Annotated in this window: 56 protein-coding genes and 1 riboswitch (2 of these 57 cut by a window edge); of the genes, 35 read left to right on the top strand and 21 right to left on the bottom strand. The window is 55.9% G+C overall.

What is annotated here, in order from left to right; genetic code table 11:
• The 3 genes from EYR88_RS12675 to EYR88_RS12665 all read right to left on the bottom strand — a co-directional run.
• Positions 1 to 1,630: the 5' portion of a DUF885 domain-containing protein gene (locus tag EYR88_RS12675; RefSeq protein WP_131090123.1), read on the bottom strand. Its footprint begins 38 nt before the window's first position; the window shows 1,630 of its 1,668 coding nt (coding positions 1-1,630); its start codon is at positions 1,628 to 1,630; its stop codon lies beyond the left edge, outside the window.
• Between the two features lie 198 nt (positions 1,631 to 1,828).
• Positions 1,829 to 2,050: an acyl-CoA carboxylase subunit epsilon gene (locus tag EYR88_RS12670; RefSeq protein WP_165477360.1), complete on the bottom strand. Its 222-nt coding sequence runs from the start codon at positions 2,048 to 2,050 to the stop codon at positions 1,829 to 1,831.
• A gap of 43 nt (positions 2,051 to 2,093) precedes the next feature.
• Positions 2,094 to 3,704, bottom strand: a complete 1,611-nt coding sequence (locus EYR88_RS12665; RefSeq protein WP_131090121.1) for an acyl-CoA carboxylase subunit beta — start codon at positions 3,702 to 3,704, stop codon at positions 2,094 to 2,096.
• Between the two features lie 195 nt (positions 3,705 to 3,899).
• Here EYR88_RS12665 and EYR88_RS12660 point away from each other — a divergent pair, with 195 nt between their 5' ends.
• The 7 genes from EYR88_RS12660 to EYR88_RS12630 all read left to right on the top strand — a co-directional run bounded on the left by EYR88_RS12660 (position 3,900) and on the right by EYR88_RS12630 (position 11,565).
• Positions 3,900 to 4,757, top strand: a complete 858-nt coding sequence (locus EYR88_RS12660; protein WP_131090120.1) for an NAD(P)-dependent oxidoreductase — start codon at positions 3,900 to 3,902, stop codon at positions 4,755 to 4,757.
• A gap of 40 nt (positions 4,758 to 4,797) precedes the next feature.
• A complete protein-coding gene (locus EYR88_RS12655) occupies positions 4,798 to 5,664 on the top strand; it encodes a biotin--[acetyl-CoA-carboxylase] ligase (RefSeq protein ID WP_131090119.1) in 867 nt (288 codons plus the stop codon).
• 85 nt (positions 5,665 to 5,749) lie between these two features.
• Positions 5,750 to 6,298: a hypothetical protein gene (locus tag EYR88_RS12650; RefSeq protein ID WP_131090118.1), complete on the top strand. Its 549-nt coding sequence runs from the start codon at positions 5,750 to 5,752 to the stop codon at positions 6,296 to 6,298.
• Positions 6,295 to 7,506, top strand: coding sequence for an adenylate/guanylate cyclase domain-containing protein (locus EYR88_RS12645; protein ID WP_131090117.1), 1,212 nt, complete (start codon positions 6,295 to 6,297; stop codon positions 7,504 to 7,506). The genes EYR88_RS12650 and EYR88_RS12645 overlap by 4 nt, the downstream gene beginning before the upstream one ends.
• Positions 7,506 to 8,438, top strand: a complete 933-nt coding sequence (locus EYR88_RS12640; protein WP_131090116.1) for a protein phosphatase 2C domain-containing protein — start codon at positions 7,506 to 7,508, stop codon at positions 8,436 to 8,438. The genes EYR88_RS12645 and EYR88_RS12640 overlap by 1 nt, the downstream gene beginning before the upstream one ends.
• 47 nt (positions 8,439 to 8,485) lie before the next feature.
• Positions 8,486 to 10,762, top strand: a complete 2,277-nt coding sequence (gene ligA, locus EYR88_RS12635) for an NAD-dependent DNA ligase LigA (RefSeq protein ID WP_242632577.1) — start codon at positions 8,486 to 8,488, stop codon at positions 10,760 to 10,762.
• A 2-nt stretch (positions 10,763 to 10,764) separates the two neighbouring features.
• Complete coding sequence (locus EYR88_RS12630) at positions 10,765 to 11,565, top strand: inositol monophosphatase family protein (protein WP_131090114.1); 801 nt, start codon at positions 10,765 to 10,767, stop codon at positions 11,563 to 11,565.
• A 10-nt stretch (positions 11,566 to 11,575) separates the two neighbouring features.
• Here the strand turns inward: EYR88_RS12630 and EYR88_RS12625 are convergent, their stop codons facing one another.
• From EYR88_RS12625 to EYR88_RS12610, 4 genes are read right to left on the bottom strand one after another with little or no spacing between them, the layout of a single operon-like run.
• On the bottom strand, positions 11,576 to 12,184 hold the full coding sequence (locus tag EYR88_RS12625; RefSeq protein WP_131090113.1) for a hypothetical protein: 609 nt from the start codon (positions 12,182 to 12,184) through the stop codon (positions 11,576 to 11,578).
• Between the two features lie 55 nt (positions 12,185 to 12,239).
• Entirely contained in the window at positions 12,240 to 12,689 is a 450-nt protein-coding gene (locus EYR88_RS12620) for an SRPBCC family protein (protein WP_131090112.1), read from the bottom strand.
• Between the two features lie 40 nt (positions 12,690 to 12,729).
• The gene (locus EYR88_RS12615; RefSeq protein ID WP_207306524.1) at positions 12,730 to 13,536 is read right to left on the bottom strand and encodes a glucosamine-6-phosphate deaminase; all 807 of its coding nucleotides are present in this window, start codon (positions 13,534 to 13,536) and stop codon (positions 12,730 to 12,732) included.
• Between the two features lie 27 nt (positions 13,537 to 13,563).
• Positions 13,564 to 14,709 (bottom strand): ROK family transcriptional regulator, encoded by a 1,146-nt coding sequence (locus EYR88_RS12610; RefSeq protein WP_131090110.1) that lies wholly within the window; start codon positions 14,707 to 14,709, stop codon positions 13,564 to 13,566.
• Between the two features lie 97 nt (positions 14,710 to 14,806).
• Between EYR88_RS12610 and EYR88_RS12605 the strand changes: the two genes are divergently transcribed.
• The 7 genes from EYR88_RS12605 to EYR88_RS12575 all read left to right on the top strand — a co-directional run bounded on the left by EYR88_RS12605 (position 14,807) and on the right by EYR88_RS12575 (position 22,446).
• Complete coding sequence (locus EYR88_RS12605) at positions 14,807 to 15,340, top strand: GNAT family N-acetyltransferase (RefSeq protein WP_131090109.1); 534 nt, start codon at positions 14,807 to 14,809, stop codon at positions 15,338 to 15,340.
• A 54-nt stretch (positions 15,341 to 15,394) separates the two neighbouring features.
• Positions 15,395 to 17,308 carry a penicillin-binding transpeptidase domain-containing protein gene (locus EYR88_RS12600; RefSeq protein WP_131090108.1) on the top strand — a complete coding sequence of 638 codons (1,914 nt, stop codon included), beginning with the start codon at positions 15,395 to 15,397 and terminating at the stop codon, positions 17,306 to 17,308.
• A gap of 71 nt (positions 17,309 to 17,379) precedes the next feature.
• Positions 17,380 to 17,931: a 1,4-alpha-glucan branching protein gene (locus tag EYR88_RS12595; protein WP_131090107.1), complete on the top strand. Its 552-nt coding sequence runs from the start codon at positions 17,380 to 17,382 to the stop codon at positions 17,929 to 17,931.
• 84 nt (positions 17,932 to 18,015) lie between these two features.
• Positions 18,016 to 18,312, top strand: a complete 297-nt coding sequence (gatC, locus tag EYR88_RS12590) for an Asp-tRNA(Asn)/Glu-tRNA(Gln) amidotransferase subunit GatC (RefSeq protein ID WP_022875011.1) — start codon at positions 18,016 to 18,018, stop codon at positions 18,310 to 18,312.
• A gap of 4 nt (positions 18,313 to 18,316) precedes the next feature.
• The gene (gatA, locus tag EYR88_RS12585; RefSeq protein ID WP_131090106.1) at positions 18,317 to 19,855 is read left to right on the top strand and encodes an Asp-tRNA(Asn)/Glu-tRNA(Gln) amidotransferase subunit GatA; all 1,539 of its coding nucleotides are present in this window, start codon (positions 18,317 to 18,319) and stop codon (positions 19,853 to 19,855) included.
• A gap of 5 nt (positions 19,856 to 19,860) precedes the next feature.
• Positions 19,861 to 21,369: an Asp-tRNA(Asn)/Glu-tRNA(Gln) amidotransferase subunit GatB gene (gene gatB, locus EYR88_RS12580; RefSeq protein ID WP_131090105.1), complete on the top strand. Its 1,509-nt coding sequence runs from the start codon at positions 19,861 to 19,863 to the stop codon at positions 21,367 to 21,369.
• A 144-nt stretch (positions 21,370 to 21,513) separates the two neighbouring features.
• Positions 21,514 to 22,446 carry a hypothetical protein gene (locus EYR88_RS12575; protein ID WP_131090104.1) on the top strand — a complete coding sequence of 311 codons (933 nt, stop codon included), beginning with the start codon at positions 21,514 to 21,516 and terminating at the stop codon, positions 22,444 to 22,446.
• A gap of 1,008 nt (positions 22,447 to 23,454) precedes the next feature.
• On the opposite strand, the gene EYR88_RS12565 is transcribed toward EYR88_RS12575, so the two are convergent.
• Positions 23,455 to 24,402, bottom strand: coding sequence for a helix-turn-helix domain-containing protein (locus tag EYR88_RS12565; protein WP_131090103.1), 948 nt, complete (start codon positions 24,400 to 24,402; stop codon positions 23,455 to 23,457).
• 70 nt (positions 24,403 to 24,472) lie between these two features.
• Between EYR88_RS12565 and EYR88_RS12560 the strand changes: the two genes are divergently transcribed.
• Both EYR88_RS12560 and EYR88_RS12555 read left to right on the top strand, forming a co-directional pair.
• Complete coding sequence (locus EYR88_RS12560) at positions 24,473 to 25,048, top strand: cysteine hydrolase family protein (protein WP_131090102.1); 576 nt, start codon at positions 24,473 to 24,475, stop codon at positions 25,046 to 25,048.
• A gap of 90 nt (positions 25,049 to 25,138) precedes the next feature.
• A complete protein-coding gene (locus EYR88_RS12555) occupies positions 25,139 to 25,678 on the top strand; it encodes a GNAT family protein (RefSeq protein ID WP_131090101.1) in 540 nt (179 codons plus the stop codon).
• Between the two features lie 17 nt (positions 25,679 to 25,695).
• On the opposite strand, the gene EYR88_RS12550 is transcribed toward EYR88_RS12555, so the two are convergent.
• Positions 25,696 to 26,169 (bottom strand): DUF664 domain-containing protein, encoded by a 474-nt coding sequence (locus EYR88_RS12550; RefSeq protein WP_131090100.1) that lies wholly within the window; start codon positions 26,167 to 26,169, stop codon positions 25,696 to 25,698.
• A 170-nt stretch (positions 26,170 to 26,339) separates the two neighbouring features.
• Positions 26,340 to 27,404, bottom strand: coding sequence for a hypothetical protein (locus tag EYR88_RS12545; protein ID WP_207306523.1), 1,065 nt, complete (start codon positions 27,402 to 27,404; stop codon positions 26,340 to 26,342).
• A 230-nt stretch (positions 27,405 to 27,634) separates the two neighbouring features.
• Between EYR88_RS12545 and EYR88_RS12540 the strand changes: the two genes are divergently transcribed.
• Positions 27,635 to 28,252, top strand: coding sequence for a TetR family transcriptional regulator (locus tag EYR88_RS12540; RefSeq protein WP_131090099.1), 618 nt, complete (start codon positions 27,635 to 27,637; stop codon positions 28,250 to 28,252).
• Positions 28,253 to 28,257: 5 nt separating this feature from the next.
• On the opposite strand, the gene EYR88_RS12535 is transcribed toward EYR88_RS12540, so the two are convergent.
• Positions 28,258 to 28,824 carry a HutD family protein gene (locus EYR88_RS12535; RefSeq protein ID WP_131090098.1) on the bottom strand — a complete coding sequence of 189 codons (567 nt, stop codon included), beginning with the start codon at positions 28,822 to 28,824 and terminating at the stop codon, positions 28,258 to 28,260.
• A gap of 160 nt (positions 28,825 to 28,984) precedes the next feature.
• On the opposite strand from EYR88_RS12535, the gene EYR88_RS12530 reads away from it, so the two are divergent.
• Together EYR88_RS12530 and EYR88_RS12525 are read left to right on the top strand one after the other, a co-directional pair.
• The gene (locus tag EYR88_RS12530) at positions 28,985 to 29,917 is read left to right on the top strand and encodes an aminoglycoside phosphotransferase family protein (protein WP_131090097.1); all 933 of its coding nucleotides are present in this window, start codon (positions 28,985 to 28,987) and stop codon (positions 29,915 to 29,917) included.
• 33 nt (positions 29,918 to 29,950) lie between these two features.
• Positions 29,951 to 30,577, top strand: a complete 627-nt coding sequence (locus tag EYR88_RS12525) for a maleylpyruvate isomerase N-terminal domain-containing protein (RefSeq protein WP_131090096.1) — start codon at positions 29,951 to 29,953, stop codon at positions 30,575 to 30,577.
• Positions 30,578 to 30,615: 38 nt separating this feature from the next.
• Here EYR88_RS12525 and EYR88_RS12520 read toward each other — a convergent pair whose 3' ends face one another.
• Both EYR88_RS12520 and EYR88_RS12515 read right to left on the bottom strand, forming a co-directional pair.
• Complete coding sequence (locus tag EYR88_RS12520; RefSeq protein ID WP_242632576.1) at positions 30,616 to 31,293, bottom strand: HAD family phosphatase; 678 nt, start codon at positions 31,291 to 31,293, stop codon at positions 30,616 to 30,618.
• 29 nt (positions 31,294 to 31,322) lie between these two features.
• Positions 31,323 to 31,769 (bottom strand): MarR family transcriptional regulator, encoded by a 447-nt coding sequence (locus EYR88_RS12515; RefSeq protein ID WP_131090094.1) that lies wholly within the window; start codon positions 31,767 to 31,769, stop codon positions 31,323 to 31,325.
• 113 nt (positions 31,770 to 31,882) lie between these two features.
• On the opposite strand from EYR88_RS12515, the gene EYR88_RS12510 reads away from it, so the two are divergent.
• Positions 31,883 to 33,064 carry an MFS transporter gene (locus tag EYR88_RS12510; protein ID WP_131090093.1) on the top strand — a complete coding sequence of 394 codons (1,182 nt, stop codon included), beginning with the start codon at positions 31,883 to 31,885 and terminating at the stop codon, positions 33,062 to 33,064.
• A 45-nt stretch (positions 33,065 to 33,109) separates the two neighbouring features.
• Positions 33,110 to 33,940, top strand: coding sequence for an aldo/keto reductase (locus EYR88_RS12505; RefSeq protein ID WP_131090092.1), 831 nt, complete (start codon positions 33,110 to 33,112; stop codon positions 33,938 to 33,940).
• A gap of 303 nt (positions 33,941 to 34,243) precedes the next feature.
• On the opposite strand, the gene EYR88_RS12500 is transcribed toward EYR88_RS12505, so the two are convergent.
• The gene (locus tag EYR88_RS12500) at positions 34,244 to 34,504 is read right to left on the bottom strand and encodes a hypothetical protein (protein WP_165477358.1); all 261 of its coding nucleotides are present in this window, start codon (positions 34,502 to 34,504) and stop codon (positions 34,244 to 34,246) included.
• Positions 34,505 to 35,011: 507 nt separating this feature from the next.
• Complete coding sequence (locus EYR88_RS12495) at positions 35,012 to 35,917, bottom strand: LysR family transcriptional regulator (RefSeq protein ID WP_131090090.1); 906 nt, start codon at positions 35,915 to 35,917, stop codon at positions 35,012 to 35,014.
• 134 nt (positions 35,918 to 36,051) lie between these two features.
• Here EYR88_RS12495 and tdh point away from each other — a divergent pair, with 134 nt between their 5' ends.
• From tdh to tpx, 8 genes are all read left to right on the top strand, one after another.
• A complete protein-coding gene (gene tdh / locus EYR88_RS12490; protein ID WP_131090089.1) occupies positions 36,052 to 37,104 on the top strand; it encodes an L-threonine 3-dehydrogenase in 1,053 nt (350 codons plus the stop codon).
• Positions 37,105 to 37,135: 31 nt separating this feature from the next.
• Positions 37,136 to 38,335, top strand: a complete 1,200-nt coding sequence (locus EYR88_RS12485; protein WP_131090088.1) for a glycine C-acetyltransferase — start codon at positions 37,136 to 37,138, stop codon at positions 38,333 to 38,335.
• A 69-nt stretch (positions 38,336 to 38,404) separates the two neighbouring features.
• Positions 38,405 to 39,430, top strand: coding sequence for a LacI family DNA-binding transcriptional regulator (locus EYR88_RS12480; protein ID WP_131090087.1), 1,026 nt, complete (start codon positions 38,405 to 38,407; stop codon positions 39,428 to 39,430).
• A 125-nt stretch (positions 39,431 to 39,555) separates the two neighbouring features.
• Positions 39,556 to 40,920 carry an extracellular solute-binding protein gene (locus tag EYR88_RS12475; protein WP_131090086.1) on the top strand — a complete coding sequence of 455 codons (1,365 nt, stop codon included), beginning with the start codon at positions 39,556 to 39,558 and terminating at the stop codon, positions 40,918 to 40,920.
• Between the two features lie 68 nt (positions 40,921 to 40,988).
• Positions 40,989 to 42,125, top strand: a complete 1,137-nt coding sequence (locus EYR88_RS12470; protein WP_131090085.1) for a sugar ABC transporter permease — start codon at positions 40,989 to 40,991, stop codon at positions 42,123 to 42,125.
• Positions 42,125 to 43,072 carry a carbohydrate ABC transporter permease gene (locus EYR88_RS12465; RefSeq protein WP_131090084.1) on the top strand — a complete coding sequence of 316 codons (948 nt, stop codon included), beginning with the start codon at positions 42,125 to 42,127 and terminating at the stop codon, positions 43,070 to 43,072. Before EYR88_RS12470 ends, EYR88_RS12465 begins: the two co-directional genes overlap by 1 nt.
• Before the next feature lie 245 nt (positions 43,073 to 43,317).
• Positions 43,318 to 44,508, top strand: a complete 1,191-nt coding sequence (gene hutI, locus EYR88_RS12460) for an imidazolonepropionase (RefSeq protein WP_131090083.1) — start codon at positions 43,318 to 43,320, stop codon at positions 44,506 to 44,508.
• 79 nt (positions 44,509 to 44,587) lie between these two features.
• The gene (gene tpx, locus EYR88_RS12455; protein ID WP_131090082.1) at positions 44,588 to 45,085 is read left to right on the top strand and encodes a thiol peroxidase; all 498 of its coding nucleotides are present in this window, start codon (positions 44,588 to 44,590) and stop codon (positions 45,083 to 45,085) included.
• A 146-nt stretch (positions 45,086 to 45,231) separates the two neighbouring features.
• Here the strand turns inward: tpx and EYR88_RS12450 are convergent, their stop codons facing one another.
• From EYR88_RS12450 to EYR88_RS12440, 3 genes are all read right to left on the bottom strand, one after another.
• The gene (locus tag EYR88_RS12450; protein WP_131090081.1) at positions 45,232 to 45,666 is read right to left on the bottom strand and encodes a hypothetical protein; all 435 of its coding nucleotides are present in this window, start codon (positions 45,664 to 45,666) and stop codon (positions 45,232 to 45,234) included.
• A gap of 12 nt (positions 45,667 to 45,678) precedes the next feature.
• Positions 45,679 to 46,110, bottom strand: coding sequence for a hypothetical protein (locus tag EYR88_RS12445; protein ID WP_131090080.1), 432 nt, complete (start codon positions 46,108 to 46,110; stop codon positions 45,679 to 45,681).
• 84 nt (positions 46,111 to 46,194) lie between these two features.
• Complete coding sequence (locus EYR88_RS12440) at positions 46,195 to 47,040, bottom strand: aminoglycoside phosphotransferase family protein (RefSeq protein WP_131090079.1); 846 nt, start codon at positions 47,038 to 47,040, stop codon at positions 46,195 to 46,197.
• 73 nt (positions 47,041 to 47,113) lie between these two features.
• On the opposite strand from EYR88_RS12440, the gene EYR88_RS12435 reads away from it, so the two are divergent.
• On the top strand, positions 47,114 to 47,884 hold the full coding sequence (locus EYR88_RS12435; RefSeq protein WP_242632575.1) for a CPBP family intramembrane glutamic endopeptidase: 771 nt from the start codon (positions 47,114 to 47,116) through the stop codon (positions 47,882 to 47,884).
• 17 nt (positions 47,885 to 47,901) lie between these two features.
• Positions 47,902 to 48,321, top strand: coding sequence for a GNAT family acetyltransferase (locus EYR88_RS12430; protein WP_131090077.1), 420 nt, complete (start codon positions 47,902 to 47,904; stop codon positions 48,319 to 48,321).
• 52 nt (positions 48,322 to 48,373) lie between these two features.
• On the opposite strand, the gene EYR88_RS12425 is transcribed toward EYR88_RS12430, so the two are convergent.
• On the bottom strand, positions 48,374 to 49,018 hold the full coding sequence (locus tag EYR88_RS12425) for a VOC family protein (RefSeq protein WP_131090076.1): 645 nt from the start codon (positions 49,016 to 49,018) through the stop codon (positions 48,374 to 48,376).
• 172 nt (positions 49,019 to 49,190) lie between these two features.
• Positions 49,191 to 49,311: riboswitch (SAM riboswitch) on the top strand.
• An 89-nt stretch (positions 49,312 to 49,400) separates the two neighbouring features.
• On the opposite strand from EYR88_RS12425, the gene EYR88_RS12420 reads away from it, so the two are divergent.
• Together EYR88_RS12420 and EYR88_RS12415 are read left to right on the top strand one after the other, a co-directional pair.
• A complete protein-coding gene (locus EYR88_RS12420) occupies positions 49,401 to 50,744 on the top strand; it encodes a bifunctional o-acetylhomoserine/o-acetylserine sulfhydrylase (protein WP_131090075.1) in 1,344 nt (447 codons plus the stop codon).
• Positions 50,745 to 50,746: 2 nt separating this feature from the next.
• Positions 50,747 to 51,880 (top strand): homoserine O-acetyltransferase, encoded by a 1,134-nt coding sequence (locus EYR88_RS12415; protein ID WP_131090074.1) that lies wholly within the window; start codon positions 50,747 to 50,749, stop codon positions 51,878 to 51,880.
• Between the two features lie 96 nt (positions 51,881 to 51,976).
• Here the strand turns inward: EYR88_RS12415 and EYR88_RS12410 are convergent, their stop codons facing one another.
• The gene (locus EYR88_RS12410) at positions 51,977 to 52,834 is read right to left on the bottom strand and encodes an SGNH/GDSL hydrolase family protein (protein WP_131090073.1); all 858 of its coding nucleotides are present in this window, start codon (positions 52,832 to 52,834) and stop codon (positions 51,977 to 51,979) included.
• Positions 52,835 to 52,904: 70 nt separating this feature from the next.
• Positions 52,905 to 53,303: an SHOCT domain-containing protein gene (locus tag EYR88_RS12405; RefSeq protein ID WP_131090072.1), complete on the bottom strand. Its 399-nt coding sequence runs from the start codon at positions 53,301 to 53,303 to the stop codon at positions 52,905 to 52,907.
• Positions 53,304 to 53,648: 345 nt separating this feature from the next.
• Between EYR88_RS12405 and EYR88_RS12400 the strand changes: the two genes are divergently transcribed.
• Together EYR88_RS12400 and EYR88_RS12395 are read left to right on the top strand one after the other, a co-directional pair.
• Entirely contained in the window at positions 53,649 to 55,208 is a 1,560-nt protein-coding gene (locus tag EYR88_RS12400) for an HNH endonuclease signature motif containing protein (protein ID WP_131090071.1), read from the top strand.
• A 551-nt stretch (positions 55,209 to 55,759) separates the two neighbouring features.
• Positions 55,760 to 56,335, top strand: the 5' portion of a protein-coding gene (locus EYR88_RS12395; RefSeq protein WP_131090070.1) for an alpha/beta fold hydrolase. Its footprint extends 72 nt past the window's final position; the window shows 576 of its 648 coding nt (coding positions 1-576); its start codon is at positions 55,760 to 55,762; its stop codon lies off the right edge, out of view.

Raw genomic sequence — 56,335 nt, 5'->3', positions numbered from 1 at the left:
CTGAGCCCAGCTGTAGAGCTGAGGTGTGGAAGGCCTTGAGAGAGAAGGAATCACCCTCGGTAGCGGCATATTCATCTCGGATCTGTTCCCATAGACGCTGGCCGATCTTGTATGACGGTGCTTGCCCGGGCCATCCGAGATAGCGGTTGTATTCAAAGTCGAGTTGGCCTTGAGACAGATCCAGATTCTTCTTCAAGAATTCGTAGCCGTTCTCTGCGTTCCAGATGCCTTGGCCCCACTGTGCTGGCACCGGCAAGCCAAGGTGAACTCCGATATCAAAAACAACGCGAGCTGCGCGCAAACGTTGCGCATCAAGCATGCCCATGTAATCGCCCGGATCGTCGAGGTAACCCAATTGATGCATCAGGCGCTCTGAGTAAAGAGCCCAACCTTCACCTTGGCCAGATACCCAGCACATCAACCGGCGCCAGCTATTAAGTGTGGCTGCCTGCATTTGTGCTGTTCCGATTTGCAGGTGATGTCCGGGGACACCTTCGTGGTACACGGTGGTTAGCTCGGCCCACGTGGTGAACTGGTCTTCGCCTGGCGGCACCGACCACCACATGCGACCGGGACGGCTGAAGTCTTCAGACGGTCCGGTGTAGTACACGCCGCCATCTTCAGTAGGCGCAATCATGCACTCAATACGGTCCATGGGAGCCGGAATGTCAAAGTGCTCTTTCGACAAGTCCGCAATAGCCTGGTCCGCTTTGCCCTGCATCCATTCACGCAGTGCGTCGGTACCACTGAGCTTTCGAGCTGGATCCTCATTGAGTACGCGCTTGGCTTCTTCAATGGTGGAACCTGGCTTGATCTGCTGCGCCACACGCTGCTGCTCGGCGATGATGGCGTCGAGTTCGGCCACGCCCCATGCGTAGGTCTCATCCAAGTCAACAGTGGCCCCAAGGAAACGACGCGACATCAGCGAGTAGTATTCACGACCCACCGCATCTTGTTCAGGGGCCTGAGCAAGTAATTCGCTCTCTAGGTATTCTGCCAACCGGCGATAGGCGTCCTTGGCAAGGCTGGCACCATTTGCCAGACGTTCCTCAAGACCAGCGTCAACTTTTTTTCCTGAGGCGGCTAGCTGATCAAAGAAGCCGCCATCCTTGGCGTAATCGATGCACTGGGTGTTGACGATACGAACCTGCCGCTTGGCAGGAACCAGCGAGTTGGATGCCGAGTCCCGCAGTGAAGCAATGTAACCGTCAATTGCAGCCGGAAGATTTTCCAAACGCTGAGCGATGAAAGCAAAATCCTCAGCTGTTTCTTGAGGCATCAAGTCAAAGATGGAGCGGATCTCTTGTGCGGGGCTGGCGATATTGTTCAGTTCCGTGCGCCCGGAGAACAAGATTTCTAATTCCAAACTCAACCGCTCGGTCATCGCGTCGAGGGTGACCTCGTCGATGGCATCAGCGGCAGTTGAATTAGCCAGTGCACTTAAAGTGTCACGTAAAAGTCGAATTTGCCCAGTGGTGCCCAAGGGGGAGTAGTCACCATAGTCGGACTCGTGACCGGCTATACCTAGTGAAACGCCCCATTCAGGGGTGAGCTCAAGGCTCTGGGTGAAGAAGTCTTCAGCAATCTTGTCGATTGCTGAAGGCTCGCGGTGCGAGGAGGATGATGTCATGACGCTAACACTAGTTGATATGAAAGATTTGTTGAAGAGTTTTACATCTGCTTTTTGACTAAAATCATTGATTTCATCTGGGCAACGAAGACTGCGAACATGACTTCAATGTCCTCGAGACGCAAAAAACTCAAGGCTTGATGCTCTGAGTAACAGAGCATCAAGCCTTGAGTGATGTTTAGTGCGTGCTGCCAGAAATTACCGGCGCCCGATGGTCCAACCCAAACGAGGAGTCAGCGCACGACGCTTGCGCATCCGCGTTACCCGCTTTTTCTCAGGAGCTGCCGTCTCACTCTGCTGAGCAGGAGCATTCCCTAGCGCGCACAGCAGTGCAGTGACCGCTGCTAATTCTTCTGCGGTGGGATTGCCCTTGGTCACACGGATCTGCGGAACTGCAGTATTCGCGGCGTCCTGTTCCATTGGCTTGCTCCTTGGTAGTGCTCGAATGTTTGACCGGTGACGCTTACAGCGGGATGTTGCCGTGCTTCTTTGGAGGCAAGACTGCATGCTTCTCGCGGAGCGCTCGCAGTCCTCGAACCAGCTGCACACGAGTATCACTTGGCGCGATAACAGCGTCAACGTAACCGAGTTCGGCAGCCTGGTACGGGTTGAGCAACTCAGCCTCGTAGTCATCAATGATGGCCTTGCGACGAGCTTCGACGTCGCCGCCTTCAGCTTCTACCGCTGCCAAATCGCGACGGTAAAGGATGTTTACCGCACCCTGGGCACCCATGACGCCAATCTGCGCGGTTGGCCAAGCCAAGTTGAGGTCAGCTCCGAGCTTCTTGGAGCCCATCACGATGTACGCTCCGCCGTAGGCTTTGCGGGTAATGACGGTCAGCTTTGGCACCGTGGCTTCGGCGTAAGCGTAAAGCAACTTGGCGCCGCGGCGAATGATGCCCTGGAATTCTTGATCCTTGCCCGGGAGGAAGCCTGGCACATCCACGAAGGTGAGGATTGGGATATTGAAGGCGTCGCAGTTGCGTACAAAGCGGGCGGCCTTTTCGGAGGCCGCAATATCCAAGGTGCCGGCAAACTGCATTGGCTGGTTAGCCACAATGCCTACGGTGCGACCTTCAATGCGGGCGTAACCGATCATCACGTTTGGTGCGTAGAGTGACTGCATCTCAAAGAAGTGTGCGTCATCCACGATGGACTCGATGATCTTACGCATGTCATAAGGCTGGTTTGCGGAGTCTGGGATCAAGGTATCAAGTCCGAGATCTTCCTCGGAGATTTCCAGATCTTCATCGAATTCTGCGATCAGTGCATCGGCAAGGTTTGAGGAAGGTAGGAAGTCCAGCAGTTCCTTGCAGAATTCCACAGCGTCTTCTTCATCGCTAGCCAAGTAGGTAGCGGTACCGGTGTTGGCGTTGTGCTGACGCGCGCCACCGAGAGTTTCCATGTCGATCTCTTCACCGGTGACGGTCTTGATCACGTCTGGACCGGTGATGAACATGTGGCTGGTCTTGTCGACCATGATCACGTAATCAGTCAAGGCAGGGGAGTAGGCCGCACCGCCAGCTGAAGGGCCCATGATCAAGGAGATCTGAGGTACTACGCCGGAGGCGTGAACGTTATTGCGGAAGATATCAGCGAACATCGCCAACGAGGCAACGCCCTCCTGAATACGAGCGCCACCACCGTCGAGGATGCCCACAACTGGGCAACCGTTGCGCAGCGCAAATTCCTGAACCTTGACGATCTTCTCACCGTTGACCTGCGAGAGCGATCCGCCGTAAACGCTGAAGTCTTGGGAGTAGACGGCAACCAAACGACCGTCAACCGTGCCGTAGCCAGAAACCAGGCCGTCGCCTAGGGGCTTCTTCTTTTCCATTCCGAAGGCGGTGGAACGGTGAACGGCTAGAGCATCAAATTCGACAAAAGAGTCCTCGTCCATGAGCATCTCGATGCGTTCGCGGGCGGTATTCTTGCCACGGGAATGCTGCTTTTCGATAGCTGCCTGGCCGCTAGGTGCCTCGGAGAGTTTCTGGCGGCGGCGGAATTCAGCGAGTTTGCCGGCGGTGGTGGACAGGTCGATCGCTTCGTCTGCCTCGGTTCTGCCCTGCGTCATGCCTTCGACTCCCTCGAGTTGTCTTCAATGTGTAGGAATGACACAAGAAAAATGTCATCTAAGCCAGTCTAACTGGGGAAACGCGAGTTCTGATTGTAGGAATCTTACAAATTGGATAGATATCCAGTGCGTGGCACGCCAGAATAAGTTACTGCCCAGTAGCTTAGCGGAGAATCTTCGCGTAACCTAGATCACATGACTAATGAACCTCGAACTCAGATCGCCCCTGATGCGCAGAGCCTCAAGAATCGCACAATCTTGATGAGCGGCGGAAGCCGCGGTATCGGATTAGCCATAGCAAAAGCCGCCGGTGCACTCGGTGCCAACGTGGTGTTGCTGTCTAAAACCTCGGATCCACACCCCAGCCTCGAAGGCACCATCCACACCGCAGTACAAGAAATTAATCAGGCCGGCGGTAAAGGTCTAGCAGTGGTTGGCGATGTTCGTATCGACGCCGACGTACAACGAGCAGTTGATGAAGCCGTGGCAACATTTGGTGGAATCGACATCGTGGTGAATAACGCGTCAGCCATCAACCTCGCCAAAACTGACCAGGTAGATATGAAACGCTACGACCTGATGCAGGACATCAACGTCCGTGGAACCTTCTTGCTATCCAAAACCGCGCTTCCATACCTGCGTGCCTCAAAGCACGCACATATCCTCACACTCTCTCCACCGCTGAACCTTGACCCGCGGTGGGCCGGAGAACACCTGGCCTACACCATGGCCAAATACGGCATGTCGCTCACCACCCTAGGTCTGGCCGAGGAACTGAAGGGCGAAGGCGTGGGTGTGAACTCACTATGGCCTGAAACCCTGATTGATACCGCGGCCATTCGTAACCTGCCTGGTGGGCAAAAGATGATCCAGGGGGCGCGCGACGCACAAATTGTCGCCGATGCCGCGATGGCCATCTTGAGCAGCAACCCGCAAACATTGAGTGGAAACTTCTTCACCGATGGCCAGGTGCTGAAATCTGCCGGCGTTACCGATTTGGAGCAGTATTCACTAAAGCCCGAGGTGCCATTGGTGGAAGACATCTTCCTCTAAACTCGCGTTGACTCAGTTGGCGGTGTCTTAGGGTTTAGCTATGGATAATTCCTCTGACACCGCCCGCGCTGCTATTGATCCGAGTCGTCTAACTAAGCTCACCGATCAGTTGCAGCTAGGGCTTGTGCAGCTCAAGGCGGTCTCTGGTTCCACCAACACGGAGCTAGCGACCCTGGCATCTGCCGGCCAAGCCGGGCACCTCAGCGTTTACTTCACCGAACATCAGCAAGCAGGAAAAGGTCGACTGGGTCGTAGCTGGGTAACCCCGTTAGGCTCATCAATCACCGTCAGTGTGCTTGTGATTCCCGGTGCCAATGTGTCGACCGAGGCCTTGTCTTGGTACACAATGATCGCAGCCTTGGCGTGGAGTCGAGCCGCTGAACGGGTCGCTGAAGTTCCGGTAAGTATCAAGTGGCCCAATGACTTGCTTGCTGGAGAATTCAAAATCTGCGGCATCCTTGCTCAACTGGTTCCGGTGGCCAACGGTTACGGCGTAGTCATCGGTACCGGGATGAACGTGGATCAAGACCGAGAAGAATTGCCGGTACCCACAGCAACCTCGCTACGCCTAGCTAGCTCTGGTTCGATCGACCGCACCGGGCTATTGGCTGAGTACCTCAAGGAACTGGTCGGGTTGGATCGCAGCTTCCGTCAAGTTGCTGGATCCGTCCACGTGCCATTGCCTGGATTTGATGGTCAGTCACTTCACCAAATGGTCAGCGCCAAACTGGCAACCTTGGGGCATCTAGTACGCGTAGAATTCCCGGACGGTTCCACGATTGAAGCCACAGCGGTGCAGCTTGGCACAGATGGCGCACTGATTTTAGAAGACGCAGCAGGCAAGCGCCGAGAAGTACTGGCCGGGGACGTGCACCATGTGCGGCGCGCCGACGGAAAGTATGCCTAATAGGTGTTGGGCCTAGTACCGGGACTATTATTGAAGGTACTGACCGAAGCACTATGTCTGAAGGGGAGGGGCGAGGACCCATACGATGAAGTTGCCGCTACATGAACGGGAGCGAGTGGTCATCAAAACTCGCGAGCACTCCCGGGTATTGCGACAGCCGATCACCGCCTTCCTCATCCTCACCGCACTGTGCACTTTTGCCTTAGGCTACCTCTCACGTGAGGACCTCTCGGATTGGTTGGCTAACAATGCCAACGTCTGGATGATCGTGAGCGTAGTGCTGTGGGCGGCACTGGTGCTCATCTGGGTACTGCTTCCGTGGATTCGCTGGACGCGTAGCTTGGTGGTGCTAACCACCGAACGGATCATGTTCCGCTCCACCTACAGCCAAGGCAAACTGCAATCTGTAGGATTATTTACGGTTCGTGATCTTGTTGCCTACGCGAAGTCCAATAACGCGATGACACGAGCGGGCACCTTGGACATCGTGATGAATCAAGGATATGTTCGCATTTCCCACGTACCGGCCGTTGGGTACTTCCGCTCATTGGCCGTGGAAACGATGACCAACCTACGAAACAATCCCGGTGCGGCGCACACCGAAACGACGAACAGTGAAGGCACGGGGGCATGAGCACCGAGCACACCAATCCACCCCGGCCGGATTCTCCGCAGTCCGCCGCACAGGCCGCCCGCGAAGCCCGTCAACACCCTGTCGTTGAAGCCCCGGGCGAGTCAGATCCGATTCTGGAGCTGGCCCAAGCCATGGAAGGCCCGCTGCGCATTCCGGCCCACACCCCAGATGCGGTGCGCGACAACGTCGCCTCCCTGGAGAACCGTCTTATTGGTGGCCAACGCGAATTCCGCCGCCGCGAAGTAGCCGCTGAAGCCGGAATTTCGTTGCACTCGGCGCGCAAACTCTGGCGCGCCATCGGATTCCCTGAACTCAGTGATGATGAAGTCTTCTTCACCAAAGCGGACAAAGCTGCACTGGGCACCATGGTGGACATGGTGCGCGAAGGAAAACTCACCGAAGAGACCGCCATTTCGCTGATGCGTTCGGTGGGGCAGATGACCGACCGCATGGTGGTGTGGCAGATCGAAGCCTTGGTGGAAGACATGATCGCAAACCAAAATATGTCTGACCGCCAAGCCCGCCGTCAGCTCTTTGGCATGCTTCCAGACATCATCCCTGCCATTGAAGACTTACTGCTTTATTCGTGGCGCCGCCAGCTGAACTCTGCGGTGCACCGCATGGCCTTGCGTGTGGAAACCGGTGTGGCTGCTTACAAACAAGACACCACCGACGCTGACGGAGGCACCCCGTTGCCGCTTGCTCGTGCCGTCGGTTTTGCTGACTTGGTTTCCTATACCTCCCTGTCGCGACGGATGAACGAACGCACGCTGGCACAGTTGGTCCAACGCTTTGAAGCCAAATGTGCGGAGGTTATCTCTGTGGGTGGTGGACGTTTGGTCAAGACCATCGGTGATGAAGTGCTCTATGTGGCCGAAACTCCGCAGGCAGGCGCCCTTATCGCGCTCTCGCTGTCTCGCGAACTAGCCAAGGACGAACTGTTCCCACAAACGCGTGGAGCGGTCGTCTGGGGTCGTGTGCTTTCGCGACTTGGCGATATTTACGGTCCCACCGTCAACATGGCCGCGCGACTAACCTCTCTAGCTGAGCCAGGAGCGGTACTCACCGACGCGATCACCGCCAATACTTTGCGCAACGACGCTCGCTTTGTGCTCACTGCCCAAGAAATTACCGCGGTGCGTGGCTTCGGTGACATTCAACCTTATGAACTCTCGCCTGGCGAGGGAGCCGGACTGGTGATTGACTGATGAACGCCGAACCAAATGCAGTTCCATTTACGCTTGCTGCTGCCGGGCTGACCGATGTGGGCCGCAAACGTGCCGAAAACCAGGACCGGATCCTGCTGCATGACATCGTATATGCGGTAGCTGACGGCATGGGTGGGCACGAAGCCGGGGAAGTTGCTAGCCAGCTTGCGGTGGAAACCATGCAAGAAATTTGCACCTTCGCCAATAAGACATCGGTACGCAAACTTCCCACCGTGGCCGAGGTGCAGCGTCAGGTGCAACTGGCCGATGACCGAATCCGGGAAGCTCTGGAAGCTCGCGGCGGAACCACGCTCTGCGCGCTGGTTCAGATTAAGGCCCCAGACCAGGGCCGAGATAATGTCACCGCACCGGTTGCGGCCGTGCCACCATGGACTTCAAGTTTTTCCATGAACATCAATACCGACGTGATTTCAAAGATTACTCCGGAGCTACTAAAAAACCACCGCACCAATTCGACCCCGAGCACCGCACCATTGACGGTACTCAGCGAAGACATCCCAAACCTCTTGCTGGTCAACGTGGGGGACTCGCGTGGCTACCGGTTGCGCGACGGAGCATTGCAGCAGCTCACCCGTGACCACTCGGCCGTCCAAGAGATGGTTGATGCTGGGCAGATCACCGAACTTGAAGCGCGCAACCACCCGCATCGCAACCTCATCACTCGCGCCCTGGGCGCCGGAGCGGAAAGCCAGCCGGATGTCACCGTGCTGCAACCGCGCATCGGGGATCGCTATTTGTTGTGCAGTGATGGACTTTCCGGCGAACTGACCGAAGATATCTTGCAGACCATTCTGGTGAACTTCAAGGACCGTGCTGAAGCAGCCAAGGTCTTGACCGGGGCAGCGCTTGAAGCTGGTGGACGAGACAATATCGCAGTCATCGTCATTGATGTGTTGGCGGCCGAAAACTAACAGGTCAAGTCTGCGCTTCTGGCATTGAGTGGGGCACAATTGGATATGTGAGTGAAAATTCCGTAACCCCAGTTGAGACCACCAATGCTCCGCCGGAAGCTGAAAAGACCCGCTACGAACAGTTGGTTGAACAGATTCGCGGGCACCGCGATGCGTACTACCAAAATGATGCCCCGCTGATTTCCGACGTTGAGTACGACGCGCTGTTCCATGAGCTGCAGCTACTCGAGGCGAAATACCCGATCTTGGCCGGACAGGATTCACCCACCCAAGAAGTTGGTGGCGAAGTTTCTGCCGCCTTCGCCTCGGTCACTCACGCCAGCCGCATGTACTCGCTGGAAGACGTCTTTTCACTCGACGAACTCGAAGCCTGGCTTGAACGAGCCCAGCTCAACGCCGAACGCCTGCACCCACAAAGCCCCGTTAAATGGTTGTGCGAAGTCAAGATCGACGGACTGGCACTGAACCTGACCTACCGGGACGGTAAGTTGGTCCGCGCCGCCACCCGTGGTGATGGCACCACCGGTGAAGATGTCACTCACAATGCCTTGACCATCAGCGATATTCCCCAAGAATTGACCGGTTCAGGGTGGCCCGCAGAATTTGAAGTACGTGGTGAGGTATTCATTGCCACCGATGACTTCAACGCTTACAACGAAATGTTGATTGCTCAGGGCAAAGCGCCGTTGGCCAATCCCCGCAACGCAGCGGCCGGAAGCCTACGCCAAAAGGACCCGGAACAAACGGCAAAGCGCCCGCTGAGAATGTTTGTCCACGGGCTAGGACGCAGCCGCGACTTCGACATGACCGAGCAGTCCCAAGCCTATGAGCTCATGCGTGGCTGGGGCCTTCCCGTTTCACCCTATGGCCGGGTAGTTGATAGCCGAGCTGAGGCTAGAGACTACATTGCCGAACATGGGGAAAAACGTCATGATCTGATTCATGACATTGACGGCATTGTCATCAAGGTTAATGACCTGGCCACCCAAGAACAGCTCGGTTACACCTCTCGTGTGCCACGCTGGGCCGTAGCCTACAAATACCCACCAGAAGAAGTGCACACCAAACTGTTGGACATCCAGGTTCAGGTTGGTCGCACCGGACGTGTTACTCCCTTTGGTGTCATGGAGCCAGTACTTGTGGCCGGTTCAACCGTGGCCCGTGCAACCTTGCATAACCAAGAAGTGGTCATTGCCAAGAACGTGAAAATCGGCGACACGGTGATCCTACGCAAAGCTGGAGATGTCATCCCAGAAATCGTTGGCCCGGTCTTGCCGCTACGTGAGGGCAATACTGAACTACGCGACTTTGTCATGCCCACTCACTGCCCATCGTGCGGTGAACCTTTGGCGCCAGCCAAAGAAGGCGACGTGGACATTCGCTGCCTCAATGCAGAATCTTGCCCTGCACAGCTCACAGAGCGAGTTGCCTACCTCTCGGGTCGCTGTGCACTAGATATTGAAGCCTTGGGCTACGAAGCTGCGGCCGCTTTGACCAGCGGTCCGGGCGAAGACCCTGCAACCCAAGGCGGAGTAATCCTGCCTGCTGGTCCGGGTCCGTTGCACAATGAAGCGCAGCTGTTCAATCTCAAAGACAAGCTCGAAGAGCTCGGCGAGGTGATGGTCTGGCGCGAAAAGCGAGTGAAGGGCGAAGGCACCGGAAAGTTTGAACTGGTCCCGTACTTCTACTCCAAAGCCACCGCCAAGAAGCCTTCGGCACCCACCCGCAGCACCATGAAACTGCTTGATGAGCTGGAGAAAGCCAAAGAAAATCCACTCTGGCGCGTACTGGTGGCCTTGTCCATCCGGCACGTCGGACCCAATGCTTCGCGTGCAATTGCCACCCGATACGGATCGATGGATGCGCTGCTAGAAGTCTTGGATTCAGGTAATGCCGAGGCTGAACTCAGCGACATTGACTCTGTCGGCTCGATTATCGCCGAAGCCTTAGTGGACTGGTTTAAAGTCGACTGGCATCGAGACATCGTCTCCTCCTGGCAAGCAGCCGGGGTGAAGATGAAAGACGAGCAGGACGCAAACATCACTAAAAATCTTGAGTCTCTGGCCATCGTGGTGACCGGAACATTGGAGAATTTCTCGCGCGATACCGCGAAGGAAGCCATCATCGTGCGCGGTGGTAAAGCGACCGGTAGCGTCTCGAAGAAGACCGATTTCTTAGTTGCCGGCGAAGCTGCCGGGTCCAAGCTAGATAAGGCGCAGTCTCTGGGTGTGCCAGTGCTGGATGAAGCCGGATTTGTTGTGCTCCTTGACCAAGGACCAGATGCAGCGCGCGAGGTAGCCCTCGCCGCACCTACGGAAGGCTAACGATGGACAAAGCAATTACTCACGATCCACTGGTGCTGGTGGCCCGACGGGCCGCAGCAGCCGGTGCTGAAGTACTAGCTGGCCGTGACGAATCCCAATTTAACATCAGTGATAAGTCTGCCGTTGGGGACTGGGTGACCGATTTTGATCGGGCCTCGGAGGAAGCAATTCGAGCCACCATCACCACCTCGCGACCTAGCGATGAGCTCACCGGCGAAGAGTACCCGAGCGCTAAACCACTGAATCCCAGCGGCGTGCGTTGGAGCATTGACCCGTTGGACGGAACCATCAACTTCGTACGCAACATTGCTTACTACTGTTCATCAGTGGGTGCCTGCCAGCTCGAAGAAGACGGAACCGAAACGTGGGTCGCCGCGGCGATTGTCGCCCCGGCATTGCAAGTGGAGTACTTCGCGGGCAAGGGATTGGGCGCCTGGAAGCAGGACTTGCGCACCGGCAAGCTGACCAAGCTCACTGGCCCGGTAGATTCACCGGCCAAGATTCTGGGCACCGGTTTTGGTTATGACGCGCAGCGTCGTCAATTCCAAGCTCGCGTCTTGGAAGAAATGCTTGCCGATTACGTCAACGTTCGGCGCATTGGTTCTGCCGCCCTTGACCTATGCCTCGTCGCTCAGGGGTCCTTGGACGCCTACGCCGAATACGGCACCCAAGAGTATGACTGGGCTGCTGGCGCACTGATTGCTGAAGAAGCTGGATGCGCTGTGGGTAGGCCTGCAACCTATCCGGGCTGGCAGTACGCCGGACTGGTGGATCCAGCTAAGCTCACTGAGCCAACAAGCTAGTAATTCGCAGCTAGTTCACGAACAGCGCCATGACCTCATGGGCATAGTGGATGAGGATGCCGACGGCTACACCGCCGCACACCTGTGTGGCGGTGTGCTGGAAGCTTCGAAGCCGGGACCACGAGAGCACCGCGATAAAGAGCAAGACCGCAGGTAGTAGGTCCGCTCTCTGGCTGGCCAACTGCAAGATGACGTAGGTGCCCACTGCCAGATGGACCGAAACCTTCCACCAAATATTGATGATCGCAACGGTAAACAAGCCGAGCAAGATGCAGAACACTTCGCGGAAAATTCCGGCACTGGCATTGACCAGCCACAAGATGATCAGACCGATAATGATCATTGTGGCAGTCATCGCGTAAATCAGATGACGCTGATGACGTACGGTGACATGCATGTCGGTAACTGCGCCGCGCCGCTTGGCTAGCGCCAGGATTAGCCACGGAATGATCGTGGTAAATACTGCGGCAAGAACGGCTTCGCTCCAGGCAATCGAGGCATCACGCAGCGGCGTGAGCAACAGCAACAATGTCGCCAAAATAATCGGTGAAAGTACGTGGGAAACGATCAAAGCGATCTTGCGTACCAATGCGCTGGATGGCGAAGCGATCTGCGTCAAAGTCTAAAAGCCTTGCTGGTGTAGGGAAGTGCTGATCAAGGGCACACCTGAAATTCTAGTGTTCGGAATTGATCAGATACGCATTGCGCATGCGGATCAGTCTCGGCAGATACCAGCTGAGCACCAGCCGTTCGGCCAGCCAACCAAGCGGGCCCAACGGGGCTTCAAAATGGATCTGATCCACCATGAGGGTGCCCGTTGTACTCTCAAAAAATTCGTGGACATGATGGAACTTTTTGAATGGTCCGCACACCTGCTGATCGGTGAATGTTCTTGGGGCATCCAGTTCAAGGATTTCTGAGGTCATTCGAACTGGCAGACCAAAATGCTTTGCCTGCCAGGTGACCTGCTCACCCAGTGCGATCTGTCCGGTAACTACACCATCAACTGCCCGCTCCCCGGATTCGGCCATGGAACCAGAGTGAGCATCGATGTTCAACGATTTTTCGAAGAGCTCTTCGCGGGTCATCTCCGTTTTGGTGAAACATTCAAAATACACGGCCATGCCTGTCAGTCTGCCACATTAGGGCACATCAGGGCCCGTTCTATTGCAGGCGTAACTGTATATCGGAGAGTCCAGCAGCGGCATCAGCATAGTATTCGCGAAGTTTTAGTCCAGCTGCAGCTTCTTCATCTAGTACAACTACCGCGTCGGGGTGTAGCTGCAGAACCGATCCGGGGCAGGAAGCTGTCAGTGGTCCTTCGACGGCAGCGGCGATGGCTTCGGCCTTGCCAGCCCCGGTGGCTACAAGAACCAACCGTCCGGCTTCGAGGATTGTGCCTAGACCTTGGGTGACGCAATGGGTGGGTACACCGTCGATTCCGTCAAAGAACCGAGCGTTGTCGTGACGGGTCTTGGCTGCCAGTCGCTTAACTCTGGTGCGACTACGTAGTGCGGATCCGGGTTCGTTGAACCCCAGATGCCCGTTGGAACCAATGCCAAGAATTTGCACCTGGACGCCTCCAGCGGCGGCAATCGACTCGTCGTAGTTTGATGCGTCGGATTCAATAGCTTCCAATGATTCGCCGAGGCCCACAGGGGTGTGTAGTGACTGGGCTGGCAAGCCAATCACATTGCAGACTTCATTGATCAGCGTCTGTCGGTACGACTGCTGATGTGTATCGGGAATGCCGATGTACTCATCGAGTGCAAAACCTTGAGCCTGCGAAAAGTCAGCGCGGCCATCTTTAACTGCAGCAGCTAGCTGCTGGTACAGACCTAGGGGAGAGGAGCCGGTGGCCAAGCCAAGGACCGGTTTCCGTCCAGCGCCATGGTTGGCCAGACCCTCAAGGACACTGCTGGCAGCGATCTTTGCTACCTCTTGTGCTGATTCACCTACGAGCACGCGCATGATGTGTACTCTCCGTTCTGTTGTTGGTTATGAAATGCCTAGTTCGTGGAATAGTACGTTCACTGCTGTACCGCGTAACACCAGGTGCTCGGGGTCATCACTGATGTTCAGTTGGAAATCTTCGCCACGCGCGGTCCGTGAACGTTCGGCAAGGGCGTCTAACAACCATTGAGCCATCTGCGGATTAACTACTTCTGGCGGTCCGGTGAAAATGACATTGCGGATATCGAGCACCGAGATCAGTGGCGCCAACGCGTTGGCTAGAGCAACGCTCGCTTGTTGCCCGACTTCTTCGGCAGACTGCCCAGAAGCTATTGCTTGCAGGATGGCGGGCACTGACGCGTAGGCTTCCAAACAACCTGTCTCACCGCAGCTACAGGGCTTGTTCGCTGTAGGATCTTGTTTAACGTGGCCGAGTTCGCCGGCGGCAAATTTCGAACCGCGCACCAAGGTGTTGTGGGTGATCACGCCGCAACCCACACCTCGTCCAAGGCGAAGCAGTAGCATATGTTCGCTGCCGTGCCCGAAGGTGTGCTCAGCAAGGGTGGCGCAGTCAGCGTCATTAAGAACATGGGTTCTCGTGTTCGTAGCTTGCTGGATTTTGTTGCGTAGGTCGTAGTCGACCCAGTCAAACTTTTCGGCTAATCGGACCACACCCTGCTCGGTCACGATGCCGGGTGTGCCAATGCCAATTCCTACTACTGGCTCCGTGCACTGAGCCAGGGCCTGATTCACGAGTTCTAACAGCTGGGCAGTTGCAGTCTCGCCGGTGGCTCCTTGCTCATGGCTGTCCAAGGTGAAGCTTTGAAGAAGGGTGCCATCAAGATCCATGATGGCGGCGCGGAACGGGAGAATTCCGGAAAGATCCACGCCGATAATGCGCAGCCCAGGGCGGTTGAGATCCACCAGTGTTGCTGGCTTGCCCGGGCGTTTTCCTTCTTTAGGACCGGTTTCAATGACATGGCCCCGGAGCAAAAGTTCTGCCACTAATTCTGAGACGGTGACTCGTGTGAGTTTGGTGGCGCGAGAAAGCTCGGCTCGGCTTAGCGCTCCGCGCTCCATTAAGTTCTGTAACACCAGGGACAAGTTCTGCTCCCTGCCGTGCGCCGGCAAGACGGCGCCACCGTGCGACAGAAAGGTCCCGTCGCGACGTAAGACAGTTTCGGAGCTCATGAGGTTAGTTAACTCTATTAACAAACCTTTGTGCAAGGCCCGGAGTCAATATTTCTCTCGTCTAATTCTGCGCAGACCGTGGCACACTTGAAGCACCATGAATGAGGCAGAAACTTTCACAAGCGTCCACGGCGGAATACTCATAGAACTGGCCACGCCCCAGGATTACCAGCGGGTGGGGGAGCTGACCGCGAGCTCCTATTTTGCCGCCGGACACTTTGACAGTCCCGACCACGAGTATCTGAAATTTGCACAAAAGGTCGCAGAGCGTGCCGAGCAAACCGAAATTTATGTTGCCCGCCGCGATGCTCAGATCCTTGGCTCCATGACTCTTATCCAAGTAGGCAGCGACTACGCGGACATTGCACGTCCTGGCGAATTGGAGATCCGCATGCTCAGTGTTGACCCTTCGGCGCAGCGCAGCGGAGTGGGCCGAGCCATGGTTCAAGCCAGCATTGATCGTGCTCGCAGTCTGCCAAATATCAGCGCGGTGAGCCTGACTACTGGGCAGAGCTGGAATACAGCTCGAGCCCTGTATGAATCTATGGGTTTTGTGCACGATTCACAGCGCGACTGGACGGTGCCCGGTACCGATATCAAGCTGGTGGTCTACTCGAAAGAAATAATCTGAGGCAGACCGACAGGTTATTGTGAACCGGCCTGTCAGCATGAATAGAATGGCTCCATGAGTGCTCTTCGTCGTAGTGTTGTTGCCCTGTCAGTTGCCGCCCTAGCCTTGGGCTCCCTCAGTGCGTGCAGCGCAAAAACACCGGACCCAGCACCGTCCGCCGACGCCCTAGCTTCGGCAATCAACTCCGGTGACTTCAGCGACGTCCAGTTCGCAAGCTCCGATGCACAAGCTGCGGCCAGTGAACAAAAGACCGCCTTTGGTTCCATGGGCGAAGTTAAGCACAGCAGCACCGTGAGTTCAGTGGCCAAGGACGAGGAAGAAACGGACGGCATCAAAACCGCGACGGCCGATATCACCACCGTGTGGGACGTTGATGACACCGACAAAGACTTCAGCTACACCACCAAAGCCGTCTGGGAATTTGATAAAGACGCCGACGCGTGGAAGCTGCGCTTCGACCCAGCAGTGCTTGCCCCGGACTTGCAGGCAGGGGACTACCTCAAAGCCACTGTGGAAGTAGCGGACCGCGGCAGCATCACTGCCGCCGGTGGCGACAAGATCGTCACCAACCGGCCAGTAATCCGTGTGGGTCTGGATAAGACCCGCACCGAGAAAGCCAACTGGAAAGCCTCGGCTAAAAAACTAGCCAAGCTCGTAGACATTGACGAAGACCAGTATGTGAGCACCGTGCTGGCCGCTGGCGACAAGGCCTGGGTGCCAGCGATCGTCTTACGCGATGATTCCAGTCGTGAGGTCAGCGACAACGAGATCAAGGCGATTGAGGGCGCAACCTTCACCAACGATGAAATTCCGTTGGCTCCCACTCGCGAATTTGCCCGACCGCTCCTAGGCGCCGTGGGCGAAGCAACCGCAGAAATCATCAAGAAGTCTGACGGCAAGATCAAGAGCGGTGACCAGGTTGGTACCTCCGGGTTGCAGTCGGCCTACAATGACACTCTTTCGGGCACCGACGGCATCAAGGTTTCGCGCTACAACAAAGCCAACGAGGCCCAGGCGGAGCTGTTCACCACCAAGCCGGTGGCCGGCAAAAATGTGGAAACCACCTTGGACATGGATCTGCAAAAGGCTGCAGATAAGCTCATCGCCGACGCGGATTCAAATTCCGGTATTGTTGCGATCCGCCCATCAGATGGCAGTGTTCTCGCTGCTTCCTCAGGCCCGGTGAGCTCCGGACTGAACACCGCGCTTCAGGGATCCTACGCACCTGGCTCCTCATTCAAGGTAATCAGTGCGCTGGCAATGGTTCGTGACGGGGCCACCGCAAATACCAAGGTCGAGTGCACCGCCAGCACCACCGTGGACGGCAAAACATTCAAGAACTATGACCACTATCCAGCAGCCGAGCTTGGAACCATCCCACTGTCCGAAGCCATTGCTCAATCCTGCAACACCGTCTTCATCAATGAAGGTTCAAAAATCAGCGGCAAGAAGCTCTCTGAAGCTGCCGCAGCCCTAGGATTGACCGGCGAAGACGGAACCGGTGTTGGCGCAGTGCTCGGCTCGGTGCCCGATGATTCAGAAGGAACCACTCAGGCGGCCAACATGATTGGTCAGGGCGTAGTGGAAGCTTCGCCACTGGGTATGGCCACCGTGGTCGCCTCGGTCCAGGCCAAGTCCACCGTCCAGCCTAAGCTGGTAACTTCACCTGAGCCCAAGGCCCCAGCCAAGGCAGCCTCAGCTCTCACCGAAGATGAAGCCAAACAACTCTCCGACATGATGGCCGAGGTCATTGATCACGGAACCCTGAAGGATCTGAACTCCTTGAGCGGGGCAAAGATCATCGGCAAGTCCGGCACCGCAGAATATGACAGCGAGCGCAACGCTCACGCCTGGGCCATCGTTGCCCAAGGCGACTTGGCCGTTGCGGCGTTTGTTGAAGATGGTGACGGTGGCGCGCAAAGCGCTGGCCCGCTGGTCAAGTCCATGCTTGAAGCAGCAGCTAAGTAGTAAAGCAGGACGCAGTCAAGGAACGTTGCTCAGGACTTGTGTCGCAATGATGCAATTGACAGACTAAGCGCATGGGAATTGTCTACAACACCAGTATGTCGCCAACCAAAAACGAGTTGGTTTCCGCTTGGCTGCCCAAGCAGAACTTCTATACGGGTAAAGGCACCCCAAAACTTCAGCACATCGGCGGTTTCCGCTTAGAAGACCCGCAAGGTGAAGTTGGGATAGAACTACGTATCTACGCGGACCATTCGGACACTTCTGACGTGGTTGACCACCTGCCGCTCACCTACCGTGGTGCACCCTTGCCCGGGGGAGAAAAGCATCTGATCGGCATCAGCGAGCACGCCATTTTAGGTCCGCGCTACATTTACGATGCTGCCGGCGACCCGGTCTTTGCCGCCCAAGCGCGTCAATTGCTCGCTGGCAAGACCGCACCCCAGCACCATAGTGAGTCATTCACCGATGATCCACGGATCAAGGTCAACGGCAACCCTGCGGGCAAAGAGGCCGCGATCATCCGCAAGCCAGTATCCGGCGCTTCCAGCGCTGATGGGGTCATCGGCTACTGGGAGAACGCGCTGGGCCAAGAACTCACTGGTTTGGTATTGCGCACAGCATAACGAACCGGGCACATAAAGGTCTGATGGTCGGCGCGTAAGGGATAGACTTGTCTATGAAACCAAACCGCCATTTAAGGGAGATACATGTCTGCCATCAGCCGTGAGGACGTTGTGCATCTGGCACACCTTGCCCACATCGAGATGAGCGGCGCAGAGCTGGACAAAATGACCGGTGAGCTCGACGCTATCGTCGGTGCCATTGCGTCCGTCAGCGAAGTCGCCTCCTCCGACGTCCCAGCCACCAGCCACCCAATCCCGCTGACCAATGTGTTGCGCGAAGACACGGTGGGGCAGACGCTGAGCATCGACGAAGTTCTGCTCAACGCCCCAGATTCTGATTCGGACCGCTTTAAGGTCCCAGCAATTCTGGACGGTGAATAATTTCATGAACGAACTGATTAAGCTTTCCGGCACCGAGTTGGCCGCCAAGCTGCGCGCTGGCGAAGTCACTTCCGTGCAGGCAGTACAGGCGCACCTGGATCGCATTGCTGAAGTGGACGGCGCGCTCAACGCCTTCCTGCACGTGAACGCCGAAGAGGCGCTCGCCGTAGCAGCAGAAGTTGACGCCATCCGTGCCGCAGGCGGCGCCGACGCAGAAGCACTGCACCCACTGGCCGGCGTGCCCATCGCCATCAAGGACCTGATCGTCACCAAGGGCCAGCCAACCACCGCAGCATCAAAGATGCTCGAAGGCTGGATGAGCCCGTACGACGCAACCGTGATCGAGAAGATCCGTGCTGCCAAGCTGCCAATGCTTGGCAAAACCAACCTCGATGAATTTGCCATGGGTTCCTCCACCGAGCACTCCGCGTACGGTGTGACTCGCAACCCTTGGAACCTGAACCGCATTCCTGGCGGTTCCGGCGGCGGCTCGGCTGCTGCAGTGGCTTCTTTTGAAGCTCCACTGGCACTGGGTACCGACACCGGTGGTTCCATCCGCCAGCCAGGTGCTGTCACCGGCACCGTTGGCGTGAAGCCAACCTATGGCGCGGTATCGCGTTACGGTGCGATCGCTATGGCTTCCTCGCTGGACCAGATCGGCCCGGTATCGCGTACCGTGCTGGACTCGGCTTACCTGCAGGAATTGATCGGCGGACACGATCCGAAGGATTCCACCTCACTGCCAAAGGACCTTGAAGGTCTGGTTGCTGCCGCTGAGGCTGGCGCCACCGGAGACCTGAAGGGGCTGCGTGTTGGTGTCATCAAGGAACTGCAGGGCGAGGGCTACCAGGAAGGCGTGCAGGCACGCTTCAACGAGTCGCTGGAACTGCTCAAGGCTGCCGGCGCAGAAATCGTTGAGGTTTCCTGCCCGAACTTTAAGTACGCGCTGGGCGCCTACTACCTGATCATGCCTTCGGAAGTATCCTCCAACCTGGCCAAGTTCGACGGTGTTCGTTTTGGCAAGCGTGTGCTTCCACAAGAGGGTCCGATGACCATCGAGCGGGTTATGGGTTCCACCCGTGCCGCTGGTTTTGGCGATGAGGTTAAGCGCCGCATCATCCTAGGTACCTACGCACTGAGCGCCGGCTACTACGACGCCTACTACGGTTCAGCGCAGAAGGTCCGCACCCTGATTCAGCGTGACTTTGACGCCGCGTTTGAGCAGGCTGACGTACTGATTTCGCCAACCGCTCCAACCGTAGCTTTTGAGCTGGGCGCCAACGACAATGACCCGCTGGCCATGTACCTCAACGACGTGGCAACCATCCCGGCTAACCTCGCTGGCATCCCAGGCATCACCGTGCCTGGCGGCCTGTCCGAGAACCTGCCGGTAGGCATCCAGTTCCTGGCTCCGGCCTTCCAAGACGCACGTCTGTACCGTGCCGGCGCCGCACTGGAAACCCTGCTGGAAAAGCAGTGGGGTCAGTCGCTGATCTCGCAGGCACCAGCCATTGACACCGCTTCGATCGCGCAGGAGGCCTAGAGATCATGAGCAACTACACCGATGAATTGGTCGACTTCGACGAAGCACTGGATCGCTACGATCCGGTACTGGGCTTTGAGGTCCACGTCGAGCTGAACACCAAGACCAAGATGTTCTCCGACGCACCTAACGCCTTTGGCGATGCGCCGAACACCAACGTCACCCCGGTAGACCTGGGCCTGCCCGGCGTACTGCCAGTGGTCAACAAGACCGCCGTCGAGTACTCCATCCTGATCGGCCTGGCACTGAACTGCCAGATCGCCGAGAAGTGCGGCTTTGCCCGGAAGAACTACTTCTACCCGGACACTCCAAAGAACTTCCAGACCTCCCAGTTCGAAGATCCAATTGCCTACGACGGCTACCTGGACGTTGAGCTGGAAGATGGCGAAATCTTCCGCGTTGAGATTGAACGTGCCCACATGGAAGAAGACGCCGGCAAGCTGACCCACATGGGTGGCGCAACCGGTCGTATTCAGGGTGCTGACTACTCGCTGGTGGACTACAACCGTTCAGGTGTGCCACTGGTCGAGATCGTCACCAAGCCAATTACTGGTGCTGGCAAGCGCGCACCAGAACTGGCCAAGGCCTACGTGGCTGCAGTGCGCGAAATCGTGAAGAACCTGGGTGTTTCGGACGCCAAGATGGAACGCGGCAACGTACGTTGCGACGCCAACGTTTCGCTGATGCCCAAGGGCGCCGAGAAGTTCGGTACCCGTACCGAAACCAAGAACGTCAATAGCTTGCGCGCCGTTGAGCACGCAGTGCACTTCGAGATCGAGCGTCACGCAGCGGTGCTGGATTCCGGAGCCAAGATCGTTCAGGAAACCCGCCACTGGCATGAAGATACCCGTAGCACCACCTCGGGTCGTCCAAAGTCAGATGCTGATGACTACCGCTACTTCCCAGAGCCTGACCTGGTGCCTATCGTCACCACCGTTGAGTGGATCGAAGAGCTGCGCGGCCGTCTGCCAGAACCACCGGCCGAGCGTCGCAAGCGCCTGAAGGCTGAGTGGGGCTACGCGGACAAGGAATTCCGCGACGTCGTCAACGCCGGTGTGCTCGACGAGATCGAAGCAACCATTGCTGCTGGTGCCTCGGCTGCTGTAGCCCGTAAGTGGTGGATGGGCGAGATCGCTCGTCTGGCCAAGGCTGCGGACAAGGACATCGCTGCTCTGGGCGTTACTCCTGCGACCATCGTTGAACTGAACTCGCTCATTGAGGGCAAGAAGATCAACGATAAGATCGCTCGCCAGGTACTGGAATTTGTCATTGCTGGCGAGGGCTCCCCAAGCGAAATCGTTGACAAGCGCAGCTTGGCTGTAGTGAACGACGATGACGCACTGGGCAAGGCCGTGGATGATGCCATGGCTGCCATGCCTGATGTCGTCGAGAAGATCAAGGGCGGCAAGATGCAGGCCATCGGTGCGCTGATGGGCCCTGTCATGAAGGCTACCCGCGGACAGGCCGACGCCGGCCGCGTTCGTGAAATCGTGATGGAGAAGCTGGGACTCTAGTCCTAACACTTCAGCTAGGTCGTGCTGGCCCCGGAGTTCCCTTTTGGGAAGTCCGGGGCCAGCGTTTTAACCGAAGCCGTAATGATGTCATGTTGATGACTCATGGTTTTATGAGGCATTTTGATATTCGGATAAAATCTGAGCATGATCAATGCATCTCGTGGAGTAAAGATTTTCGGCTTTGTCGCAACTCTGGGCCTACTGCTTGCTGGCTGTAGTTCACCCGATTCTGAGCTGAAGACTACTACGCCCACACTTGTGCCCTCGCCAAGTAAAACGGCGCCTGCGATCAAGTCTCTACGAGATGCAGATCTTGGAAATAAGACTTGGATTGACCCGTTGGCTGCTTCGGAGAAAGACAGCAAAGTAAAGCTTGTTGACTCGAAAGCCAGTGACGAATTCAGCAGTTTTGAGCTTGGCAAGATTGTTTATGCGGATCTGAACTGTGACGGCGTGGACGATGCCGTCGCAGCGTTTACGAGCACTTCCGGCAACGCTTATTGGCAACACTATATTGCGTGGGTAGCTACCAAACAGGGACCTGTTCAGGTTCCCGGCGAGATCGCTTATACGCATAATTGCGGATCAACAGTTCGCAGTGTTGTCCCTGCCAAACGAGGCATCAAAATCACTGAATATCTACGCAGCAACTTCCAAGATACTGCGTGTTCTGAAAATGGCCCGCTGAAGCAGGAACGAACGGTAGGCGTCCAAAAGTTTGCTGGCGATGACCAGTACCATCTTGTGCGTACGGACCAGCCTGGGGGATATGGCGGTTACTGTCATCCGGAGGCAAAGGGTGAGACTATCGCGGTTTCAATCCCGATTTATTCTGCCCCGAATGCCAAGAGCAAGATGCCTCTGAAGCCTCAAGCAATGATGGGCTACATGGCCGGACCAGATGCTGTCGGTGAAGTAACTGAAGATGGACAGTGGTCACTAGGCTCCGTGATGATCAGGGATGAACAAGCGGAATCGGGCATGCAGGCTCGTTGCGCCTGGATACCAACGACCAAGAACCCACTGCATACTGACGGTCAAGCGGTGTTGGGTGAAAACGGGAAACCAGTCGGGTAGTGCGTTACTCCGGCATGTTGTCCGGTCCGCACTAAAACGATTGTTTGACGGCTTGGATATGGTCCCCGGAGCTAAGCTCCACTCCAAATGGAGCACATGCGACTGCCAATAATGAACGACGATTGATCGAGTGATCTGGTTATTTAGCGCAAGCTAGGGTGTGTAATACAAGAATACCTCCAGTATTTTACTGGAGGTATTTATGGAACAAATGCGAACTACAGTTTGTCATCAGTTGGAGTGCGTGAGGTCAATGAGGCTCTGGTAAGGGATCGCTCGACGAGGAGCGACGAAATGAGCAAGACGCCGGCACCGGAAATCCAAGGAACAAAGCCCAGTACTTCTGTGTAGTCATTGAATAACCAACGCGTGATGGCGAAAGTCAGGAACGATATTCCTAGACACACCAGAAGCGAACCCCATTTGGCCTTTTCGCTGACACCGTTCCAAAGTGGCACCGATTCGTTTTTGGATTTACCGTCTAACCCTAGCCAAGCCAGCAAAAGCCCCACGTTCCCTTCAGCATGAGCGGCACCAAGCTTCAACGCGGTGCAAATGGTATTTTCTAGTCGGCTTTAACACTATGCTCACGTCAAGTGATTTTCTATAGTCCTTTTGGATGAGTGGAGCCACCTGTAAGGAAAAATGTCATCTGCTCGTCGGCGAAACGTGAATTGATCGAGCTCAAGCGTTCGCTGAGCATCAATATTTGGCATTCCAGATATCGCAGACGCGTCTGTGCATCGTAGTGCCCTTGAAGGTCTGAGCCCGGTGGTGCGACATCGACAAACCGATCATCGTCTCTTTCGCCCGCCTGCGGGGAAACCACGAACCGTGCATGTTCACGTGTGTGAGACTGGATCAAAGTGGGAACAAGATCATATGGCGTTTCGAGACCGACTCAGAACAGAGGCAACTTTGGTCATTGCTACGTAAATCTGAAACTGGGATTGGCCAAGAGCGTTGGAAGCGACCGCCTTGCCTATACGAGCAGAAAGTCTCAGTTCATCAAGGACGTGGTTGACGGAACGTCGATGCGTGACTGGTTGGTGTGATCCCCAGCCTGGCGGTGAAGTGCTTTCGTAGTAGATCGTCTGATGCGAAGCCGACGTCGCGAGCTATGGCACCAACCGACAAGCCAGTTTGTTCAAGAAGCCGTTGAGCCTCTTGCACTCGTAGATCATTGAGCCATCTGACCGGTGTTGTTCCTACAGTGGCAGAGAACCAACGGTGAAAAGTCCGGGGAGACATTGCGCAAATTGCTGAGAGATCTTTGACGCTCCACGGTCGTTGAAGATCTGCTCTAACCTCAAAATGCAGGTTTTCGACTGATGGCGCTGAGCTTGTTGGAGTGTTCGTATCCGCGTATTGAGCTTGAGTACCCGGCCTAAAAACTGGGGTGACCATAGCCTTTGCAACAGTCTCTGCGGCGCTGGTTCCCCAGTCCAGACGAACCAATTGCAATAAGAGATCAACTCCAGCGGTGACACCGGCCGAAGTCCATACTTTGTCTTCGCCGCAATATAAATCGCGCGCTTTGACGTGAATTCTTGGGTAGCGTCGGACTAGTTCATCGGCATAACGCCAGTGCGTCGTTGCCTGTCGTCCATCAAGAAGTCCGGCGGCAGCCAGCGTGAATGCCCCGGTGCATAACGATGCTACAAGAACGCCGGCTGATGCGGCCCGTGCAACCGTTGAAACTTCCCGAGCATCAAGTTCCGCGAGTGGGTCCTCACTTCCAGGAACCACAAGCATGTCGAGCTCCTCCACCGTATCCAGACCATGGGTGCGGCGTATCGAGTGGAGCGGATCAAGATCAGTGATTGCCCTGGCGGCAAGGATTCGCACCGTCGGCCGAGGGAGCCCTCGATCCGAGCGGTCATCGTACACCTCGCGCACAACCGCAAGATCAAACGCACGGCGTCCCGGGCCAACTAAGATTCCCACAATGGTCATGGCGCAATCTTATCGAACACTGTCATTCCTGCCACTGGTTGAGTCCTTTGAACACTGGTGAACTAGAGACATGATTAGAAATGAAAAGACAGCATTGATTGTGGTTGATATGCAGCATGGTTTTTACGATGCCTCATGGGGTCCAACGATCAATTACCCCGCATGCGAGAACAACGTTGAGCAACTGCTAAAGGCTTGGTCCTCAAAGCAAATGCCGATAGTCATAGTTAGGCACGATAGTCGAAATTCGGATTCGCCCTTGTACGTCCAAGGGCCCGGAAATGAACTTCAAGAATCGGTGCAGGCAGTCATCCCTGATCTATTGGTGTCCAAAACGGTGAACTCATCATTCTATGGTGCTCCGGATTTGGAACAGTGGCTTAGAGCTAGGCAGATCAATCAGATTGTGGTCTGTGGAATCCAAACCAACTTTTGTGTAGAAACGACCGCTCGCATGGGAGGCAATCTTGGGTTCGATGTCATCGTGCCGCTCGACGCTACCCGAACTTTTGATCTGGCAGGACCCGATGGCACCGTAATTTCGGCAGCCACTCTCATGCAGGTTACGGCGACGAATCTGCATGGAGGTGGCTTTGCTAAGGTGGTTTCCACGCAGGACGTCTTGAGTTCATTGACAGAGGTATGACATGACAGTGGCCATTTTCTAGAGCGAGATTGACACCTGCATTCATGAATAGGGTAATCAAGACCGACATGGTTTGTGTAGGCTGGCGCCATGAAGATCTCGTTTACGTCGATGGGACCGGAAGACAGCAACGCCATCGTCACGTTTTTATCTACCAACAACTTCCCGTTCCACGTTCGTCGAGAATGGACAGAAGTGGAGTTAACAGGGGTAGTCGATGGCGGAAGATATTGGAACAACGAGAGCCAGGGTTTTTGGATCATTGGCGACGGCGAATGCCTCGGAATGGCAGTGCTGGAAGACCTGGAAGACGACACCCCAATGTTTGACCTGCGCTTGGCGGGGACTTATCGGGGATTAGGTCTGGGTGTCCTAGTGCTGAAGGAATTAACCGACAAGGTTTTTAATGACCACCCTGAGACTCTGCGATTCGAGGGCCAAACCAGAGAAGACAATCTTGCGATGCGTAAAACTTTCGTTAAAGCAGGTTTCCTCAAGGAGGCCCACTACCGGATGAGTTGGCCCGCCGATGACGGTACAAGAATGGCGTCAGTCGCCTACGCAATTCTCCGTCAGGACTGGGAGAGTGGTGAAACTACCCGGTTCGACTGGAACGACTTGCAAGTCTGACTTCGCTGATCAAGATCTCATTTAGCGGGGTGGCACAAGAAATCACGAGTGATTTCTAGATGGCCCAGGTGTTGGCAAAGCTCTTTGTGCACATGCATGAGGACGCCTTCGCAGGTGGCCATCCAATATTCGACATCACGACCCGGTGGCATAACGGCGGGAGGCTGCTGTAACTCGGTGCGCGAGATATCTGCAACGAATGCTGTTCGGGCTTCGGAAGCCAACATCAACGCTTCCGCCTTCACCATTTTTGCGTTGAACTCAGCGTCTCGGTCGCGGGGGACTGCGATGCCGAGGTTGACCGTTGAAGACCAGCGACGCGTCATGCCACAACAGTGCAACAAGATTTGCACCGGCGAATTGCTGCCTTCGATAGGCAAGCATCTATTGATCAATTCCTCCGGAATGTCATCGACAGTTTTATAGAGCTGGTCAAACTTTTCAAGGATAAGTTGAACGAGAATTTGTTCGCTGGCTGCCGATGAACTCATGCCATGATTCTAGACCGGATCCTGAGGACAGTTCCTTATCTGGATAGGTAAGCGACTAGTCCAGAGTCTACTTCTAGAGCACGGCGGATCAGATCCGTCCGTGCTCTTGAAAAGTGTTCTATTGAGAAGCACGTCAACTGGGCCATCAACAAGTTGACGGCCCAGCTAAATTAGGAAGCGTGCTTCCCAGCATGGGCTGTTTCCAGCGTGCTTTCTGGCATGTGCATTGATTCTTTGGCACGGAAATGCCCAATCAAAGTTAATACGACACCGAGCAAGACCCATGCGCCAAGAGTCCACCACTGACCAGCGGTAGAAGCTTCAGGGAAGTAGCTCAGCGATCGAATGAGTGATCCGGAAGCGCCTGGGACCAGATGCTGTCCGATCGCACCCCATGGGGCAGCCAAGAATTGCCACGGCATGGTTGCACCCGACAGGGGATTGCCGATAAACATCGTCAGTACGGCGCCGATTCCGATACCTGCCCGGCTAATCAGTGAGGTGCAGCCAACGATGAAGGATGCGGTTGCCATCATTGTCAGTCCCATGGCCAGGGAATTCATCAAGAATTCACCCTGAAGGTACTGGAACCAGGTCTGCATAATGAACGCGATAACGAGCCCTGCGAAAATTGCAAAGCTAGCTACGGCGACCAAACGCCGCACTGGGCCGGTGATCAGCAATGAAATAAGTACGCCGCCAATCATGCCGCCGATGGCCATCGGGAAGGACGCTGAAGCAAGCCCGGAACCATTTGGATCATGCTCGGAGAAGGGGACCACTGGGGTGACCGCGACCTTCACGGACGCTGGGTCGCCGCCAGCTTTAGCTACTTGCTGTGACACCTGAGCCTGCAACTGGGTAGCTACGCCAGTTAGCATCTGAGCTGATACCGGGCTTGCTGCGGGAGCAGTCAAAACCTCAGGAACTTCGGTGCCTGAACCCAGGACGATGGCTCCGTACGTTTGCTGGGATTCAATTTGGTCCACGGCATCCGCGCGATCTTGTGCCGTGACGAACTCAAAGGTATTGCTCTCGCCCATGGCACTTTGGAGAGCGGATACTTTGGCCTGATCGCCTGAAATGCTGACCGGCAGATTTTCTGCCTGCGCGGTTTTGCCGGGCCAGAGGAAGGCGAGCACAACCACTGCCAGCACGAGTGAGGCTAGGGCTCCGATGACCACCGCGACTGGCCATTTTGTATGTGGTGTTGGGGTGGTTGCTTGGGATGTCATGGCTGACTCCTCCGTTGATTTCAGCACGAGGGCGGGCAGTGGCAGAAAGGTAAAATCTGCGACCGACGGTCTTCTTGAGGGAAGTTTTATGGCGGAGAGTGGCTTTCGCCGAGAACTGTTGGGTCTCGAATGGGCTTCTCCACGCAGAGTCAGATTTTCGAGATGTCATGGCTCTTGATCATTAACTCTACACCTGAGGAATTCCTCAGGTGTAGAAGTATACTGGAAATATGAGTGATCAAGACGAGCAGCCCCTCCATAAGCGCCCCACTGGACGCCGTTCCGGTGACAGTGGCACGAAGGAAGCAATTCTGGATGCTGCGCGAGAACTGTTTTCGCAGAGGGGTTATGACTCGACGTCAATTAGAACTATTGCCACGTCAGCCGGTGTTGACCCCGCACTGATTCGCCACTTCTATGGGGACAAGGCGACCCTATTTGCGACAACCTTGACTGAGCACACAACCATCCCACAGCGACTAGGAAATGCCTTTCTTGGTGATCCTGCCCATATAGGTTCCCGAGTGGTCGATACCTACCTTCACCTTTGGGAAGAAGAGGAAACTCGCCACATCATGTTGGCACTAGTTCGGTCCGCTTCCACTTCAAATAGCGCGGTGGATATGCTCAAGACGGTCCTCGGATCACGAATGCGGGGCGTTCCGCAGCTCTCCGAAGCTGATCCGGATCAAAGTAAGCGAGTTGCCCTGGCCGCCGCTCACATGCTCGGCATTGGCTTCACCCGCTATGTCATCCAACTCCCGGACATTTCCTCGCGGACTCATGAGGAGATCGTCGCTGAGGTCGGCCCGACCATCCAAAGGTACTTGACCGGGACGCATCGCTAACGAGTTCAGGCCTCGGAGTCACTGACCTTGGCTAAAGGGGTGAAGGCCACCAGATAAAAATGACCCGCGGTGGTGACCTGCGATTCTGCGGGAACTATGAGTGCATCCAGCCGAGCCAGAGGCTCGCCGTCAGCCCGGCAATACTCATCTTGTGCAACAAGGATTTTCCCTTCCCCACTTGTTGCCCTGAGGCTGGCAGCGCCGATAGTCGACACCTTGGCCTCCCACTTTTCGCCGACGAACATAAGGTTGAGGGCCAAGAATCCAGTGCCAAGTGGCGCAACTGAAACTTCATCTTCACCAGCGAACGCTACCTGTTCACCTGCGTGAAGACGATGGGCTTGGCCACCAATATTCAAGTCGATCTCGCCAGGGCCTAGGGCGACCTGAATCCGCTGGATTCCAGGGTATTGGCTATAGGGCTGAGCCTGAGAAATTTCCGCTACGCTAACTTTCCACGACCACGCCCCACGGGCATCTGAATCGCTAAGGACAGTGCGCGATACGCCCTTGCCGTTCTTCCACGGCTGTGCCGAAAGATCTGCGTAGCGAACGACGGGCAGTGCCTGCATAGAGGTCAGCTTCCTCAATAATCTAAGTGGCTTTTGATCATCATTTTGCCATCAGGGTCGGCTCCCAAATCAATTCTTGACGGCAGGCCGGTCCCAATTCTGAGTTCGCTTCGAGGAGTCAGAGTACGGTCCATTCCAAGCGAAAGATTAGTATTGAGCGATGAGCAACCCGCCAGCTAAGAAGTCCGTCATGCCCGAGGCAGAAGTCGCCATCGATCTGGCAATGGTTCGAGGGCTGATAGCAACGCAAGCGCCACAGTGGGCTCATGAAGAAATCAGCTATCTTGCCACCGGTTGGGACAACGAGGTTTATCGTCTCGGAGATTCCCTGCTGATCCGTTTACCCCGAAGACAAATGGGGGAGGGGATCGGCGTCAAAGAGCGCCGTTGGCTTCCGCAATTGGCAAAGGACACCGGGGTGGATATTGGCCTAGCGATCTTTGAAGGTCAGCCGACTGACAGCTACCCCTTTACCTTTTCGATTTGCCGCTACGTTCCTGGAAATAGCGCAGCTCAACTCAAACGCCAAGATCGCGATGAATACGCGGAAGTATTTTCTGAACTGTTGCGAGCTCTGCATCAACCCGCCAGCTCGCCGGAACCGCGAAGCGAATTTCGTGGTTGTGCCTTGACGCTGGTTGATGCGCGGACTCATGAGCAAATTTCAAACTTGGATGCCGCATTGCAAGCTGATGCTTTGGCAATTTGGCAGGATGCCTTGGAGGCGGAGAACTATGAAGATGCCCCAGTATGGCTGCATGGTGACCCGCATCCATACAACACCGTTGTTGGTCACGAGTTGCCACATCCGTCAGTCTGTCTCGTTGATTACGGGGACTTGTGTGTTGGCGACCCGGCCTCGGATCTAGGTATGTTCTGGATGCATTTCACGCCTGTGGGCATTAGTCGTGCGTTCGAGAGTTACGGCATTGAAGCTGGCAGTCCAACGTGGAAACGAGCGCGTGGTTGGGGACTTCGATATGCCATGCTGACCGCAGATCTTGGCGCCGATGATCTTCTGGGCATAGTCGGACGCGAGAGCCTGGGAGTACTCCTTGGCAGCTCAGACCGTAAGCTGAGTTCAAGCAACTGAGCACTGTCGGGTCTGGTCAGCGAGAGGATCACCATGGATCTCGAGAAAAATCCGAGCATAGCGGCACGTTTATGTCTCAAATCCCACGCGGAATTATTGCAGCATGTGGCTGGCCTCAGCGAGGCGGAAATGCGGCAGAACAGTAATTTGCCTGATTGGTCGGTGGGCCACGTGTTGACGCATCTTGCGCGAAATGCCGATGCACATGCACGTCGTATGGACGGGGCCTTGAACGGTGAGGATGTTCCCAAATACGCGAACGGTCCAGAGCAACGGCGTCAGGAAATTGAGGACGGTGCGAAGGACTCAGCAGCTGAAATCTTGGCTGACCTGGAATCGAGTGTTCGCCGTTTAGATGGAATTCTTGAGCAAAGCGAACAGGCTGGCTGGCCCAACTCCGATTTCATGGGAGGTGGGCACTATGGGGTTGGTGGTTGCCCGGCTCACCGCCTACGCGAAGTACAAATGCACCTTGTTGATCTTGGGCTGGGATATACGCCAAGCCAGTGGAACGAAGACTACGTAGCGTGGGATCTTGGCAATCTACTGGACACCGTTCCCGAACGATTGGCGAGCCCGCAAGCGCGTGTCGAGCTAGTTGCCTGGTTGGCTGGGCGCGGTCCGTTAGGAAAGGGCTTTGCTTTGGAGCCCTGGGGCTGACCAGTTCCTCCCCGACGACTATCGGGTTCTTTCCTCAGCTAGGCCTGGGTAAGAAGTGATGGCAACTGATCCATGTGCATGAACACCTCGGTAGCGCCGGCACCCAGGAGTTTCTCCTTAGTGCTGCTGATCGGTCCACCGGGGCAGTATCCAAAGACCGTGGCTCCGGCCGCAACGCCGGCGGTCACTCCGGTAACGGTATCCTCAACCACGGCTGCCTGAGTCGGATCAATCTCCAGTCCAGCGGCGGCAGCCAAGTAGACATCGGGGGCCGGTTTACTGTGCGCATATTCCATGCCGCTATAAACGTGACTGCCGAAGCAAGAAGCCATCCCGGTAATCGACAGCTGCATCTCGACCTTGCCTCGGTCTGCTCCCGTGGCGCACGCGATCTTGTTTTTATACACGCGTGAAATCAGCTGCACTGCGTTCAAGGCGCCAGGCACGGCTTGCAGGTTTGAGCGCAACGCGACATCTCTACGTTCCCTGAACTGGCTGATCCACTGCTCATCAATACGCACGCCAGTGTGAGTCAGGATTGGTTCCCACTGGTCCTTCAGGGCTTTGCCGATGAAGATGCTGATGCATTCTTCTTGGCTAATGTTCCATCCAAGCTCGATGAGCATCTGTCGGAGAACTGCGTTGGTGATGGACTCAGAATCAACGAGTACACCGTCGCAGTCAAAGAGGACGGCAGAGAATTTTGGACGCAACAAGCTACCCCTTCTACACAATGGGCGATCGACTAGGCCAGTGAGAACTCGTGAAGAATGCGGGCCAAAGGTGCCAGCTCGGGCTGTTCTTCGGCTTGCTTCAGGATGCGTTCTAGCGTGGCATCGTGGATGGGCTTGGCCTTCTGATACAGCTCATGGCCCAACGGGGTCAGCTCGGTGTAGATCCCGCGGCGATCGTCGGCGCACAATACGCGTGAGAGCAGGTTCCGATCTTCTAGCCGGGTGACTAGTCGGGTGGTGGCGCTGGGGCTTAATGCAGTGGCGCGAGCAAGCTGCGCCATGCGCATATGCCAACCATCCTGCCGGTTCAAAGCGTCCAACAATGTGTACTCGACCACAGACAGGCCAACCTCAGTGGTGAGATCTTTTTCTAGTGCGGCATCGATTAATCCGTGCAATGACGCCAATGTACGCCATCCTCGTGCCCGGATTTCTACCGCATCATCTGCGATTCCCATGGCTTCCTCCAAATTACTTGCTTGCGCTGGTTAGTTGCGCGTGCAACGATAGTATTCATCGCGCAATAACAAGCGTGTGCAACTATTTTTTCTAGTGTATCAGGAGTAACGCTATGCCGCTCGGCCTCCTTGCGTTGGCTATCGGTGCTTTTGGCATCGGGCTTACTGAATTTGTCATCATGGGCTTGCTGCCAGACGTAGCCACCGACTTCGCAGTCAGCGAGGCCGCTGCAGGCTGGCTCATTTCCGGTTATGCACTCAGCGTGGTTGTCGGAGCCTTGGGCCTGACCGCCGCCACCGTTCGGCTTCCACGCAAGCCGGTACTGGTCGGTTTGCTGGTTCTCTTCATCATCGGCAACTCGCTCACCGCACTGGCAGGCACCTACGAAGTGGCCATGATTGGCCGCATCATCGCCGCCCTTTGTCACGGAGCATTCTTCGGCATCGGTTCAGTAGTAGCCTCCGACATGGTCCCAGCCAATAAGAAGGCAGGCGCCATTGCCATCATGTTCACCGGCCTGACCGCCGCTAACGTGCTTGGTGTTCCATTCGGCACCCTGCTGGGTCAGCACTCCGGCTGGCGCTCAACCTTCTGGGCTATTTCCGCTATTGGTGTTCTTGCATTGATTGGCATCCTCGTCTTGGTTCCAGCAATCAAGCACGCAGCAGAAGGAATCTCACTGCGACGCGAACTTGGTGCCTTCACCTCTTTGCAGGTCTGGCTATCTTTGGGCGTCACCATCCTGGGCTACGGCGGAATGTTTGGTGCTTTCACCTACATCGCTTACACCCTGACCGAAATCACCGGCTTCAACGAAACCACCGTGCCATGGTTGCTGATGCTCTTCGGCGTTGGCCTCTTTGTGGGTAACTGGATCGGTGGCCGCATGGCCGATAAGAGCATCGACCGCACCTTGCTCTTCTTCATCGCAGCCCTGCTCGTTGTGCTTGTGGTCTTCGGCTTCTTGGCAAGCAACCAGATCGCAACCATCGTTGCCTTGCTACTCATGGGTGGTTTCGGTTTTGGTACCGTTCCTGGTCTGCAAAGCCGCATCATGCAGTACGCCGGCAACGCTCCAACCTTGGCATCAGGTGCCAACATCGGTGCCTTCAACGTGGGTAACGCACTAGGTGCTTGGGCCGGTGGCCTGGGTATCGCTGCAGGCTTGGGTTACACCTCGCCGATCTGGATCGGCGCGATCATCACCTTCGCCGCATTGGTCCTCGTGCTTGTTGCTATGGGCCTGGCCAAGAAGTCTTCGGCAGCAGCACCCGAGCTAGTTCCAGCTAGCTAATCCAAAATTTTCACAAGTCCCTCAAGTAATTTCAAGGAGTTAGATATGACTACCGCAATCCCAACCGTCACCCTGAACAACGGCGTAGAAATGCCACAGGTCGGCTTTGGTGTCTTCCAGGTACCGAACGATGAAACCACCACCGCCGTGGCAGCGGCACTGAAGGCTGGCTACCGCAGCATCGATACCGCTGCGATCTATGGCAACGAAGAGGGCGTCGGCAAGGCATTGGCACAGTCCGGCATTGCCCGTGACGAACTGTTCATCACCTCCAAGCTCTGGATCGCAGAGATGGGATACGAGCAGACCATCGCCGGGCTCGAAGCTAGCCTTGAGCGCTTGGGCCTGGACTACCTAGACCTGTTCTTGATTCACTGGCCAGCTCCAGAAAAGGAACTGTACGTTGAGACCTGGAAGGCTCTTGAGAAGTTGTACGCCGACAAGAGGATCCGCGCCATCGGTGTTTCGAACTTCCAGCCTGAGCACCTGAACAAGCTGATTGCACAAGGAACTATCGTTCCAGCTGTAAATCAGGTTGAGCTTCACCCTGCATTGCAGAATCGTGAAGTGATTGCCGCTAACGCTGAGAACGGTATCGTCACCGAGGCTTGGAGCCCACTGGCTCAGGGCGCAATGCTCACCGACGAAACCATCTTGGCAATTGCCGAGGCTCACCAGATTAGCGCCGCGCAGGTCGTCTTGCGCTGGCACCTACAGCAGGGACGCGTCATCATCCCTAAGTCGGTCACCGAATCACGCATCATCGCCAACCTTGACCTGTTTGGTTTTGAACTGACCAGCGAAGAATTGGCAAGCATTGATGCACTAGACCGCGACGGTCGTACCGGTCCTAACCCGGACACCTTCAACGGCTAATTTGCAGATGCCAACAGGGATACTGCCCGCGCACAATCGCGGGCAGCATCCCTGTTTAATCCGGAATTCAGCTACCTCGCCGACTCGCGCCCACTAATCATGGGTGGAAGGGCTTGGTAAGAAACGCATCGACGCGCGCTATGTGCAGCACAGGAAGGGTTGAGCGCCGAATTTAGGACGATAAGATTTGTGTCCCCTTGTCTGGAATGGCATTGACGTCAGACAACTCAATGCGGTGCGCTGTGCATTGCTTCCAACTTTAATTGATCGTCATCAACTCCACGTGCCACCCGAAGTCGTGGGCTACTTAGTACGGACCAAAGCGTTGACTGCATCAACGATGGTCGCGTCGGGGTGCTGCCGACGATATTCCTTCATGTCTTTAGGATTGAGTTCTCGCGCGTCGGCGGTGACTTCCTGGTTCGCATCAATGGACCAGCCCCAATACAGGATCGCCCAGCCGGCAATGATGCCCCCAATAAGCATGTTGTCGAAAACTATCATTAGTGTGCCTGCCGCGATGGCCAGAAGTAGTAACACGATGTTTCTAGTCGATTTTTTCATAGAGACCTCTTCACTTATGGGCATGCTTTTTGGATTTTTGCGACCCCGACCAGCTCTGCGACCATTCCGCCGAGCGCACCGCCCAAAGCCTGCCGTGTCTATTCATCGCCTTGTAACAGGACTTCCTCTGGGACCTGATCGATGGCGCGAAGGGGTCCTACGATTTGCTGTCGTTCGTTTTGCTGAGTCCATCGAATTCATCGTCTTCTCAGTCATCCCGGGCCTTACGGCGTGAGCGCTTCCCGACACACCTATCGCAAGTGCTCAAGTGCTGAAGCGACAAAAAGGCTGTCGCGTTTCCAAGGTGTTTGCCGGTAGACATGCAAAATACTTGATGGACCTCATTTGAGATTTTTACAGTTGTGCACTGACCAACCTATACTTTCTAAATCCATCTTGTAAATCATACTTTTTTAGGAGGGGGAGCTCACTGTCCTCATCTTTTGAATCACGCTCCCAATGGATCGCTTGAGTGCGGGCCTTGTGTGTTCGAGGCGTCAGGCCTTGCTAACCAATAACCAACCGCTGAACCGCTTCTCGAATCGCTTCAATGACATCTTTGACGGTGCTTCGGTGCAGATGTTCGGCCCGCAGTAGAAGGTCGATTTGTCTACCGGAATCTAAACCTTTGATTGGTCGTAAAGTCACCGACGGATCGATGGTTTTACGCACGGTGAATCGTGGCAGAATCCCAAGGCAATCACCGGCTTCTACCAGCGCAGCGGCAGTTGCGTAGTCATTCACGCGGTGCTCAATTCGAGGCGCCTTGCCCGCCAGGGCCGCAATGGTCTCCAGGACATCGGCGGGGGAGTATCCCGGACGAGAAACTACCCAACGTTCATTGATAACCTGCGCGGGAGAAAGCTGATCAAACTTGGCTAGCGGATGATCTTGATGGATGGCAATATCCAAAGGTTCAAATGCCAACGGTATGACCTTGATTCGATCTTCTGGCCAAGGCGCGGTGTGGGGCATGCGGTGGGCAAGAACCAAATCGTAGGTTGAGGTAAGCGCAGGAAAATCTTGTTGCGAAACGTCCTCATCGCAAAAGTGCAGCGGTGGCAGTTGTCCTTGCGGAACGGTGAGCAACGGGGCAAACACTGTCTGCCCGATCGAGTGGAATCCAGCGATGCGAATGGGGACGTCTCGGTCTTGATCAACCGTACGAATTTGCGCATTAGCTTCGGCCAAGGTCGAAGCCACAGTAGCGGCAGCCGCAGCTAATAATTTCCCTTCGGCGGTCAGCACCAGCCGACGGCCTTCCTTCTGCGTCAGGGGTGCCGGAAACCCGCGCTGCAACTGAGCCAGGTGCTGAGAAACTGCAGAGGGAGAGACAAAAAGTGCCTTTGCTACAGCATTGACGCTACCCAGATCCGCGAGTTCGCGCAGAATCCGTAGCTGATGTAATTCCATGAAGTAAATGCTAAAGCAATAGATCAGTAGATCGATCTTCTTCTAATATGTTTTCCGTGCGAGTTGAGTGCGACACTTGAAGCAAGACCGTCCGTCGAGTGCACATCCCGACGGCCATCGCCAAAGGATCATGCATGAAAGCACTGTACAAATCAGGCCCCCACGCAGGACTGGAACTTGTGGACCGCCCCGAGCCAGAAGTCGGCGTCCACGACGTCAAAATCCGCGTGATGACCACCGGTATTTGCGGCACCGACCTGCATATCGAAGCCTACGATGACGCTGCCAAAGCGATGATCAATACGCCGCTGGTGCCAGGTCACGAGTTCTACGGCGAAGTTGTTGACACTGGATCCTTTGTCCACGGCGTCAAAGTGGGAGACCGCGTATCAGGTGAAGGCCACGTGGTCTGCGGAATCTGTCGCAACTGTCGTGCCGGACGCAAGCAGATGTGCATCAACGTGGACTCGGTTGGCGTGCAACGCGATGGCGCCTTTGCCGAATATGTGGTGATCCCCGAAAGCAACGTTTACATTCACCGCGACGAACGCATCACCCCATTGCTCGGCGCAATCTTTGATCCTTTTGGCAACGCGGTACACACCGCGCTGCAATTCCCGATGGTTGGCGAAGACGTACTGATCACCGGCGCTGGACCCATCGGTCTGATGTCCGCCGCGGTAGCCCGCCATGTGGGTGCACGCAAGATCGCCATCACCGATATCGCAGATCAACGACTCGAGCTGGCCCAATCCATGGGTGTGGACCTGACAGTAAACGTAGGAACCACTCGAATCGGCCAAGCACAGCGTGATTTGGGCATGGTCGAGGGCTTTGACTACGGCATGGAAATGTCCGGACACGCAAGCGCCTTGCCAGAAATGATCGAGAACATGAATCACGGCGGCAAGATCTGCATGCTCGGTTTGCCTAGTTCTTCCATTGATATCAACTGGGGCAAGGTGGTCACCCACATGCTCACGCTTAGAGGCATCTATGGCCGCGAAATGTTCGAAACCTGGTACGCCATGAGCGCCATGCTCACCAGCTCCGAAGTTATGCGCGAACGCATCTCCTCGGTAGTCACGGACTTTGTTCCGGCTACCGAATGGCAGCAGGGCTTCGAAGCAGCCCGGGGCGGCCACGGCGGCAAAGTCGTTCTCGACTGGACTGTTTTCGCTAGCTAAGCACAACTCGCATCAACAAGGAGCACCACCCATGTACACCGACCTTAAAGACCAGCTCAGCACCGAGCTTGAAGAGCTAAAGACCTCCGGGCTATTCAAAGCCGAACGCCACATTGACTCCGCACAGTCCGCCTCCATTCTGGCCGGTTCCTTGGACACCGATGCCCGTAAGGTACTGAATTTCTGCGCGAATAACTACCTAGGTCTAGCCGATAACGCCCAGATCATTCAGGCCGCAAAAACCGCCATGGACGAGCGCGGCTTCGGCATGGCCTCGGTCCGCTTCATCTGTGGCACCCAAGATGGGCACTTGGAACTGGAAGCCAAGCTCTCACAGTTCCTGGGCACCGAAGACACCATCTTGTTCTCCAGCTGCTTTGATGCCAACGGTGGCGTTTTTGAATCCCTCTTTGGCAAGGAAGACGCCATCATTTCCGATGCGCTGAACCACGCCTCGATTATTGATGGCATCCGTCTGTCCAAGGCCGCCCGATTCCGCTATGCCAACCGCGATATGGCCGATCTGGAAACCCAGTTACAGGCCGCCGCGCAGCTCAACGACGGACAAGGCGCACGGCGCACCATCATTGTCACCGACGGTGTGTTCTCCATGGACGGCTACCTTGCACCACTAGAAGCCATCTGCGATTTGGCCGACAGATACAACGCTCTGGTGATGGTTGATGACTCCCACGCGGTGGGCTTCATGGGCGCAACCGGCGCTGGCACCCCGGAACATGCTGGGGTCTCTGACCGGGTGGATATCTACACCGGTACTTTTGGCAAAGCCCTTGGTGGAGCTTCCGGCGGTTACGTCTCAGGACGCGGTGAAATCGTGGCAATGCTGCGCCAAAAGGCCCGTCCTTACCTGTTCTCCAATTCTTTGGCTCCCTCAATTGTTGCCGCCACGATCAAAGCCCTGGAACTGGTAGTGGACTCCGGGGAACTGCGCGAAAAGCTGTTCGAAAATGCAGCACACTTCCGCCGTCGGATGAGCGAAGAGGGCTTCGAACTGCTCGACGGTGAACATGCGATCATCCCGGTAATGTTCGGCGATGCAATCAAGGCCGCCGACGTGGCAGCCAAGATGCTCGAACGCGGCGTATTTGTCACGGCCTTTAGCTACCCCGTAGTGCCTAAGGGAGCTGCACGCATTCGTGTTCAGCTCTCTGCCGCCCACTCTGCGCAGGATATTGAAGCCTGCGTTCAGGCATTTATCGCCAGCCGCTGAACCGGTACAACGCCCGCCGACGTGTTTCAATAGGAACTACGTGTCAGCACAACCAAAGGCGGAGGACTAATGGCTACAAGGGACGACGTGGCGCGCCTAGCCGGAGTTTCTCCCAGTACCGTGTCCTACGCGATCAGTGGCCGGCGAACTATTTCCGATGCGACCAAAGCCAAAGTTCTGGCAGCCATGCGGGAGCTAAACTATACCCCGGATGCTTTTGCCCAGGGCTTGGCTGGGTCGCGTCGTGGCATCCTGGCTTTGCACTTTCCCACCAGTGTTGACGGCTATTCCTCCACCGAGTTCGAGTACGTCTCCGCGGCCATGGAACGTGCCCGTGCGCTGGGTTATCACATGCTGCTCTGGTCCAATCCCACGACCGATGTGATGGGCTTGGAGAGTTTGGTCGGCCAAAAGCTGGTCGCCGGTGTGCTGCTTATGGAGGTCTCGGTCAACGATCCGCGCTTTGATGTCCTGCGTCGGGCCAAGATCCCATTTGCTTCCATTGGCCGTCCCGATGACAGCGAAGATCTGTCCTATGTCGACAATAATTTTGCCGAAGCCGGACGCATCGCGGTGGATTACCTAGCCGATCTCGGTCACCAATCGATCATGTACATCAACGTGTCTGTGGAAGATCAACAAGCCGGCAACGGCCCGGCCATCCGTACCGCTCGAGCCATCGCCCAAGCAGCGGCGGCGCGAAATATTCCGATGCTTGAAGTCCCGGTGGAGAACAACGCTCGCGGTGGCCGCGAAGCGCTGGAAACCTACCTGCAATTAGCCTCGCGTCCCACGGCTGTACTGGGTCTGAAAGAGTTCGCCACCGCTGGCTTCGTGAACGCCGCAGGTATGGCCTCCTTGCAAATTCCGCAGGACCTTTCGGTCATCGCGTTGGGCGTGAGCGGTCGATCAGCCGAGATGGTTGCTCCTGCCTTGACCACAGTGGCACCCCCTGGCGAACGTATCTCCCAGAAGGCCGTTGATGCACTGGTGCAAGGGATTGAAGCCCGGGTTCCTCAAGTCATTCAAGAGCTAGTCTCCCCAGAAATGGCTGTCCGTCAAAGCTCCGGCCCGGCTCCCAAACCAAAGTCATAATCTACTTTCTGCTGTGCATTTAAGCGCAAGTGTTGACGCGCGTCGATGATCTACGTCACTATAAGAGAGATCATTCGCGCCAGGCCGGATTAACGCGCTCGGTGCTACTCAAGGTGGAGGACAGCATGAAAAGTACAAAACGCGGATTGAAGTTCGCGCCGCTTATTTCAGTGGCAGCGATCAGCATGCTTCTGGCAGGATGCTCCGGCGGTGCAGACCCGAATGACCCTAATGCTTCCGGTGGTGGCGGAGGCGAAGCCCAAGTAGGTAAGGCCGATGGTGTTGTTGACATCTATGGTCCGGTGACCGGCCTCGAAGCCAAATTGTTGGAAAAGTCTTGGGCCAAGTGGTCCGAGGAGAACAACATCAAGATCCGCTACACGGGCGACAAGAACTTTGAATCTCAGATCGGCATCAAGGTCCAAGGTGGAGACACCCCAGACTTGGCCGTATTCCCGCAGCCGGGTCTTCTGCAGGCCACCGTGGCGCAGGGCAAGGTACAAAAACTTCCCGAAGCAGTGCAGAGCCAACTGCAAAGCAACTGGTCCGAAGACTGGCAGAACTACGGCAAGGTTGAAGGCGTCCAGTACGGCGTTCCACTGATGGCCAGCGTCAAGGGTTATGTCTGGTACTCACCAAAGCAGTTCGAAGAGTGGGGTGTGAGCGTACCGAAGACCTGGGACGAGATGACCAACCTTGGCACCGAGATTTCTAAGAAGACCAACGAGCCAGCGTGGTGTGCCGGATTTGCTTCAGGTGAAGCCTCAGGCTGGCCGGGCACCGACTGGATTGAAGACGCCGTACTGCGTCAGGCCGGAACCGAAGCCTACGACAAGTGGGTTGCTGGCGATCTAGAATTTACTTCCCCAGAAGTCACCAGTGCCTTCGAATCGGTGGGAAAGATCCTGTTGGATCCAAAGCAGGTGAATGCCGGATATGGTGACGTTAAGTCGATCAACTCCACCGCATTCGGCGACGTGTCCACCGCAGTGGCCAAGGGAACCTGCCCACTGACCCACCAGGCATCCTTCTTGGAAGGTTATGTTTTGGACTCCAAGAATGCTGACGGTAAAAAGACCACCGTTGCACCAGATGGAGATGTCTGGGCGTTTGTTGCCCCACCTGCTAAGGCCGATGATCCGGTATCCGTCGTTGGCGGTGGCGAATTTGTTGCTGCCTTCTCCAACGATGAAGACACCGCCAAGGTTCAGGAATACCTGGCCAGCGCAGACTGGGCCAATAGCCGCGTTTCACTCGGTGGCGTCATTTCTGCAAACTCCGGACTGGATCCTAAAAATGCCAGCAGCGACCTGTTGCGCTCCGCTGTTGAGCTTCTCCAGGATCCAAATACCACCTTCCGCTTTGATGGTTCGGACTTGATGCCAAAGAGCGTCGGTTCCGACTCCTTCTGGAAGGGACTAGTGGACTGGGTTGATGGCAAGTCCACCAAGGAAGTGCTTGAAAACATTCAGTCCGGTTATGACTCTTAGTCACCGATTAACTCATCGTCAATGGCCGGTTCTGCCGGCCATTGACGGCGTTGTAGGAGTTGTCTGTTATGTCTGAATTTTTCCAGTGGCTTGCTGGTGTGCCACCGCTGGGCCAAATACCCATAGTTCTTCTCGTTTTCGGCGTGCTGGTCTTTGTGATTCTGGCTTTTGTAGAGCTAGCCACTAAACGAGGCCGCGCCTTCACCATCGTTCGGCTTGCCGCCGCCGTACTAGTTCCGGTCATCATCTTGCTGATCCTAGGGCTGTACAACTCAGTGATGTGGGTTGCCGCGATTGCTGCCGTGCTCGGCGCGATACTCTTTTTCATGGACCGACGCTCACGTCACGGCGCAGGCTCCCTACTTCAACTCACAGGCTTTTTGGCCCCGGCAGCGTTGTTGCTCGCCATCGGGTTGATCTACCCAACCATCAGAACCGCGTTCAGCGCATTTATGGCCAATGACGGATCCGGCTTTGTCGGACTTTCGAACTTTGCCTGGGTCTTCACTAGCCCTGATGGTGTGACCGCGTTGCTCAATACCTTGGTTTGGGTACTGGTAGCTCCCGTGGTGTCAACGATTATCGGCCTGGCCTATGCAGTGTTCATCGATAAGAGCCGCGGCGAGAAGTTCTTCAAACTTCTGGTGTTCATGCCAATGGCAATTTCATTTGTCGGCGCATCGATCATTTTTAAGTTCTTCTACGACACCCGTCAAGGCGACCAGATCGGTGTTCTGAATGCCATCATCACCGCATTTGGTGCTAAACCTGTTGACTGGCTCGGGCTTGAACCATGGAACACACTGTTCCTGGTCATCATCTTGATCTGGACACAAGCCGGATTCGCCATGGTGATCCTCTCCGCAGCGATCAAGGGTGTACCTACTGAGCAACTTGAAGCAGCTGACCTTGATGGGGCAAGCCCATGGCAACGCTTCGCCAATGTCACTCTTCCCGGGATTCGTTCTTCAGTGATCGTTGTCTTGACCACCATTTCGATTGCTTCGCTCAAGGTTTACGACATCGTCTCATCGATGACCGGTGGCCGTTCAGATACCACGGTGCTCGCCTTCGAGATGGTGCGCCAGTTCCAACTCGGTGCCCGCACCGGCTACAGCTCGGCGTTGGCAGTCATCTTGTTTATCTTGGTTTTGCCGATCATCATCTACAACGTTCGACAGCACAATAAACAAAGGGGCATCTGATGAGCGCCGTCAGCGAATCATCTCGGCGCCTGATCAAGGCCACCGAAAAAACCAGCGGGAAGCTGCGTAAGGCCACTACTTCTCGCGGGGCTACCCTCGCCGCATTTATCATTGCTGCGGTATGGACCATCCCTACCTTTGGCCTTTTTGTCTCCTCATTCAGGCAAGCAGATGACATCAAGACCTCGGGCTGGTGGACGGCCCTGTCCAATCCGTCATTCACGTTGGACAATTACGCTCAGGCCTTCGCTTCGGGTGATAGCTTGCCGTTGTCCAAAGCATTCTTGAACTCGCTGGTCATCACCATTCCGGCGGCGATTATACCGATCATCATTGCCAGCCTCGCGGCCTACGCATTTGCTTGGATCAATTTCAAAGGTCGCAATACGCTGTTCGTTCTGGTGTTTGCCCTGCAGATTGTTCCGATCCAAATGGTGTTGGTTCCGTTGCTCCAGCTATTTTCGGACGGAGTGAAAATCGGTGGGCTGTATATCCTGCCGGGGTTGGGCATCAATGGACTTGACGGTGCCTATGCCAAGGTCTGGATTGCCCACACCATCATTGCCTTGCCGCTAGCAATATTCATGTTGCACAACTTCATTTCGGAAATCCCTAACGAAGTCATCGAGGCCGCCCGAGTTGATGGTGCTGGTCATGGAAAGATCTTCTCGCGAATTGTTCTTCCCTTGTCCATGCCCGCGATTGCATCTTTCGGAATTTTCCAATTCCTCTGGGTATGGAATGACCTCTTGGTGGCAACGGTCTTCACCTCCGGTGGAGAACTACCGATTACCAAAGCGTTGCAGGATCTCTCGGGTACCTACGGACAATCGTGGGAGCTGCTCACCGCGGGCGCGTTCATTTCGATGATCGTTCCTCTGGCAGTGTTCTTTGCGCTGCAGCGCTTCTTCGTTCGAGGTCTGCTCGCCGGAGCAACCAAGGGCTAAAGCAAAGCTGGAATCACCATCTCACCAACGGCCTCGGTCCCTGCCGAACATCACTTGCAGATGCTCAGTAGGGACCGAGGCCGCTGCTATATCTGCCCCTTCGAGACGCACGTCTGAAATCCCGGATTCGAAACTGGGCGAGAACAAAAACTTCACATCCCTACCGCGTAGGCTCAAGAAGAGTAGGGAAATTGTTAATCGCTTGCACGCGGCGAGCTGCGGCAGATAACTGGAAGGGCCAGCCCATGGGTACAACATTGCTGACGAATATCGCTCAACTTGTCACCGTTGATGCCACCGGCAGCGTGTTGCAGAACGCCGCAGTACTCATCTGTGAGGACCGAATCCAGTGGATCGGCGCCGCGGCTGAAGCACCAACAGCCGATACAGTTCACGACCTTACGGGAAAAACCGTGCTGCCAGGTTGGGTCGACTCACACAGTCACCTGCTCTTTGGGGGAGACCGAGCCGAAGAGTTTGTTGCCCGCATGGCCGGCCAGTCCTACGCAGCCGGCGGAATTGCGGTCACCACCTCAGCCACCAGAAACCTGACCGATGACGAGCTTACTAATTTAGTCACCTCACGCCGTGCCGAAGCCCTATCCATGGGAACAACATGGATGGAAACCAAAACCGGCTACGGTTTGGAGCTGACTGAGGAGATCCGTCATGCGCGCTTGGGCGGACCAATCGTCGATACCCTCACCTTCCTTGGAGCGCATCTGGTTCCTGCCGGTTCCGACGCCGATGAATATACCGACCTGGTTGCCGGTCCCATGCTTGATGCAGTGGCAGAGCAGGTCGACTTTGTTGATGTATTCTGCGAGCGCGGAGCCTTCAACGAGGAGCAAACCCGTCGCGTTCTGCAAGCAGCCCAAGACAAAAATCTGTCGACCAAAGTTCACGGAAACCAGCTGGGCGCAGGCCCTGGGGTGAAGCTGGCCGTCGAATTCGGTAGCCATTCGGTAGACCACGTAAATTACCTAGACGACTCGGATATCCAGGCGCTCGCCGGAAGCTGGAGCAAATGGGATCGCCAGACTCGCTCTGGGAAGCCAGGAACTGTAGCCACCTGTCTGCCTGCTTGCGACTTGTCGACCAGGCAGCCGCTGGCCCCAGGGCGTGAGCTATTGGACGCTGGGGTGAACATTGCCTTGGCCAGTAACTGCAATCCCGGAACCAGCTACACCAGCAACATGAACTTCTGCGTGGCTACCGCGGTGTTGCAAATGAACCTGTCATTGGCCGAAGCCATCGAGGCAGCCACCTATGGCGGAGCGCTGGCACTGGGCATTGCCGAACAAGTGGGTTCCATCGAGGTTGGCAAGCGTGCAGACCTGCACGTTCTTGATGCTCCGGGGGCTGCACACCTGGCTTATCGGCCGGGAATGGACCTGACGCACAGTGTTTATCAAGCAGGCCAGCTGGTGCGCTGAGGCGATAACCCCACGACTTGTTCCGGCCGGATTGTCGAAAATCTGGCAGTCAAATAGGCATTCGTGATAAACAAGAACCATGGCTAATACTGCTTTTAAGGGAACTCCCGTACAGACCATTGGTGAACTGCCAGCCGTAGGCGCGCAGGCTCCATCATTCACCCTCACCGACACCGACCTTGCGGACCTCACCAGCGATTCGCTGGCTGGCCGTCGCGTTGTCTTGAACATCTTCCCGTCGGTTGATACCGGCGTTTGCGCTGCTAGCGTTCGTCAATTCAACGAGCTGGCTGCTGGCCTAGAGAACACCACCGTTGTGTGCGTTTCTGCTGACCTGCCATTCGCACTGGGCCGCTTCTGCGGTGCAGAGAACATCGAGAATGTTTCGGCTGCTTCGGTCTTCCGTTCGGACTTCGGTTCGGATTACGGCGTAACCCAGATCGACGGTCCACTGGCTGGCCTGCTGGCCCGCTCGGTCATCGTCTTGGACGAAACCGGCAAGGTGACCTACACCCAGGTTGTTCCGGAAATCACCACCGAGCCAGACTACGATGCAGCTATCGCAGCACTGAGCTAATCACTTGTCGCATCAATCCTGATGCGCACAAGAGGCCCATCCGAACATCAAGTTTGGATGGGCCTCTTGCTTCCCCAGAAGTTATCGAACAAACCGCTGATTCGCTAAAACGTGTTCGAGCGGGGTAACGACAGCCTCAACAATAACTATGATGCGACCGGTGCAACAGATACTTTGAGTTCATGTCCTACCAAATTGCGCGTGACGAAAGTCAGCGAATTTGAATAACCGTCGAGGGTGATTTGTTCGCGGACCATTCCGCCTTCACGGTTGCACGGAACGGTGATTTGGCCATGGTTCTGCTTCTTATCGCTTTGCCATGTGATGACAGACGAGTTGTTTTCGCCTGAGCACTCAAGTATCACGGAATAGCTGCCACCTTGAAGTGGAACAGCAAGAGATATCTTTTGGTCCTCATCTTCAACTGTCGTGGCGATCGCCACGAGCTCGTGGCTTTGCATCGGTTCTAAAGTCTCCGAACTCTTCCGCGTCGGAGCGTTGGAGTCGCTGACCGAACATCCTGTGAGTGCAACCGAAATGCCTACAACGAAAGCGAGTGGCAGTGCCTCTTTCAGTTTCAATATTTCCCTCGTTTAGAAAGCTATGACCCGAAACTGGATTCCGTTTGAAGAGAACACCGTTTCTGATCCGCTTGAAATCATAATTCCTGAGGCGTATTTGCGCCATTTGAAGATGTAAAACCTGCCTTGAACGCGTGTGGTATCCGAGTACTTTCTAACCGCATCAATGGGGCTCTTCACAATCGAGAGTGTAGAACCTTCCTGAAGCTGCCGGTCTCCAGCAACGACCGTGCAGTAGAGTGCGGAAGATTCCGGAATCCCAGCGCGATACCCCGCAAATGTTCCAAGCGCCCAGACGCTGAGCTCTAGTTCCTTATGTTGCAGGCCCAAAGCTGGAGTAGCTGGATTGTTTGTGGTGTCATAAACACGTGCTCGCGGCACCCGATAGCCTTCGTGTTCCATCCCGATGACCGCGCTGAAAAAACAGAAACTCGACACCTTCACCGATGAGCTTCAGTTTGTGCGCTCCACGGCGATGCGCGAGTCGTTGGGCCGCTTCGTTGGGACAGGGGTCCAGAGCTTCAACCATCAGTTCTTCACCGCCTGCGCGGCCTCTAGGATTCGCGGCCCAATCTTGTCTATCAGCTTGTCGATGTTCCGATCATCGGCGCGCAAAAGGGTATCGGAGAGCCGCTCCAAACTCATCAGGCCAAGCCAGATTTTTGCTCGATAGGCTTCGTCCCGATTCGGTGCGATCAGATCCACCATCTGAAGACCGTGCCACAGGCTCAGGTACGCGGTATTCAGCGCAGGATCCCACGCCGCGGCAAGATCCCAGTCCAGGATGCCGATCAGCTCTTCACCCACCCAGTGCATATTGTGTCCAGCTAGATCGCCGTGGACCAACCCCGGCGGGACCTGGGCCAGCTCATCTAGCTGTGCCCAAAGCCTTCTGGCAGCCCCACGCAGTTGATCGGGCAAGGCGTCGAAACACTGCTGCTGGCGTTTTTCGGTCCACTCACCGCGGAAAGCAAAGGGCTCGGCCAGATACTTGCTCAGAGGTTCCAATTCAACAGCAGCCAGATCATTAACCAGCTTTCCCAAAACTTTCGGATCCCCATAGTGCGGTTCGTGGGCACTGCCAGGGACGAAACTCATGGCCACCGAACTGAGCCCGTCAACCTGCAGAATCTGCGAGGTCGCCACCGGGATCTGATAATCCAGCTGACCGGAAAGCTGCTCCAGCAGCTTCACCGAACGCGGCATCTGCGCGCTAGCTTGGGGAGTGCGGGCCATACGAATCACCGAATGCGGATTGGCGATGACTACCTTGTGGAACTGGCCGCCCTCATTAACTCCGGCATCTTCCCATGAAAGATCGGGGCGTAATTGGCGGTCGATACGCAGTTCTTCGCTGGTGGCAGGACGACTCACACATGCTCCTTTACTTCACTACCTTTAGGTTACCTCAGCACAAACACAGCCTAATCAGCCTATGATCTATTGCGTGAGTGTCGAAGAATTTGGGCCAAGCCCAACACGAAAGATCCTGAAATTTGAGATCGTTGTGGTCCTAGCTTTGTCCTTGGGTCAAAGCGCGGTGTACTCGATTCTTAGCTTCGCCGACAAACTCACCCGCGGACCGTTGCACGAACAGACCACGTCGCTGAACAACCAACTGAGCAACCGCGAATTTTTTGACTTCTCCTACCAGCTACTCGATATCCTCTTTGCCTTGGTGCCGGTGCTGCTGGCCCTTTACCTGATGAAGCACAGCACCGGGCGAGGGGTGCGCGAGATCGGCTTTGACCTACGCACCCCGGGCAAAGATGCGCTCTTTGGCGCCGGTCTGTTCCTAGCCATGGGGCTTGGCACCCTAGGCGTTTATGCAGCCGGTCGAGCACTGGGGATCACTACCGCGATCTCGGCGGCCAACCTGGGGGACTACTGGTGGAGCGTACCGGTGTTGTTGCTCTCGGCGGTGCGCCATGCGGTCCTCGAAGAAGTACTAATGCTCGGCTTCCTGTTCACCTACGCAAAGAAGCTGAACCTAGGATTGTGGACTACGATCTTCGGCTCGGCAGTGATCCGTGGCAGTTACCACCTGTACCAGGGAGTGGGGCCGATGATCGGCAATATGCTCATGGGCGTGGTGTTCGGCTGGGTTTATCAAAAGTACGGTCGGGTGATGCCACTGGTGATCGCGCACTTCCTGCTTGATGCCATCGGCTTTGTCGGTTATGCCCTGATCGGTCCGGCGATCGGGATCGGCAACTAAACCCCTAAACTGTAGGCATGCAGATTTCACAGCTGACCGCGCAACAGATAAACCAAGCCGTGGCACTGTGGGAAGCCACCGGGCTGACCCGGCCGTGGAACGACCCATACGCCGATGCGCAGCGTGCCTTAGATACCCCAACTTCCACGGTGCTGGCCGTGATCGAGGAAGACAAAGTTGTTTCCACTGCGATGGTGGGCCACGACGGGCACCGTGGCTGGCTCTACTATGTGGCCGTTGATCCTCTCAAACAGGGTACCGGGCTTGGCAGCACAATGGTTCAGGCCGCAACAAGCTGGCTAGTGGACCGTGGTGTGCCCAAGGTGCAGTTGATGGTGCGTAATGAAAACGCTGCCGTGCTCAATTTCTATGAGCGTCTGGGATTTGTGGACCAAAACGTTGTGGTCCTAGGCAAGCGTCTGGATGCCAGCACATAAAAAAGAGGTAGGTGGGGACGCCATTGTCCCCGCCTACCTTTGAAAAACGTTGCTACAGCACAACCGGACCGTTTTCGGTTTCGAAGGTCACCGTCATGATTCCCGGGGTACCGTTGGGTGCCTCATAGTCCATGACTACTGGGCCCAGATTCACGTTTTCAGGTTGCCCCAACCATTCCAGCACACGATCACGCGAGCCGGCAATGGTGATCTCGCTGATCGCGCCGCTCGGTTCAAGTGCCTTGGAAGGATGCAGATCCTTTGCTTCTTCGTCCCAGGAAATCAGGTACGGGCACTGCGGGTCGGCGATCAAACCCTTAATGCCGATCTGCTGCCAGGTCAGCTCGCGACCATCGGGGAATTTGCGGTTGCCCGGAACCGACTTGCGGCCCAGCCGTTCTTCGGCGCTGGACAGATCGTCCACCGAAACACACCAGCCCATCCAGCCACCGCCGAGCTCAGAACGCGCTCGCACCGCTTGGCCAAAAGGAGCCTTGTCGCTGGCGGGGTGGTTGAGCACTTCAACCACTTCCAAATACTGACCATGCTTCAACGGGAAGATGACATTACGTGTTCCGAAGCGCGGATGCACGCCTCCCTTAACGAACTCCAAACCCAAGGCCTCGGAGATTCTCTGCGCGGTTGGCAACAACCCATCTGGGCCGCAGGCATAACTTACGTGATCTAACCTCATCATGTGCCCATCATGACAACATGTGATGACAGTCTCTACTTAGGCAAGCCTAATTTTTAATCGGTGATCGAATTCTCTGCACCTAAATCGCGTCTGGCGCGAAATATGACCGATTGCTACCCATTTTGCGCTCTCACATTGCAAAAATCTTCGGTTTTCGGGCACACTGGAAGTAGGTCATGAGTCCCAGTAACAAGCCCCGGCTTACTGGGCGGCAACCCTCCAACCGCGGTGGGGTGCCCCGGGTGAAGACCTGGCCCTTAGGAGCAAAAAGCTGCCAAGGACAAGCGCGGGTAACCCTGGAAGTGCCTTCATGAGGATCTTTCTGTCGGTGTCTTCTCAGTGGTCTACCCCAAAAGTCACAGAACTATTTTTGGAGGAAACCATGAGCAATAACTGGTCATTTGAAACCCGTCAGATCCACTCCGGGCAGACCCCAGATCCAACCACCGGTGCCCGGGCACTACCGATCTTCCAGACCACTTCCTTTGTCTTCCCAAGCGCAGAAAGTGCTGCAGCCCGTTTTGCGCTGCAGGAACTGGAACCGATCTACACCCGCATCGGCAACCCCACCACCGACGCAGTAGAAACTCGCATCGCCGATCTAGAAGGCGGCGTGGGTGCGCTGTTGCTGTCCTCCGGACAGGCCGCGACCACCCTGGCCATCCTGAACCTCGCCGAGTCCGGCGATCACCTGGTGGCCAGCCCAAGTTTGTACGGCGGAACCCAGAATCTGCTTAAGCACACGCTTAAGCGCCTGGGCATCGAGGTCAGCTTTGTGGCCGACCCGGATAACCTGCAGGATTGGCGCGACGCGGTGCGCCCAAACACCAAGGCGTTCTTCGGCGAAACCATTTCCAACCCACGCCAAGACGTGCTGGACATCGAAGAAATCGCCAAGATCGCCCATGAAAATGGAGTGCCGCTGCTGGTGGATAACACCTTGGCCACTCCGTATCTGATCCGCCCGATCGAATTTGGGGCTGACATCGTCATTCACTCGGCCACCAAATTCCTGGGCGGTCACGGCAACGCGATCGCCGGGGTGATTGTGGACTCGGGCAACTTTGACTTTGCCAAGGACCCGCAGCGCTTCCCGGGCTTTAACACCCCGGACGAGTCCTACAACGGCCTGGTTTTTGCTCGCGATCTTGGCGTGAACGGCATCCTCGGCGCCAACCTGGCCTACATCCTCAAGACGCGAGTCCAGCTCTTGCGCGATTTGGGTTCAGCGCTGTCACCTTTTAACGCGTTCTTGATCGCCCAGGGGCTAGAAACCCTGTCCCTGCGCGTTGAGCGCCACGGTGAAAACGCGCGCGAAGTGGCCAACTGGCTCGAAGCCCGTGATGAAGTGCAGCAGGTCGCCTATGCGGGCCTAGCCTCCTCACCATGGTTTGAGCGCGCCAAGAAGTACAGCCAGCACGGCGCCGGATCGGTGCTCGCCTTTGAGCTTTCTGGCGGTGCGCCGGCAGGCCAAGCCTTTGTAAACGCCCTTGAGCTGCACTCCCATGTGGCCAACATCGGCGATGTGCGCTCGCTGGCCATCCACCCGGCGTCCACCACCCACGCTCAGCTCTCCGAGGCCGATCAGCTTGCCGCGGGCGTAAGCCCCGGCTTGGTGCGCTTGAGCGTCGGACTAGAAAATATCAAGGACATTTTGGCCGATCTCCAGTTGGGCTTTAACGCTGTGGCAGCCCTTGAGAATAAGGAATTGCAGGAAACGCTCTAGGTATGGCATCCATTGCAACCAACGAAGAAACACCGCTCGCCCACGGCCAAGACGGCATGACGCGCCGTAGCGCTGTGGGGGAGTACCACTTCGAGTTTGGCGGCTACCTGCCACAGGTAGAACTCGCCTACGAAACGTGGGGCAAGCTGAGCGCCGATGGCTCCAACGCCGTGCTGGTGATGCATGCTTTGACCGGCGACGCACATGTCGCCCAGGGGCATTCATCCCTACCCGGATGGTGGGACGGCTTTATCGGCCCCGGGGCCACGATCGACAGCACAAAGTACTTCGTTCTCGCCGTTAATATGGTCGGCGGTTGTAATGGATCCACCGGGCCGTCTTCGCCGGACGCACACGGTGTGCCCTATGGGTCGCGTTTCCCCTTTGTCACCATCAAAGATTCGGTGCGCCTTGAAGCGCGCCTGGCCGCGCAGCTAGGAATTAACTCCTGGCATGCGGTGATTGGTGGTTCCATGGGTGGGGCGCGAGCCTTGGAGTACGCCGTTGAATTCCCCGAGCAGGTCAAAAACTTGGTGGTGATGGCATCTAGTGCCCAAGCCACCGCGGAACAGATCGCCTTCGCTCAAGTGCAGACCCAGTCCATCAGGCTGGATGCGAACTTTGCTGGCGGAGACTACTACGCCAACGAGGCGCGCCCACATGCCGGGCTAGGCCTGGCTCGGCGTCTGGCGCACATCACGTACCGTTCGGAAGCTGAACTTGAAGCGCGCTTTGGTCGCACCGCACAACCTGGCGAGGCGCCCACGGGCAAACTCTCGGGGCCGCGCGGTCGCTACCAAGTTGAAAGCTACCTGGACCACCAAGCCACGAAGCTGGCCAACCGCTTTGATGCCAACAGCTACCTGCTGCTGACCGAAGCGCTGATGAGCCACGACGTGGCTCGCGGTCACGACTCGCTGTGCTCCGCCTTAGCGAGGCTGGAAAATGTGAATGTACTGGTGGTCGCTGTGAGCTCGGACCGTCTGTACTTCCCGGAGCAATCGCACAAGCTAGCCGCGGCACTGCCAACACCGGTGCCGGTGCACTTTATCGATTCCCCGATCGGGCACGATGCTTTTTTGACCGACGCGCATCAGCTCGATGGTGTTCTGCGCACAACGGTTTTTAACCGCTAAAGAAGTCGGCCCATACAAGAGCCCATACAACAGTAGGGGCAGCCGCCACCAGTTTTCGGTGGATGCTGTCCCTACTATTTTGCTGTTTTCTAACCTCTACTGTGCGCAGTCGCCGGCGCCGAGGGAATCGTTCGGTTTAGCCACGGTAAATGGTGTGGCCGACGGACGCTTTGCGCTGATGCCATCACCCGAAGACTGGTGGCGTAAACGACGCAGCACCCACGGGGCCAAGTGCTCGCGCGCCCAGTGTAGGTCCTCGAAGCGTGCCTCGCGCCAGGTGCGTAGATCCTGCACCGGCTCCACTTTGGTATCCAAGGTGTGCGGTACGTTGAGTGAATCCAGCGCCATGGCGGCGATTCGCTGATGCCCCAGAGGGGAGAAGTGCAGGCGGTCCGGTGCCCACATCTGCGGTTGGTGCAGTTCACGCAGGGCCCACATATCGCCCACGATCGCGTCGTAGCGAGCGGCGACGGCGCGCACATTCTCGTTGTAGATCGCGACCTTGCCGCGGATGCTTCCGAGCACTGGAGTGTCGCGAATATCTGGACCGGTAACAAGGAGCACCGTGGCACCGGTGGCGCTGAGCTTGGAGACTGCGCCGTCAAGAATGTCCGCGATCTTATCCGGGTCACCGCCCGGGCGTAGTACGTCGTTGCCGCCTGCGCAGAGTGAAATCAAGTCCGGCTTCAGCTCGACGGCCGGGGCCAACTGCTCGGCAACAATCTGTCCGATCAGCCTGCCGCGGATCGCCAAGTTTGCGTAGGCGAAGTCCGGGACTGAGGTGCTCAGCTCCTGGGCTAGACGGTCCGCCCAGCCAAGATGCTGTCCTGCCTTTGAGGGATCTGGATCGCCGATCCCTTCGGTGAACGAATCGCCTAGGGCAACATAGCGGCGCCAAGGATGGAGCGTCTTTTCCGTGGAATTGCTGGTTTCGAAATCAAAATCTTTAGGCACAATTTATATTGTTACCGTATGGTAACGTTCCGTCAATCAGTCTCAGGGATGATCTGCAACACCGTGCCATTTATTCCTTGAGTGCGTCGCGGCGGGCCTGCTCGTACTCTTCCCCGGAGATGACTCCGCGGGTGCGAAGATCGGCAAGTTCGTTCAACTTTGCTTCCAGGGACTTCTTGGGGGCGAGCAAATCTGATTGTGCCAACCGAGTTGCCAAGTCTGCCTCGAGGGTTAGTGGATCCATTCCAGCGCTCTTGATCTTGCGGTAGTTGCGCACCTGGGAATAGATAATGAAGGCCACGACCGCCAGGAAGAGAACGACAAAAATACCGGTCAGAACCGGCATTACGCCGAATACGGTGTCAATAAATCCTGATCCGCTGGACGAAGAGTCTTCTATAAAACCGAAGCTTGACGTGTCGGTTGTGTCGAGCTCGGGGAATTCGTCAATTACTTCGAAACTTTTCATGGAACCTAATTCTGGTTGGGCTGAATCTGCTCTACTGGCGAAGCGCTCACAGTGAGGCAATGAAATCTTTTGTACTAGTCAAATACGCGTTTTTGGTATGGCGGAGTGAATTTTGAAATGTTTATCGATCTGTAATTTCTTGCGCCTATCTGAATCCCTGATGCCCTTGAGGGTTTCTTTGGCACAGTGCGCATCCCTCTTGATGGAAGGTGGCCCGTTGGCGCAGAGAGTGCCGGGTGGGACGCTCAGTTCGCAAGAGCAAACAATCGTAAAAATATACTAATGAGTATCCACAGGTAGGCATTAACTAGTACAAAATGTCGGCTCTGAGTGGGAAAATTAAGCATGAGAAATCCAGAATTTGTAGAAGATTATGACGATGAACATCGTCTCCCGTTGCACCCTGCGGGCACCCGCAGGGAATCCCACCTGGACTCCGTCGTTGGTAAGCATGTTGACCATCAGCTCTACAACGGACCGATGAAGAAGTTGGCTAATGAACTCTTTGATGCCGGGCCCGTGAACGGTCCCGGCGATGCGCTGGATCGGCTGGGCAAGGTGCAGCGACTGAAGAGCAGCCTTGATGCGCTGACCTCAACGCTACTAGCCGACTCGGTTGAGCAGGTCGGGACTAGCTTTGCCGAGGTGCTGGCTACCCAGTACGCTGCCTCGCCTGAAGAAGTTCGCGAAGCCCAGAGGAGTGCGGAATTCTATGGCGTTGATCCGAGCGATGACCAGGTCATAAACTCCAACTTCATTGCGGAAGCCGCAATTGTCCTGCGTGAAAGCCCTCGTAAAGTCAGCAAGCGAATGTTTACTGCTAAGGGGCTACGGCACGTCTGTAAGGACACTCTGATCGCACTGGCCGCGGGTGAAATTACCCGCAAAGCGGCCCAGCACATCATCAAGTTCGCTCAGGACCTTTCACCGGATCAGATCGCGACTATGGAACGTGTACTTTTGCCGGTGGCTAGAACGGCAAACGACGATGTTGTTTATCAGCGAGCTCGCCGTTATCACGACAGGATGAATCCAGAGGCAGCTGCGGAGCGACACAAGAAGTCAGAAGCTGCTCGCAAAGTCACTTGGTGGGAAGAAGAAAACGGCATGGGATGTCTAAAGCTCTACCACCGTGTCGACGTGATCGAGTCGATCACCCATTCGCTGCGCTGGGCTACTGATCAGATCAACGACCCGAAAGACGGGCGGACGCAAGATCAGATCCTGGCGGATGTATATGCCGATGCAATGATCAACGGATGGCCTGGCGCTCAGGGTACACCGCTGAAGCCTCGACTCTCTATCACCATTCCTGCCTTGGAGATGTTGGTGGATCCCACCAAAGCATTGGCTGATTTAGAAGGATACGGGCCCATTCCGGTCGGGCTCGCAGTGCAGTTGGCAAAAGATGCGCCATCATTCCAGAGGGTGCTCACCGATCCATGGACCGGCGCAGTGATCGATGTTGAGCGCAGGAATTACCGCCCCTCGCAGGCGATGAAGGACCTGCTTCGTCTCAGGGATGTGCATTGTTGCTTCCCAGGATGTCGGCGTAGTGCGGACCGATCCGAGATTGATCATATTGATGATTGGGCTCACGGTGGCAACACGAACCGGGAAAATACGCACCTGCTCTGTAAGCAGCATCAAATGTTCAAGCACGCACTGGGCTGGAAAGTCGTGGCCAGGCCCGACGGCACCAGATCATGGGTATCACCGCACGGAGTGAACACTATCGTCACTTCGGAAAGCGTCAATATTGCTAGCGGACGAGACCACCTCGATGATCATGGCTCCCAGCGACCGCACATAATCCCGTTACCACTTGTGGAAATGAATCCGGAGGTAGATCGGGTTCTGGGATATCCGATGAACACCGGACAACCGGCGACCCAGAGTAGCTGACTGGCCTACCCGCAGCACGGAATCTTGAGTGACAAAAATTTTCAGTCACTAAGCAACACCCAATACCTATAGCCTCAACCCGAACGACGGTCCTGAAGGTGACCGCCTTAGATCCTTCTTGCGCTATTTAGCCTCTTGGAATTCGGGGATGCCCGCCATCGACTCCAAATGAAAAATTTTTTCAGTCACTACATCTTGAGTCAACGATTCTAGAGCGTGTACTTACGTCACCCGGCGCTAATCATGACAAAAATTTTCGTTCACTAATCGATGCCTGTCGCCCGTTGCATCGCATCATTGGCATCTTCCTGTCGCCCAGGGTGTGCCCTGCTATGCAGAAAATTCAGGCGGTTCAACTTGCGGCGTCAGTGCTCACGACGTTGCGGAATTCTCTTGAGAGAACACAACATTCTCTGCACCCCAAAACCATGGCTGAACGAAAAATTCTTTCATTCCACAACCGACCTCATCGGTTCAATCTGCTTTGCCCAAGGCCGACGAATCACTGGTGCTCTACTGAATTTGCAGATCGGTTAGTTAGTCTTAGAATCATGACTTCATCAGACACTGCGCCGGTCGCCATCATTTCTCGCAACGACGATTCTCGTATCGGCACACCTTTGCTGGTGTTCCTTCATGGCTACGGATCCAACGAACAAGATCTGATGGGACTCTCTCGATACTTACCCGAGGAATTCACTTATCTATCGGTGCGAGCACCGCTACCTGCTGGGTCCGGCTACAGCTGGTTCCCACTGTCTCAGGAAATCGATTATTCGACCGAAGCGGTAGGACAAAGCGTTCAGGCTCTGTGGTCTTTGTTGGAGCCATTGAGCGTGCAGCACTCGTCGGTTACTTTGCTCGGCTTCTCCCAAGGAATGGCCATGGCAACCTCATTAGCAAGGTTCCAGCCAGATGCCATTGGCGCAGTCGTAGGTCTATCAGGATTCGCTGTTGAGCCACAGGGACTAGAGATCTTTGACGACGCAACGGTGCAAGAAAATCCGATCCCGATGTTCTGGGGACGGGATCTCGCCGACCCGGTGATTACCCGCGACAAAGTTGAATACACCTTGGGATGGGTCTCGAAGCATACCGAGCTGACCAGCGAAACCTATCCACAGATC

The sequence above is a fragment of the Arthrobacter sp. S41 genome (assembly GCF_004320535.1).
GTDB lineage: Bacteria > Actinomycetota > Actinomycetes > Actinomycetales > Micrococcaceae > Glutamicibacter.
This window is presented reverse-complemented; position numbering and strand designations above follow the sequence as displayed.

Excerpts from the sequence above, each read along its gene's own strand:
- EYR88_RS12480 (WP_131090087.1), top strand. The coding sequence starts at position 38,405 with ATGGCTACAAGGGACGACGTGGCGCGCCTAGCCGGAGTTTCTCCCAGT.
- EYR88_RS12555 (WP_131090101.1), top strand. The coding sequence starts at position 25,139 with ATGAAGATCTCGTTTACGTCGATGGGACCGGAAGACAGCAACGCCATC.
- EYR88_RS12665 (WP_131090121.1), bottom strand. The coding sequence starts at position 3,704 with ATGACGCAGGGCAGAACCGAGGCAGACGAAGCGATCGACCTGTCCACC.
- EYR88_RS12610 (WP_131090110.1), bottom strand. The coding sequence starts at position 14,709 with ATGAGCTCCGAAACTGTCTTACGTCGCGACGGGACCTTTCTGTCGCAC.
- EYR88_RS12630 (WP_131090114.1), top strand. The coding sequence starts at position 10,765 with ATGGACAAAGCAATTACTCACGATCCACTGGTGCTGGTGGCCCGACGG.
- EYR88_RS12575 (WP_131090104.1), top strand. The coding sequence starts at position 21,514 with ATGATCAATGCATCTCGTGGAGTAAAGATTTTCGGCTTTGTCGCAACT.
- tpx (WP_131090082.1), top strand. The coding sequence starts at position 44,588 with ATGGCTAATACTGCTTTTAAGGGAACTCCCGTACAGACCATTGGTGAA.
- EYR88_RS12485 (WP_131090088.1), top strand. The coding sequence starts at position 37,136 with ATGTACACCGACCTTAAAGACCAGCTCAGCACCGAGCTTGAAGAGCTA.
- EYR88_RS12605 (WP_131090109.1), top strand. The coding sequence starts at position 14,807 with ATGAATGAGGCAGAAACTTTCACAAGCGTCCACGGCGGAATACTCATA.
- EYR88_RS12430 (WP_131090077.1), top strand. The coding sequence starts at position 47,902 with ATGCAGATTTCACAGCTGACCGCGCAACAGATAAACCAAGCCGTGGCA.
- EYR88_RS12595 (WP_131090107.1), top strand. The coding sequence starts at position 17,380 with ATGGGAATTGTCTACAACACCAGTATGTCGCCAACCAAAAACGAGTTG.
- EYR88_RS12615 (WP_207306524.1), bottom strand. The coding sequence starts at position 13,536 with ATGCGCGTGCTCGTAGGTGAATCAGCACAAGAGGTAGCAAAGATCGCT.
- hutI (WP_131090083.1), top strand. The coding sequence starts at position 43,318 with ATGGGTACAACATTGCTGACGAATATCGCTCAACTTGTCACCGTTGAT.
- EYR88_RS12415 (WP_131090074.1), top strand. The coding sequence starts at position 50,747 with ATGGCATCCATTGCAACCAACGAAGAAACACCGCTCGCCCACGGCCAA.
- EYR88_RS12495 (WP_131090090.1), bottom strand. The coding sequence starts at position 35,917 with ATGGAATTACATCAGCTACGGATTCTGCGCGAACTCGCGGATCTGGGT.
- EYR88_RS12405 (WP_131090072.1), bottom strand. The coding sequence starts at position 53,303 with ATGAAAAGTTTCGAAGTAATTGACGAATTCCCCGAGCTCGACACAACC.
- EYR88_RS12650 (WP_131090118.1), top strand. The coding sequence starts at position 5,750 with ATGAAGTTGCCGCTACATGAACGGGAGCGAGTGGTCATCAAAACTCGC.
- EYR88_RS12515 (WP_131090094.1), bottom strand. The coding sequence starts at position 31,769 with ATGGGAATCGCAGATGATGCGGTAGAAATCCGGGCACGAGGATGGCGT.
- gatA (WP_131090106.1), top strand. The coding sequence starts at position 18,317 with ATGAACGAACTGATTAAGCTTTCCGGCACCGAGTTGGCCGCCAAGCTG.
- EYR88_RS12530 (WP_131090097.1), top strand. The coding sequence starts at position 28,985 with ATGAGCAACCCGCCAGCTAAGAAGTCCGTCATGCCCGAGGCAGAAGTC.
- EYR88_RS12525 (WP_131090096.1), top strand. The coding sequence starts at position 29,951 with ATGGATCTCGAGAAAAATCCGAGCATAGCGGCACGTTTATGTCTCAAA.
- EYR88_RS12620 (WP_131090112.1), bottom strand. The coding sequence starts at position 12,689 with ATGGCCGTGTATTTTGAATGTTTCACCAAAACGGAGATGACCCGCGAA.
- EYR88_RS12465 (WP_131090084.1), top strand. The coding sequence starts at position 42,125 with ATGAGCGCCGTCAGCGAATCATCTCGGCGCCTGATCAAGGCCACCGAA.
- EYR88_RS12510 (WP_131090093.1), top strand. The coding sequence starts at position 31,883 with ATGCCGCTCGGCCTCCTTGCGTTGGCTATCGGTGCTTTTGGCATCGGG.
- EYR88_RS12550 (WP_131090100.1), bottom strand. The coding sequence starts at position 26,169 with ATGAGTTCATCGGCAGCCAGCGAACAAATTCTCGTTCAACTTATCCTT.
- EYR88_RS12655 (WP_131090119.1), top strand. The coding sequence starts at position 4,798 with ATGGATAATTCCTCTGACACCGCCCGCGCTGCTATTGATCCGAGTCGT.
- EYR88_RS12500 (WP_165477358.1), bottom strand. The coding sequence starts at position 34,504 with ATGAAAAAATCGACTAGAAACATCGTGTTACTACTTCTGGCCATCGCG.
- EYR88_RS12470 (WP_131090085.1), top strand. The coding sequence starts at position 40,989 with ATGTCTGAATTTTTCCAGTGGCTTGCTGGTGTGCCACCGCTGGGCCAA.
- EYR88_RS12670 (WP_165477360.1), bottom strand. The coding sequence starts at position 2,050 with ATGGAACAGGACGCCGCGAATACTGCAGTTCCGCAGATCCGTGTGACC.
- EYR88_RS12640 (WP_131090116.1), top strand. The coding sequence starts at position 7,506 with ATGAACGCCGAACCAAATGCAGTTCCATTTACGCTTGCTGCTGCCGGG.
- EYR88_RS12600 (WP_131090108.1), top strand. The coding sequence starts at position 15,395 with ATGAGTGCTCTTCGTCGTAGTGTTGTTGCCCTGTCAGTTGCCGCCCTA.
- EYR88_RS12505 (WP_131090092.1), top strand. The coding sequence starts at position 33,110 with ATGACTACCGCAATCCCAACCGTCACCCTGAACAACGGCGTAGAAATG.
- EYR88_RS12420 (WP_131090075.1), top strand. The coding sequence starts at position 49,401 with ATGAGCAATAACTGGTCATTTGAAACCCGTCAGATCCACTCCGGGCAG.
- tdh (WP_131090089.1), top strand. The coding sequence starts at position 36,052 with ATGAAAGCACTGTACAAATCAGGCCCCCACGCAGGACTGGAACTTGTG.
- EYR88_RS12660 (WP_131090120.1), top strand. The coding sequence starts at position 3,900 with ATGACTAATGAACCTCGAACTCAGATCGCCCCTGATGCGCAGAGCCTC.
- EYR88_RS12545 (WP_207306523.1), bottom strand. The coding sequence starts at position 27,404 with ATGACATCCCAAGCAACCACCCCAACACCACATACAAAATGGCCAGTC.
- EYR88_RS12475 (WP_131090086.1), top strand. The coding sequence starts at position 39,556 with ATGAAAAGTACAAAACGCGGATTGAAGTTCGCGCCGCTTATTTCAGTG.
- EYR88_RS12535 (WP_131090098.1), bottom strand. The coding sequence starts at position 28,824 with ATGCAGGCACTGCCCGTCGTTCGCTACGCAGATCTTTCGGCACAGCCG.
- gatB (WP_131090105.1), top strand. The coding sequence starts at position 19,861 with ATGAGCAACTACACCGATGAATTGGTCGACTTCGACGAAGCACTGGAT.
- EYR88_RS12645 (WP_131090117.1), top strand. The coding sequence starts at position 6,295 with ATGAGCACCGAGCACACCAATCCACCCCGGCCGGATTCTCCGCAGTCC.
- EYR88_RS12425 (WP_131090076.1), bottom strand. The coding sequence starts at position 49,018 with ATGATGAGGTTAGATCACGTAAGTTATGCCTGCGGCCCAGATGGGTTG.
- EYR88_RS12565 (WP_131090103.1), bottom strand. The coding sequence starts at position 24,402 with ATGACCATTGTGGGAATCTTAGTTGGCCCGGGACGCCGTGCGTTTGAT.
- EYR88_RS12540 (WP_131090099.1), top strand. The coding sequence starts at position 27,635 with ATGAGTGATCAAGACGAGCAGCCCCTCCATAAGCGCCCCACTGGACGC.
- EYR88_RS12400 (WP_131090071.1), top strand. The coding sequence starts at position 53,649 with ATGAGAAATCCAGAATTTGTAGAAGATTATGACGATGAACATCGTCTC.
- EYR88_RS12560 (WP_131090102.1), top strand. The coding sequence starts at position 24,473 with ATGATTAGAAATGAAAAGACAGCATTGATTGTGGTTGATATGCAGCAT.
- gatC (WP_022875011.1), top strand. The coding sequence starts at position 18,016 with ATGTCTGCCATCAGCCGTGAGGACGTTGTGCATCTGGCACACCTTGCC.